The organism is Brevibacillus sp. NL20B1 (assembly GCF_018195675.1).
GTDB lineage: Bacteria > Bacillota > Bacilli > Brevibacillales > Brevibacillaceae > Brevibacillus > Brevibacillus aydinogluensis.
Map to the genome: position 1 here is coordinate 57,275 of NZ_JAGTPT010000002.1, position 57,671 is coordinate 114,945.

The 57,671-nt window shown below is 57.1% G+C and carries 47 protein-coding genes and 3 tRNA genes (2 of these 50 running past the window's edge); 10 read left to right on the plus strand and 40 right to left on the minus strand.

The annotated features are described in order from the left end of the window. The 4 genes from KDN35_RS02035 to deoD form a co-directional block, all read left to right on the plus strand. A protein-coding gene (locus tag KDN35_RS02035) for a D-alanyl-D-alanine carboxypeptidase family protein (protein WP_212131962.1) crosses the window boundary here: on the plus strand, positions 1–890 show its 3' portion. The gene continues 340 nt to the left of window position 1, outside the view; only the last 890 of its 1,230 coding nucleotides appear in the window; its start codon lies beyond the left edge, outside the window; its stop codon occupies positions 888–890. A 228-nt stretch (positions 891–1,118) separates the two neighbouring features. After that, positions 1,119–1,988 carry a glycosyltransferase family 2 protein gene (locus KDN35_RS02040; protein WP_212131963.1) on the plus strand — a complete coding sequence of 290 codons (870 nt, stop codon included), beginning with the start codon at positions 1,119–1,121 and terminating at the stop codon, positions 1,986–1,988. Between the two features lie 52 nt (positions 1,989–2,040). Beyond that, complete coding sequence (locus KDN35_RS02045) at positions 2,041–2,802, plus strand: glycosyltransferase family 2 protein (protein ID WP_171564847.1); 762 nt, start codon at positions 2,041–2,043, stop codon at positions 2,800–2,802. A gap of 150 nt (positions 2,803–2,952) precedes the next feature. Further along, positions 2,953–3,660 (plus strand): purine-nucleoside phosphorylase, encoded by a 708-nt coding sequence (gene deoD / locus KDN35_RS02050; protein ID WP_171564848.1) that lies wholly within the window; start codon positions 2,953–2,955, stop codon positions 3,658–3,660. Between the two features lie 802 nt (positions 3,661–4,462). Here the strand turns inward: deoD and KDN35_RS02055 are convergent. After that, positions 4,463–5,716 (minus strand): MFS transporter, encoded by a 1,254-nt coding sequence (locus KDN35_RS02055; protein WP_171564849.1) that lies wholly within the window; start codon positions 5,714–5,716, stop codon positions 4,463–4,465. 900 nt (positions 5,717–6,616) lie between these two features. Between KDN35_RS02055 and KDN35_RS02060 the strand changes: the two genes are divergently transcribed. Then, positions 6,617–7,849 (plus strand): MFS transporter, encoded by a 1,233-nt coding sequence (locus KDN35_RS02060; RefSeq protein ID WP_171564850.1) that lies wholly within the window; start codon positions 6,617–6,619, stop codon positions 7,847–7,849. A 51-nt stretch (positions 7,850–7,900) separates the two neighbouring features. Here KDN35_RS02060 and KDN35_RS02065 read toward each other — a convergent pair whose 3' ends face one another. The 8 genes from KDN35_RS02065 to fdhF all read right to left on the minus strand — a co-directional run bounded on the left by KDN35_RS02065 (position 7,901) and on the right by fdhF (position 20,462). After that, the gene (locus KDN35_RS02065) at positions 7,901–9,289 is read right to left on the minus strand and encodes an aspartate kinase (RefSeq protein ID WP_212131964.1); all 1,389 of its coding nucleotides are present in this window, start codon (positions 9,287–9,289) and stop codon (positions 7,901–7,903) included. Between the two features lie 310 nt (positions 9,290–9,599). Further along, complete coding sequence (locus KDN35_RS02070) at positions 9,600–10,877, minus strand: hypothetical protein (RefSeq protein ID WP_212131965.1); 1,278 nt, start codon at positions 10,875–10,877, stop codon at positions 9,600–9,602. A 254-nt stretch (positions 10,878–11,131) separates the two neighbouring features. Continuing rightward, a complete protein-coding gene (nagZ, locus tag KDN35_RS02075) occupies positions 11,132–13,183 on the minus strand; it encodes a beta-N-acetylhexosaminidase (RefSeq protein WP_212132046.1) in 2,052 nt (683 codons plus the stop codon). Between the two features lie 53 nt (positions 13,184–13,236). Continuing rightward, positions 13,237–14,949, minus strand: coding sequence for a serine hydrolase domain-containing protein (locus tag KDN35_RS02080; protein ID WP_212131966.1), 1,713 nt, complete (start codon positions 14,947–14,949; stop codon positions 13,237–13,239). A 13-nt stretch (positions 14,950–14,962) separates the two neighbouring features. Next, positions 14,963–16,249 carry an exo-beta-N-acetylmuramidase NamZ family protein gene (locus tag KDN35_RS02085; RefSeq protein WP_481752764.1) on the minus strand — a complete coding sequence of 429 codons (1,287 nt, stop codon included), beginning with the start codon at positions 16,247–16,249 and terminating at the stop codon, positions 14,963–14,965. Between the two features lie 339 nt (positions 16,250–16,588). Further along, positions 16,589–16,999 carry a Na-translocating system protein MpsC family protein gene (locus KDN35_RS02090; protein WP_171564854.1) on the minus strand — a complete coding sequence of 137 codons (411 nt, stop codon included), beginning with the start codon at positions 16,997–16,999 and terminating at the stop codon, positions 16,589–16,591. Positions 17,000–17,025: 26 nt separating this feature from the next. Further along, positions 17,026–17,505, minus strand: a complete 480-nt coding sequence (locus tag KDN35_RS02095) for a helical membrane plugin domain-containing protein (RefSeq protein WP_171564855.1) — start codon at positions 17,503–17,505, stop codon at positions 17,026–17,028. Continuing rightward, the gene (fdhF, locus tag KDN35_RS02100) at positions 17,505–20,462 is read right to left on the minus strand and encodes a formate dehydrogenase subunit alpha (RefSeq protein ID WP_212131967.1); all 2,958 of its coding nucleotides are present in this window, start codon (positions 20,460–20,462) and stop codon (positions 17,505–17,507) included. The genes KDN35_RS02095 and fdhF overlap by 1 nt, the downstream gene beginning before the upstream one ends. Positions 20,463–20,786: 324 nt before the next feature. On the opposite strand from fdhF, the gene KDN35_RS02105 reads away from it, so the two are divergent. Further along, positions 20,787–21,125 (plus strand): histidine triad nucleotide-binding protein, encoded by a 339-nt coding sequence (locus tag KDN35_RS02105; RefSeq protein WP_171564857.1) that lies wholly within the window; start codon positions 20,787–20,789, stop codon positions 21,123–21,125. A gap of 71 nt (positions 21,126–21,196) precedes the next feature. On the opposite strand, the gene KDN35_RS02110 is transcribed toward KDN35_RS02105, so the two are convergent. Then, positions 21,197–22,180, minus strand: coding sequence for a YpdA family putative bacillithiol disulfide reductase (locus tag KDN35_RS02110; protein ID WP_212131968.1), 984 nt, complete (start codon positions 22,178–22,180; stop codon positions 21,197–21,199). 236 nt (positions 22,181–22,416) lie between these two features. Between KDN35_RS02110 and KDN35_RS02115 the strand changes: the two genes are divergently transcribed. Next, complete coding sequence (locus KDN35_RS02115; RefSeq protein ID WP_249178864.1) at positions 22,417–23,997, plus strand: S-layer homology domain-containing protein; 1,581 nt, start codon at positions 22,417–22,419, stop codon at positions 23,995–23,997. Between the two features lie 117 nt (positions 23,998–24,114). On the opposite strand, the gene KDN35_RS02120 is transcribed toward KDN35_RS02115, so the two are convergent. Then, the gene (locus KDN35_RS02120; protein WP_171564860.1) at positions 24,115–25,077 is read right to left on the minus strand and encodes an L-threonine 3-dehydrogenase; all 963 of its coding nucleotides are present in this window, start codon (positions 25,075–25,077) and stop codon (positions 24,115–24,117) included. Continuing rightward, positions 25,074–26,267 (minus strand): glycine C-acetyltransferase, encoded by a 1,194-nt coding sequence (locus KDN35_RS02125; RefSeq protein ID WP_171564861.1) that lies wholly within the window; start codon positions 26,265–26,267, stop codon positions 25,074–25,076. Before KDN35_RS02125 ends, KDN35_RS02120 begins: the two co-directional genes overlap by 4 nt. A gap of 365 nt (positions 26,268–26,632) precedes the next feature. On the opposite strand from KDN35_RS02125, the gene xerS reads away from it, so the two are divergent. Further along, a complete protein-coding gene (gene xerS / locus KDN35_RS02130) occupies positions 26,633–27,805 on the plus strand; it encodes a tyrosine recombinase XerS (RefSeq protein WP_212131970.1) in 1,173 nt (390 codons plus the stop codon). A 136-nt stretch (positions 27,806–27,941) separates the two neighbouring features. Here the strand turns inward: xerS and KDN35_RS02135 are convergent, their stop codons facing one another. The 8 genes from KDN35_RS02135 to KDN35_RS02170 form a co-directional block, all read right to left on the minus strand. Next, positions 27,942–29,522, minus strand: coding sequence for an acetate--CoA ligase (locus KDN35_RS02135; RefSeq protein ID WP_171564863.1), 1,581 nt, complete (start codon positions 29,520–29,522; stop codon positions 27,942–27,944). Between the two features lie 177 nt (positions 29,523–29,699). Then, a complete protein-coding gene (locus tag KDN35_RS02140; protein WP_212131971.1) occupies positions 29,700–30,608 on the minus strand; it encodes a C40 family peptidase in 909 nt (302 codons plus the stop codon). A 275-nt stretch (positions 30,609–30,883) separates the two neighbouring features. Continuing rightward, complete coding sequence (locus KDN35_RS02145) at positions 30,884–31,510, minus strand: fumarylacetoacetate hydrolase family protein (protein ID WP_212131972.1); 627 nt, start codon at positions 31,508–31,510, stop codon at positions 30,884–30,886. A gap of 75 nt (positions 31,511–31,585) precedes the next feature. Then, positions 31,586–32,119: a hypothetical protein gene (locus KDN35_RS02150; RefSeq protein ID WP_212131973.1), complete on the minus strand. Its 534-nt coding sequence runs from the start codon at positions 32,117–32,119 to the stop codon at positions 31,586–31,588. Between the two features lie 192 nt (positions 32,120–32,311). Beyond that, positions 32,312–32,947 (minus strand): DsbA family oxidoreductase, encoded by a 636-nt coding sequence (locus KDN35_RS02155; protein WP_212131974.1) that lies wholly within the window; start codon positions 32,945–32,947, stop codon positions 32,312–32,314. Positions 32,948–33,171: 224 nt separating this feature from the next. After that, positions 33,172–33,258: transfer RNA gene (locus KDN35_RS02160), tRNA-Leu, on the minus strand. Positions 33,259–33,360: 102 nt separating this feature from the next. After that, positions 33,361–33,447, minus strand: a tRNA-Leu gene (locus KDN35_RS02165). Between the two features lie 57 nt (positions 33,448–33,504). Beyond that, a tRNA-Asp gene (locus KDN35_RS02170) sits at positions 33,505–33,581 on the minus strand. A 184-nt stretch (positions 33,582–33,765) separates the two neighbouring features. Here KDN35_RS02170 and KDN35_RS02175 point away from each other — a divergent pair. Next, complete coding sequence (locus KDN35_RS02175) at positions 33,766–34,701, plus strand: C40 family peptidase (RefSeq protein WP_212131975.1); 936 nt, start codon at positions 33,766–33,768, stop codon at positions 34,699–34,701. 232 nt (positions 34,702–34,933) lie between these two features. After that, entirely contained in the window at positions 34,934–35,872 is a 939-nt protein-coding gene (locus KDN35_RS02180) for a hypothetical protein (protein WP_171564869.1), read from the plus strand. Here the strand turns inward: KDN35_RS02180 and KDN35_RS02185 are convergent. The 20 genes from KDN35_RS02185 to KDN35_RS02280 all read right to left on the minus strand — a co-directional run. Next, positions 35,869–37,227 (minus strand): nucleotide sugar dehydrogenase, encoded by a 1,359-nt coding sequence (locus tag KDN35_RS02185; protein WP_212131976.1) that lies wholly within the window; start codon positions 37,225–37,227, stop codon positions 35,869–35,871. The genes KDN35_RS02180 and KDN35_RS02185 overlap by 4 nt on opposite strands. A gap of 28 nt (positions 37,228–37,255) precedes the next feature. Then, complete coding sequence (locus KDN35_RS02190; RefSeq protein WP_212131977.1) at positions 37,256–38,074, minus strand: response regulator transcription factor; 819 nt, start codon at positions 38,072–38,074, stop codon at positions 37,256–37,258. Between the two features lie 24 nt (positions 38,075–38,098). Continuing rightward, on the minus strand, positions 38,099–39,514 hold the full coding sequence (locus KDN35_RS02195) for a glycosyltransferase family 2 protein (RefSeq protein ID WP_171564872.1): 1,416 nt from the start codon (positions 39,512–39,514) through the stop codon (positions 38,099–38,101). A gap of 115 nt (positions 39,515–39,629) precedes the next feature. Next, positions 39,630–40,796: a HEAT repeat domain-containing protein gene (locus KDN35_RS02200; RefSeq protein ID WP_212131978.1), complete on the minus strand. Its 1,167-nt coding sequence runs from the start codon at positions 40,794–40,796 to the stop codon at positions 39,630–39,632. A gap of 45 nt (positions 40,797–40,841) precedes the next feature. Further along, positions 40,842–43,061, minus strand: a complete 2,220-nt coding sequence (locus KDN35_RS02205; protein WP_212131979.1) for a hypothetical protein — start codon at positions 43,059–43,061, stop codon at positions 40,842–40,844. Positions 43,062–43,408: 347 nt separating this feature from the next. Continuing rightward, positions 43,409–43,639: a hypothetical protein gene (locus tag KDN35_RS02210; RefSeq protein WP_171564875.1), complete on the minus strand. Its 231-nt coding sequence runs from the start codon at positions 43,637–43,639 to the stop codon at positions 43,409–43,411. A 100-nt stretch (positions 43,640–43,739) separates the two neighbouring features. Beyond that, complete coding sequence (locus KDN35_RS02215) at positions 43,740–45,521, minus strand: M3 family oligoendopeptidase (protein WP_212131980.1); 1,782 nt, start codon at positions 45,519–45,521, stop codon at positions 43,740–43,742. 119 nt (positions 45,522–45,640) lie between these two features. Beyond that, positions 45,641–46,963: an MFS transporter gene (locus tag KDN35_RS02220; protein ID WP_212131981.1), complete on the minus strand. Its 1,323-nt coding sequence runs from the start codon at positions 46,961–46,963 to the stop codon at positions 45,641–45,643. Between the two features lie 22 nt (positions 46,964–46,985). Next, positions 46,986–48,203 (minus strand): M20 family metallopeptidase, encoded by a 1,218-nt coding sequence (locus KDN35_RS02225; protein ID WP_171564878.1) that lies wholly within the window; start codon positions 48,201–48,203, stop codon positions 46,986–46,988. Between the two features lie 139 nt (positions 48,204–48,342). Then, on the minus strand, positions 48,343–48,900 hold the full coding sequence (locus tag KDN35_RS02230; RefSeq protein WP_171564879.1) for an ECF transporter S component: 558 nt from the start codon (positions 48,898–48,900) through the stop codon (positions 48,343–48,345). Between the two features lie 63 nt (positions 48,901–48,963). Next, on the minus strand, positions 48,964–49,800 hold the full coding sequence (locus tag KDN35_RS02235; RefSeq protein WP_212131982.1) for an energy-coupling factor transporter transmembrane component T family protein: 837 nt from the start codon (positions 49,798–49,800) through the stop codon (positions 48,964–48,966). 12 nt (positions 49,801–49,812) lie between these two features. Beyond that, entirely contained in the window at positions 49,813–50,673 is an 861-nt protein-coding gene (locus KDN35_RS02240; RefSeq protein ID WP_171564881.1) for an energy-coupling factor transporter ATPase, read from the minus strand. Then, positions 50,670–51,539, minus strand: coding sequence for an energy-coupling factor transporter ATPase (locus KDN35_RS02245; RefSeq protein WP_171564882.1), 870 nt, complete (start codon positions 51,537–51,539; stop codon positions 50,670–50,672). Before KDN35_RS02245 ends, KDN35_RS02240 begins: the two co-directional genes overlap by 4 nt. A 19-nt stretch (positions 51,540–51,558) precedes the next feature. Continuing rightward, positions 51,559–52,317 (minus strand): SDR family oxidoreductase, encoded by a 759-nt coding sequence (locus KDN35_RS02250; RefSeq protein ID WP_212131983.1) that lies wholly within the window; start codon positions 52,315–52,317, stop codon positions 51,559–51,561. A gap of 13 nt (positions 52,318–52,330) precedes the next feature. Beyond that, positions 52,331–53,776, minus strand: a complete 1,446-nt coding sequence (locus KDN35_RS02255) for an aldehyde dehydrogenase family protein (RefSeq protein ID WP_212131984.1) — start codon at positions 53,774–53,776, stop codon at positions 52,331–52,333. Positions 53,777–53,779: 3 nt separating this feature from the next. Then, on the minus strand, positions 53,780–54,856 hold the full coding sequence (locus KDN35_RS02260) for a tartrate dehydrogenase (RefSeq protein WP_171564885.1): 1,077 nt from the start codon (positions 54,854–54,856) through the stop codon (positions 53,780–53,782). Positions 54,857–55,029: 173 nt separating this feature from the next. Continuing rightward, positions 55,030–56,343: a sigma-54 interaction domain-containing protein gene (locus KDN35_RS02265; protein WP_171564886.1), complete on the minus strand. Its 1,314-nt coding sequence runs from the start codon at positions 56,341–56,343 to the stop codon at positions 55,030–55,032. Then, the gene (locus KDN35_RS02270) at positions 56,340–56,588 is read right to left on the minus strand and encodes a hypothetical protein (protein ID WP_171564887.1); all 249 of its coding nucleotides are present in this window, start codon (positions 56,586–56,588) and stop codon (positions 56,340–56,342) included. Before KDN35_RS02270 ends, KDN35_RS02265 begins: the two co-directional genes overlap by 4 nt. 123 nt (positions 56,589–56,711) lie before the next feature. Beyond that, complete coding sequence (locus KDN35_RS02275) at positions 56,712–57,383, minus strand: GNAT family N-acetyltransferase (RefSeq protein ID WP_212131985.1); 672 nt, start codon at positions 57,381–57,383, stop codon at positions 56,712–56,714. Positions 57,384–57,437: 54 nt separating this feature from the next. Beyond that, on the minus strand, positions 57,438–57,671 hold the 3' end of the coding sequence (locus KDN35_RS02280) for a GNAT family N-acetyltransferase (RefSeq protein WP_171564889.1). The gene runs 444 nt beyond the window's last position; only the last 234 of its 678 coding nucleotides appear in the window; its start codon lies off the right edge, out of view; its stop codon occupies positions 57,438–57,440.

Genomic DNA, 57,671 nt, shown 5'->3' on the forward strand with positions numbered 1-57,671 from the left:
ACGGGCTGCTGATGAATTCCGGCAACGACGCGGCGACTGCGATCGCGGAGCATTTGGGCGGCAGCGTCGAGCATTTCGCCGATCTGCTGAACACATACTTGCAGGAAAAAGCGGGTGTCACTGAGACCCATTTTGCAAACGCACACGGCCTGCATGATCCCAATCACTATACGACTGCGGCAGACATGGCCAAAATCGCCCAATATGCGATGAAAAACCCGACCTTCCGCGAGATCGTGGCCACTGTCCGCCTGCCGTGGAACGGTCGCGAATGGCAGACGGAGCTGATTAATCACAACAAGCTGCTCCGCAATTACGAAGGGGCGACCGGGATCAAGAACGGTTTTACCGACCAGGCGATGCACACGCTGGTGGGTTCGGCCAAGCGCGGCGAAACAGAACTGATCGCGGTCACGATGAAAGCAGGGTCCAGCGCATACGCCTACAAGGACGTGACCGCCATGCTGGACTATGGGTTTGCCCACTATGAGACCAGACAGGTGGCCACTGCCGGCCAAACATTTGGTCAGGAAGCGGCGGCCAACGATGCTGCACCTGCGGTCACCTATCAGGCAGAGACTGATCTGTACGCCACAGTCCCCAAAGGGACGGAGCCGCAAACGGAGCTGACTGCCGACGGCCAGCTGCTGGTCAGGGCAGGGGAGATGACGCAGACGCTGCCGTTACTGCGGAAAGATCCCCCTCGCGCCGCCGCGCTTGCGGATGCCGCACCCAAGGAGAAGGAAGCGGATTCCACATGGCCGCGATACGCGATTTTCTTTGCCTGGCTGATGTTAAACCTGTTTTTGTTTGTCCTGACGGTTGCGCGATCTCGCCGCCGCCGTCGGGAGAGACTGCGGCATCTGCCACGCCGCGCGCATTGGTCCTGATTCCTGAGGATGGACGTCCCCAACTGGGGCGTCCTTCTTTCGTATGGAATACCGCTTTCCAACAAACACTGAGCATGTGGGATCATGAGTTGGGACAGAGCGGATCGGTGGTGCACATGCGGCCCTTTAATTCCGCTCAGGGACAGCTGTGACAGCAGCCGTGTCCATTAGCCTCCTCCCGGCGTATCGTAGGATGAGAACCGATATTCCTGCGAAGGGGGAAACGCAATGGACAGCACGACATGTCCTGCACCTGAAGTGTCCGTGATTATTTCCGTCCAAAACGAGGCCCAGCGAATCGTCCGGGTCATCCAAGAGGCACGGCGTGTGTCCCCTTCAACGGAAGTGATCGTCGTATGCAGCGGCATGACGGATCACACACCCAAACGGGCGCTGGAACAAGGAGCCAAGGTGATCGAAGCGGTTCCCACTCTCGGTCAGGATGTTGGTCGTGCCATAGGAGCTTTTTTTGCCAGAGGCGACATCATGTTGTTCATCGATGCGGACTGTCTGGTGCCGGCTTCCAAACTTCGTCAGTACGTGGACGAAGTGAAAAAGGGATGGGATGTGGTGCTCAACGCTTCCACCGGCTGTCGGTATAACGGAACAGTCACCCAAGCCAGACGGCTGTTGAATCACATCGTGGGGCGGCCTGATCTGGCCGGCAGCTCCCTGACCACCGTTCCGCACGCCATGAGCCGGCAGGCGGCCGAACGGATCGGCTTCGAGGATTTGGCTGTCCCGCCCAGGGCGCTGGTCAAAGCCGCACTGCAAGGTCTGGCGATTACCAGAGTCTGCCCGATCAATACGGCGCGGCTGAACAATTCACGCGCCGGGCGAAACGATAGAGCTGTTGATCTTGAATTGAGCGATCACGCGGATGCCATCGCCACCTGTCTGCGAGAAAGGGGAGAGCGGGCAGGATTTTACGATCACGAACGTCATCGGGATCTGCTGTTAGTCCCTCCGCAGTTGCACCTGCGGACCGTATACAGTCAGATGATGAGAGGGACGACAGGGGGGGATTGGCGTGGCGTTCGAAAAGCCAAACAAAAGACTCAGCGCAAAACCGGGCCCAAAACGCGTCGTCCGCGCTAAACCATCATCCGGGCAGCAGCTAACGCCCCAACAGCTGGCAAGAAACAGCCGGATGCTCTCGGTAATTATCCCGGTCAGCAATGGAGAAAAGACGATTGGAGCGGTCCTGCGGCAGGTGGAAAAGCTGCGGCCCAAGGAAATCATTGTGATTGTCAACGGCTGCCGCGACCGTACGGTGGACATGGTCTGGAGTCACCCGGTCACCTGTGTGGTTTATCCGTTCGAGTTGGGACGCGACGTCGGGAGGGCCATCGGCGCTGGGGAAGCCAGCGGGGAGGTCTTGCTGTTTCTTGATGGCAGCTACGTCGTGCCCGCAGCGTCGCTGCAGTCATTTGCAAACGCCTGCTATCGGGGGGCGGACATCGCGCTGAACAACGCCAATCCGTTTTACCGTCAGCCAGCCAAACTGGACGCCGTCGCGATGGCGACATATTATCTCAACCGGATGCTGTCCCGCCCCGACCTGCGCTATTCGTCACTGAGCGCGGCACCGCATGCGATGAAGCGAAGCGCTGCTGCCGCACTTGGTTTCGACAGTCTGATGGTTCCGCCAAAAGCGCTGGCGATGGCGATTGCCAACGGGATGGTCGTCGTCCAGGCAGAGAGTGTGAACGTGTTTCGCCGAAAACTTTCACCCAAAATTCAGGAGCTGCTCCTGGGCGATCACCTGGAAGCGATACAGTACGTGCAACACGTGAAGAACTCTGACCGGATGGGTTTAGAAGACCCGTTTCGGCAGCGGGACGTGTTTTCGCACGTGGAGAAGGCGAGGATCATCAGCGATCGGCATGTCATACTGCCGTTTGAGACATAAAAAACTGTCCGTGTGCCAGTACCACCGTTGTCACCTCATCGGGGTGGCGGCGGTGGTTCGTTCTGTAAACGGATATACTTTGCGAATTGGGTCGTTTGTAGTACGATTACTTCGTAGGACAATCTGGAGTAGAAAAGGAGCAGATGATTTATGAGCATCCATATCGGAGCAAAGGCCAATGAGATTGCGGATACGATTCTGTTGCCAGGCGATCCGCTGCGGGCCAAATACATCGCAGAAACGTTTCTCGAAGATGCAGTGTGCTACAACAACGTTCGTGGCATGCTGGGCTTTACCGGTACATATAAAGGTAAGCGGGTGTCCGTACAGGGGACAGGCATGGGCGTGCCATCCATCTCCATTTACATCCATGAGCTGATGGAGGAATACGGCGTGCAAAACCTGATCCGCGTCGGGACCTGCGGCGCCATCCAGGAAGACATCAAGGTGCGCGACGTGATCATCGCCATGGCGGCGTCCACCGATTCGCAGGCAAACCGGCTGCGCTTCCAGCAGGTTGATTTTGCGCCAACGGCCAATTTTGATCTGCTGCACAAGGCATACCAGGCCGCCAAAGACCGGAATCTGTCCGTGAAGGTGGGCAATGTGTTCACCAGCGACACGTTCTATCAGGAAAGCCTGGACCTGTACAAAAAACTGGCCAGCTATCAGGTACTGGCTGTGGAAATGGAGACGGCCGCCCTCTACACACTGGCCGCCAAATTTAAGCGCAACGCCTTGTCCATCCTGACCGTCAGCGATCATATTTTCACCGGCGAAGCCACCTCAGCTGAAGAACGTCAGACCACGTTCAACGCGATGATCGAAGTGGCTCTGGATGCGGCGCTGCTGAAGTAACACGCGGCCACAATCGAGGAAGAACTTTTGTCCGCAGGCGAATATGTCTGCGGATTCTTTTTTCTGCGGATTCCTAAAGCTTCTTACTTTATTTACAGCGATTTATAGCGGAAAGATATTGCGAAGCGGATCGATTTTCTTTTGAGTCCGATAATATATATTATGTAAACTGATAAACATTCAAGAATCGCCATGTACTGGCGGTTCTCAGCAGGCATCCCATGATACAGACAGCGTCGCAAACTCCAAAGCAATAACGCTAATAGTGACACGAACAATGATTATCCAATAATAATCATCCGATGAGCATCCGATGACGTTTACCAGACAATCCTCATGACAAGAGCTCGATGACAAGTCCTTGATTGGAAACATGCGATCAGTAAGGTATCAGACACAGACATGCGACCATCACAATGGTTGTCGGATATTTTATATGATATTCCATCAAAGAACTCGTCGCTGGCTAGCGGTTCAAGCAGCATCCTGGCATAGACAACGTTGCCAAAGCCCATACAAAACGCAAGTTGTCAAGAACGAACAATATCGTTCGCCAAAAATGGAGAACAGCTGGTGCCTTGTGGATGGCTTTCTGTCTATTTTTTGTATCAGTTCATGAAAATGCCATTTCATGAACTGATAATATGCTTCTTTTCAACCATGTACGCTGTATCTATTCCTATGCCATGTCCATGCGTTCTTTGAACCAATAAAAACGGAACGAATGAAAAACGCAGGTACGCCTTACTGGGTACCTGCGTATTCACACGACTCGATTTTTGTATTCCTATTTTATTCCGTTTTATTCCGGCTGTACGACTTTTTGCGGAGCTCCTCCCTGCTGCTGTTTGAGCAGCGGTAGAATCACCGCCACCCCAATGAAGAACAGCGCGGTAGCCACCTCGAACATCGTCACCAGCGAGAATGTGGCTTTCAACCATCCGGTGATGCTCATCATCAGCACCATCGCGCCCATGAACAGCGGGCTTAGAATGCCGTTGACACGCCCGACAAACGATGCTTCGGTGTTTTGCAGAATCAACGTGTTGATTCCGATATGGATGCACGGTATGACCAGACCGTTGATGAATTGGGCCGTCAGCGTCAGCCACAGTTCAGTCGACAGTCCCATCACCAGGAAACCGCAGGCGCTCACGGTCATCCCCAGCATGAGGAGCTTTTGCGGGGCAATTTTTTTCGCCAGGCCCATCATCACTCCTCCACCGAGGATCATGGCGACGCCGTTGACGGCCATCAGCCATTGCAGGTTCTCCTTCGGCAGTCCGAGACGTTCGGTGACGAGGAATACCACCAACGGCTGCGTCAGACCAATCGCAAACCCCGCTGCAGCAAAACAGCCGCCGAGGAGGGTCAACGTCCGGTTCCCCTGCACATAGCGCAAGCCTGCCTTCATCTCCTGCCAGAAGGTGGTGTTCTCATCCTGCTTCTCCACGTCGCGATCAGGCGGCAGCATCACAAGCACGACAGCGGACAGCAGGAAGGCTGCACCCGTGATTGCGATTGCGGCGCCGACGCCGTAATGCTGATACACAAATGTACCGACAACCGGTCCCAGGATCATGAACAGTGCAATCAGCGTCTGGTACATGGACATCCCCATCTGAATGAGCTGTTCCGGCACGTGCAGTTTGAACAACTTCATGCCGGACGGCTGCGAAAACTGCGACAGCACAGACGAGACCAGTGTCGCGAAAAAGATGGCTTTCCAACTGCCGAACACCAGCGTAAGCAGCACGACAAACATGGAAAGCGAACTGAGCAGGTCACACCAGATCATTGTTCGCTTGGGGCGCCAGCGGTCGGCAAACGTGCCCCCGATAAAGGAAAACAGAAAAATCGGCGCAAATTCAGCCACGGAGATGAGCGATACGGCAATCGGGTCCCCATTCGTCTGCTCCATCACGTACAGCAAAATAGCGTAGTTGCGGACCCAGATGCCGATCTGCAAAAATAACGCCGACAGCAGAATGGTCCGTACCACCCGGTTGCGGAACAAATTTCCCGCCGAATTGTTAGCAGTCGTTTGAGCTGTCATACCATCCCTCTTTCTTTTGTTTTTGTGTTTTTGTCATGTACATGTAAATGTCTGATAATAAGTCCAGCCGCATGTTTTGGCGATCACTCCTCTGTGGTCCGGTTGCGTCCCGGTCCGGTATTCAGCTGCCCATTCTCCACACTCCTGTTGCGTTGATCGGGCAACCCTCCACTGATTCGATTGCAGCGCACAGATTTACGTAAAATGTGACAGCGGTTTTACCATGCATGAATGGCGGGTGTCCGGCACCTCGTCAAGCGCAAAAAGACGCCGGGCGTTTCCGACGTCTCACGCTGTGCACGAAGACGCGGGAACATTAATCATTCCGGCGTCTCGCGCTGCGCACAAAGAGGCCGGCACATATCTCCAGCGTCTCGCAAACACAAAAAGACGCCAGGTTGTTATCTGACGCCTCGTGCGGATTACGAAGACGCCGGGCTTTCCCCGCCATCTCGCAAACGCAAAAAGACGTCATGGTTCTTCCCGACGTCTGTGTTCATGCATGTATGGTTCCGGCTGTGCCGCTCGCCTTTCGCAATCCCTGATCCCATGGAACGGAAAGGGAACGCGAAAGAAACCTACGCTGCAATCGAACGATCGGGAAGTGTTTTCGTTTTGGCTGTTTGTACGAATTCACTTACCATGATCGTTCTTGCCTCCTTACGCAAAGTTTCCCTGTTACAGGATTCCAGGCACAAACCGTTTTGCCTGACATGGAAAAAGTATAGTATGGGTATTGGCAACTGTCAAGCAGTTTTTTGAAATATTTTCGAAGAGTGGTACGCCCTAATTTCATTTCCGAAACAATTCAATGTAATTTCTCAATTAGTCATTTTTGTCAGTCAATGTTAAAATGATCGCATCACGCAACTCTTCTTTCCACAAAGGTTGTGACGACAGATGACGTTTTCCTGGAAGCGAAATCTCGTTGTGCTATGGATCGGGGTGTTTTTTTGCAGCACGGCGTACTCCATCTCCATACCGTTTCTGCCCCTCTTCCTCCACACGTCTCTTGGCGTCGATGAACATCTGGAGGCGTGGTCGGGCATTTCGTTTGGCATTACCTTCCTGGTGAGCGCCTTGATCTCTCCCTACTGGGGATCGCTCGCCGACAAGTACGGACGGAAACCGATGCTGATGCGGTCAGGGTTTAGCTTGGCCGTGTTGTACTTTTTGAACTATTTCGTCACCGATCCGTATACATTTCTGCTGCTTCGGGTACTGCAGGGGCTGCTGGCCGGTTTTGTCCCGGCATCCATCGCCCTGGTGGCGACGAACACACCGGAAAAACACGTGGGCTACGCGCTCGGCATCATGTCGACGGCCGGCGCCACCGGAGGGATTGTCGGACCGCTCGTGGGCGGCTTTGTCAGCCATTTGTGGGGCACCCGGGAAGCGTTTCTCTTCTCCGGGTACGTCGTGTTGGTGGCGGCGCTGATCGCCACGTTTTTCGCAAAAGAGACCAATGTAAACCGTTCCGCTGAGCGTTCCAACATACGCGACGACCTGCGCACCGCTCTGGGCAACCGCCCGTTTGTTGCCGTTCTGGGATTGTCGATGATCGTTACCGTGTCCGTCATGCTGCTGGAACCGCTGCTGACCGTGTACGTATTGCAGCTTGGAACGTCCCGGCAGGATGCGTCGCTCAGCGCGGGCATCATCTTTTCCGCCGTAGGCATCGCTACGGTGCTGGCCGCGCCTCGGTGGGGAGCGGCAGGGACTCGGCTCGGTTATACCAGGATTTTGTTTATCGGCCTGGTGGGCGGGGCCATTGGCAATCTCCTGCAGTTTTTCTTCACTCATCTGTACGGCTTCGGCGTGCTGCGGTTTGTGTACGGGCTCTTTTTTGCAGCCGTCTATCCGTCGATCAACGCGCTGATCGTCAGCGTCACCGCACCGGAGTTTCGCGGCAGAGCGTTCAGTCTCAATCAGTCCGTCACACAGTTGGCCACCATGATCGGCCCCGTGATGGGCGGCTTTTTGGGCGGACTGATTCCGATTCGCGCGGTGTTTCTCATCAATGGTGCGGCGCTGCTGGTCACGGCTGCACTGGTCAGATCAGGCAAACTGATCGGGAACGACCGCAGACAAGAGCGGCGTGCATCTGAAGGACACGTCCCAATCCAGGGGTAACGATAAACGCAAAAAAGAGGGGGAACTCCCCCTCATTTTTTATGACTGTCGCTAGCGGATAGCCGCCGGCTGCGGGCAAGCGTTTTGCGCCGTAAAAAACTCCTGGTAGAGCGCCAGCACCGCCCTGTCGGCATCGTCCACCTTGACGCCAAAGATCATGCTCACTTCGGACGATCCCTGATTGATCATCTCCAGGTTGACCCGCGCGTTTGCCAGGGCAGTGGTGGCTCGCGCGCACACCCCGACGGAACGCCTCATCCCCTCTCCGACGATCATGACGAGCGCCAGATTTCGTTCGACGGAGACTTCATCCACATGCAGTTCGTCCATGATCCGCTTGATGACGCGCGACTCCGTCTCCTCGTCAAAAAACCGTTCCCGCAAGATGACGGAGATGTTGTCTATACCGGACGGCGTGTGTTCGTACGAAATGCCTTCTTCTTCCAGAATTTGCAGCAGTCTGCGGCCAAAGCCGATCTCCCGGTTCATCAGGTATTTGCTCACGTAGATGCTGCAAAAGCCTTTGTCGCTGGCGATACCGGCCACCGGCGCGTCTTTCGTTTCCCTGCCGGAGACGATCTTGGTCCCCGGCGCGGCGGGATTGTTCGTATTTTTGATGCAGACCGGTATGCCGGCGCGAAATGCGGGCAGCAGCGCCTCTTCGTGGAAAACGGTAAAGCCGGAATAGGCCAGCTCGCGCATTTCCCTGTAGGTGACGACGCGGATTTCTTTTGGATTGGCGATCAGGTTGGGGTTTACCGCGTAGACCGAATCCACGTCGGTAAAGTTCTCGTACAGGTCAGCCTTCACGGCGGCAGCCAGGATGGAACCTGTTATGTCCGAACCGCCACGAGAAAACGTGACAAGAACCCCGTCCGGCGTATACCCGAAGAACCCGGGGAACACGACGATGCCCTGCCGCTGGCCAAGAGACTGCAGCCGGTCGTACGCCTCCGGGAGCACCTGTGCGTTGCCGGCTTCATCCGTTACGTACAGTCCGGCTTCCCGTGGATTGACGTACTCCGCCTGCTCGCCAAGCTGGCGCAGATACGCCGCAACCAACTTGGCGCAGGTGTCTTCACCCGATGCTTTGACGGCGTCCACAAAGCGTTCGGGCTGATCGACGGGCGCCGCAGCCAGGCTCTCCTCCAGTGCGGCCACGATCTCGCGGGAAAGCTGTGCAGGAAACGCCAATCCCTCCATAATCTCCACAAACCGGTCGATGACGGCCTGCTTCTCGCTTTCCGCTTCGCCTTCGTTCAGGCGGCGTTGGGCATAAGCGATCAACAGGTCCGTCACCTTCGTATCCGCTGGATGCCGTTTTCCCGGCGCCGAGACGATCACGATCCGCCGCTCCTGGTCCGCTCTCACAATCTGGCACACTTTTTTGATCTGCTCGGCACTGGCCAGCGAAGTTCCCCCGAATTTTGCTACCTTCATCTCCTGATCCTCCTATCCCTCTAGTGAGGTGATCTCTCCTGGTTTTATCTTTCTTCTCTTCTTTTCATGGCATGTTTCCGCGGTCCCGACGCCGGCCGTGAAAGAGGAAGCCACCCTTTCGCCTTTGCGCGATGGCGGCTGATGCCGCGGCCGGACGATTGGCCCTGATGTCAATTCTTAGCTTACGCCATTTACGTCAAAAAGACAACTGTCTATTCCACATGGACATAGAGTAACACGGTTTGGCCGCAAACCATACGCAAACCATTGTAAAAACGCCTGCCATACCGGCAAGCGTTTCCCGGAACCTCTATTCACCTTTTGGCACCTCACATGCTGTTTTCCACTCCCCCGCTATCTCGTACAGCAACCGGTCAACGGTAACGTCAATGCGCTTGGAAGCCTGCACAAATGCTGCGCCCAAAAACATGTGATAGGTGTTCTCACCGCTGCCGCTCTGCCCGTATTCACCGGGCTCGCCCCGCTCGTTTGTCGCCGTTACCGTCAGCGGCAGTTTCCGATTGGTCCCCACTTCAGCATCGTTGGGCTTTCCGACAATCAGATGCATTCGAGGCAGTTTCTCCGCTTCCTGATGCTCATAGCGAATGGAAAAGGAAATGCCCCTGTCGTCGTAGTACAGTTCATCCAGATAGACATCGGTGTTTTTGATCGTGGCGAGGTGCTTCGCTACTTTTTCACGGTAGGAGTCTGTTTCATTGTTTAGGTGGCGGTCGTATGATTCAGAATCAATCGAAAAATGGATTTGGTCGTCTCCCGCGAGCCAAAGCGAATGCAGGATCAGTTCCAACTTTGCCGGCCGTTTGTCAAACGGTTCAAATTCGACGTAATGCTGCCCGTTTGGCCCTGTTTCGATCCGGCTCAGGTTGGAGTCGCGCACCTCTCCCGCTTCGGAATGCAGGGTAAAGGACACATGGCTCAACTGTTCGTGTGGTTCCGGGGAACGGAAGCGAAAGTACAGCCGATTGACCGTCGTGCCCAGTTCCAGGGACTCCAGGGTGATCGTGCGGTCCATCGGGTGCAGTTCCTGCTTCAACGGTACCGAGACCGTCACCTCCTGGCGAACGTCAAAACGAATGGGGAGAGTAATATCAGGCAGCGGAATGGTTTGTCCCCCGATGCTCACAGATACATCCCGCAGTACGATCTCGTCGACCTTGGACAAAATGTCGGTCATGCCATCCTTGTAAAGCGGGTTGGTGGTCGCGCGGTTGTAAAACCGCCCGTCGTAAATGACACCTTCATTTGGTTCCCAGTTCAAGGTAAAGAGCGGATGGCCCGGTCCATCCTGCTGATCCCCCGGCAGCCCCATCACAAACGAGACAATCGGCACCTCCCTCTCATTGGGGAGAGCCCCCAGAAATCCGGAAGGTACGTCAATGCTGGTAAAGAAAAAAACATGGTTGCTGTTGTACCAGATCTCGTCGATCGACAATGTGCGGCCGGTACCGGGTACAGGGATCTTCATGTCAAAGGTACGGACAAGATCCAATTCTTCCGCCCGTTTCAGTCCAGGGGTCTTGGTATATTGATACTGCTTGACTTCCTCCCACCTGTCGACTTTGATCACCTTCTGATCGACTGGTTGGTCCCATCGTTTCACAGCAAACAGGACTAGAAGCAAAACGACCAGAAGGATGACTCCTGTTCGTCTGTTACCGTACACCTTTTCCATTCCCCCCTGGATTGCAACAAGCGTGCTCAGCATTTCGCGAAACACCCATATTATACCAACGGGAACGAAATTGATCTAGGAGCGAACTCTTTCCACGTGAAAAAGCCCGACTCGACAAGCGAATCGGGCCATTCGTCCGAACCGGAGATTTACCTATCGTATCCCAGACCGTAACCAAACGGGTACAGGGTACCGCCTTTCCCGTCCGGAATGCTGACCGGCAGTGTTCCCGTCGGCTCGTTTTGACCGAAGATCGTCTCTGCTGTCGCGTGAAAGCTGGCGGTGCGAAAGCCGTATTGGGCCAGGTAGGCATCCACTTCCGGGTACGCCATGATGTCGTACGGATTGCGGATGCCCACGCCGATCACGGGGGTGTCCGCTTGCTGGCTGATCTCCCGGTAGAGTTTCATCAACGGGTTGTCCGAGGAACGTCCCTTTACGTCAAACGTGTAGGAACCGATAATGACCGCGTCTGCCTCCTCCACCTGCTTTCGCTGTTCGTCAGTCAGGGTGTTGTTTGTCACCTTGATCGTGACGGTGTTGGCATGATGTTTCCTGATGGCATCAGCCAGTTCGTCGACATACGTGGTGCCCACCACCGCAATGGTCGCTTTTTCGTCCATGTTGAGCGGCAGTACCCCGTCGTTTTTAACCAGGGTCACAGAACGAGCGGCTGCTTCCGCTTCCACCCGCTTGTGCTCCGCCGAGCCGACCACCTCGAGGGCACGGGCGATCTGGTCCTGTACATCAGCGGGCTGCTCGGCTTTAAAAATTCCCCGTTTTACTTTCAACGTCATAATCCGGCGGACGGACTGGTCGATCCGTTCTTCGCTGATTGTGCCGTCGCTGACGGCTTTCAGGACACCGTTTGTCACTTCTTCCAGTCCAACCGGCATCAGCACGATGTCCACGCCCGCCTGTATCGCGCGAATGGCAGCGTCCACCGGACCAAAGTGGTCGGCGATCGCCTGCATGTCCATCGCATCGGTGGAGACCACGCCGTCAAAGCCCAGTTCGTCGCGGATCAACCCGGTGATCACTTTGGGAGACAGGGTGGCAGGCAGTGAGATTTCCGTTCCGTCTTTGCGGGAGACGACTTTGGTGTCGTCGATTTTCGGGAAGGTAACATGGGCCGTCATAATTGCGTCCACCCCCGCTTCCATCGCCTGCTTGAACGGGTACAGCTCCACATTCATCAGCCGTTCCTTGTCGTGGGGAATTTCCGGCAGTCCCAAATGAGAATCGACAGCCGTATCACCGTGGCCGGGGAAGTGTTTGGCCGTAGCAGCTACGCCGTATTCCTGCAGTCCTTTGATGTAGGCCTCACCCATCTCGGCCACGAGCTTGGGATCTTCACCAAATGACCGCACGCCGATCACCGGGTTGTCCGGGTTGTTGTTGACGTCCATGACCGGGGCAAAGTTGGTGTTGATGCCCAGGACGGAAAGCTCCCTGCCGATCACCTTGCCCACCTGATGGGCCAGTTCCGTGGAACGGGTGGCTCCGAGGGCCATGTTCCCCGGTGTGTCGGTGCCCTGCTGCAGCCGGGTCACGATGCCTCCCTCCTGGTCGATCGTCACGAGCAGTCCGTATTTTTCCGCCGCCTGCTGGTAGTCGTGGACGAGACGGACCGTTTGCGCGGTGTCCACCACGTTTTCCCTGAACAAAATGACGCCGCCGATGTGGTACTTCTTCACCAGCTCTTCAATTTCCGGAAGCATGCGGGTCACATCGGTGCCGTTCCACTTGCGGAAGTCGGGCATCATCATCTGGCCAACTTTTTCTTCCAGCGTCATGCCGGCGATCGCTTTGCCGATGATGTCGTACCGCTTCCCTTTCTGTTTGACGATCTGTACCTGCGGCTCCCCTTTTTCCTTGTAGTCAATGGCGATGCGATCCTCAAATTTGCCGTCCGTTACGGAGATGAAGGTTCTGCCGTTGTGTCCGGTTATCGTGACGGTGCCCTGCGCATCGACACTGGCCACATTTTTGTTGGAGGAGTGCCATCTCAGCTTGCGCGACGTCTGCTCAAAATGGCCGTCCGCGTACAGATGCAGCGCCTGAAGCTGCAGCGTCATGCCCGACACGACCGCATCTGCCTCGGGGATGTTCAGGCTGATGATCAAATCGGTGACGCCGACCTTGTCTCCTTCTGGAGTCACAGGCGCTGCGTCTGCGCCAATCACTGCCGGGCAGAACATCAGCAGCAGCGCGAAGAAAATTGCCAGCCCTGCATGCTTTTTGTGCTTCACGATTATCTCCCCCTGTTTTTGCCTTCGTATGTCCAGCCTAGCGGGTTCCAGACGGTTTTAACCGGCTTGCCGGACGGGTCGGTAATGGTCGGGTTCAGCACATACCAGCCCCGGCCGTTCACGCTGGGATCAGTAGCGTAGCGGAACCGGACCTGTTGTGTACCAGCAGGAAGCTGCCACGCAACCGTCTGCCAGTCGCCTTCACCGGTAAGCGCAGTCCCCACCTCTGTCCATTGTTCGCCGTCTACAGACGCTTCCACATGGCCGAAGTCGCTCTCGTTTTCAATCCGGTACCAGGTGTCAAATGTGAGGAGTCCCCCTTCTGGCAGATCGGCCGTTGCCGTCAATGTGTTGTCCAGCTCATCGCCTGTCCCCGCAAACCAGGCACCGTCCTTTCCGGGCAGGTCCACCGGGATCGCCAGTGCGGCCAGACGAGCGACTCCCCGGCGAACCGGGTTGGTGGAGACGGTGTTGCGGGTGGGATGGACGCGGTTGGTCAGCACGATGCAGATCGTGTCGTTGTTGGGACTGACGACGATCGACGTGCCGGTGTAGCCGGTATGCCCCATGGTCCGGGTGTCGCCCAGCGCGTCCATGTACCAGCCCTGGTTCAGCTCCCAGCCAAGCCCATGGTCGTCCCCAGGGAATTCCGGGATCTGGTTTTCCATCATCAGCTTCACCGATTGTTTGGACAAAATCCGCTTTCCGGCGTAGGTGCCGCCGTTGAGCATCATCTGTGCAAAGACAGCCAAATCGCGGGCAGTGCTGAACACCCCGGCATGCCCGGCGACGCCGTCCAGCGCCCATGCATTCTCATCATGCACCTGGCCCCAGACCAGCTCCCGGTTTGTCCAGGGCTGGTACTCCGTCGCCGCCGTCCGTTTCTGCAAGCGCTCAGGCGGATTGTACATCGTATCCGTCATGCGCAGGGGCTTGGTGATGTGCTCACGGACGTATTCGTCCAGGCGCTGGCCGCTCAGTTTCTCCACCAGCACCCCCAGTGCAATCAGGTTGAGGTCGCTGTATACGTACGCACTGCCAGGCTTGTTGACAAGGGGATGGCGAACAGCGATCTCCAGCCGCTCCTCCCGGCTGTTCCCCATCTTGTACAGGGGAATGAATGGTTCAAAGCCGGAGGTGTGGGTCAAGAGCTGTCGAATGGTCACGTCCTCCTTGCCGTTTTCCGCAAACGCCGGGATGTACCTGGCCACCGGATCATCCAGTTGGAACAGCCCTTGCTCGTGAAGCTGCATGACGGCGGTGGAGGTAAACAGCTTGCTGATTGACGCCAGGTCAAAGATCGTGTCGGTCCGCATTGCGACTGGTTGGTCCAGCAAAGTCCCCTGGTCGTCGGCGAAGCGGGCGGCATGGCCATACGCCTGTTCCTTGACAATCACCCCGCGTCTGGCGATCAGCACGACCGCACCCGGCATCACGCCGTCCTGGATTGCCGTTTCAATGAATGAGTCGATTTCTCGCAACGGTGCAGGCGTCATCCCTGCGGCGGCAGGTGCTCCCGGATGCAGGATGGCGGAGGAGGGGCCGGGTTTGTCCCAGGGATGAGACAGCGGGTGCTTGACAGGCTTTGTCTTTTTTTCCTGCGCTTCCAATGCCGAGTGCGCCTCTTCGCCGTGCTTGGCGGCAACTGTCGGCAGTATGAACGCTCCCCATGACAAGCAGACGCACAGTCCAATCATTGCGGCGCGTTTGTTCATCGTCTACTCCTCCCTAGTGGTACAGCAGATAGGACTTGCGCAGTTTCTTGAATGCGTCCAATTCACCCCGCCACGATTTGACGATCTCCTCGACAGGCGTGCCTGCGTCCATCGCCTTGCGGACCTTGTCCGATCCGGTCAACTTGTCGATCCAGTTGTCGGCTCTCCAGGCGAAGTCGTCCGGATACAGGTCTTTGACTTCCTCGATGATGGCGAGAGCTGTGTGAATCGGATCGTACTTGTTCCGGTCGGTCACGTATACCTGCAGCCCGCCGACATTCACGCCCGCGTGCTTGGAAAACGTCGGATTGAAATACGCCTCGCGGAAGCTGACGCCAGGCAGTCGGCGCGCATTCATCCGATCGGCCAGCTCCCACGCCTTGATGTACGGTGCACCGATCAGTTCAAAGGGCCGCGTCGTTCCCCGGCCTTCGGACAGGTTGGTCGCTTCAAACAGACAGTTGCCCGGATAGACCGTCGCTGTCTCCAACGTCGGCATGTTGGGGGAAGGCAGCACCCAGGGAAGACCCGTTTCATCATACCACATGTCCCGCTTCCAGCCTTTCATCTTCACGACCGTGAGATCCGCTTTTTTCCCGATCTCCTTTTCCAGATACTGATCGTTAAACAGCATGGCCAGTTCACCCACGGTCATACCGTGGCGAATCGGGATGGGGTAAATTCCGACAAACGACTCGTAACCGGGCTCGAGAACGGGGCCCTCCACTTTTTCCCCGCCGATCGGGTTGGGTCTGTCCAACACAATAAACGGTTTGTCCTCCAATGCGGCCGCTTTCATCGCGTACGCCATCGTTGATATGTAGGTATAGAATCGGGAACCGACATCCTGGATGTCAAACAACACGACATCCACATCCCGAAACAGCGGCGCGATCTCTTCCGGCGACTTGTTGTACAGATTGTAAAACGGCAGCCCCGTTTTCGGGTCTTCGTAGGTGCCAGGCGCCGAACCGGCCTGTTCTGTTCCGCGAATACCGTGCTCCGGTCCGTAGACGGCCACCAGGTTCACTTTTTTGGCCAGCAGGGCATCGACGTCGTGCGTCAGATCACTGGTAACACCGGTCGGGTTGGTGATCAACCCCACTCTTTTCCCTTTGACCAGATCCGGTTTGTCAAGCAGCACCTCGATGCCCGTCTGGACGCTGCGGCCGTTTGGCTTATCCTTGGCCAATCCGGGAGCGGCCGCACCCGCCATGCTTATCGTACCCAGCAGTGCCAGTGACAGAAGAAGCATCGACCAGCGGATGAGTTTCAACAGGATCACCTCGTGTGTGAACATAGTCGACTGCAAATGGAAAAAGCCGCGACATTCCCTTTCACCTTGTCGAGAAAACCCGCTTGACTCCTGCACCCTCCTCTCTGGAATGGAGATTTCTTTGACAGAAAATTCTGTAAGTATATCCTAATCATATAGGCTGTCCAGTCTTTTTTCTTGGGAATGATTACCTATATTTATGTATTTTCTTCAATTATTTCCCTTACTATACACCTAGTTCCTTTTGACTAGATAGATTGGCAGGAAACGTACGCGGCCAGCGCTCTACTTTCGTACGAAAAAAAGCCGCGCCCACATCCGGACTGGATGCAGACGCGGCCGCATGCTCCTGGTGGGCAACAATTACGGGGAGCCCACGGGCGTTCTCCGGGACACCGACGAACGGGCAAACCATCGTGCGTCGGACTGGATATCCCGGTCAAATACGAACACCGTGATCGCGACATCGCTTGCGAGATTGATGTCCGCAAACAGCGTAACAAGTTTCGCGTGGACCAGTTTTTCCAGTTTCTCAACCACCTCGGCATGTTTGTAAATGTCTTTGACCATTTTCGTTCTCGTCTCATGGATGATGCGCCGGCCCTCTTCCGAATCAATCATCCACTTTTCCACGTCGGTCAAGTTGCCAGTCATCTCGGTGATGGCCCACGGGCCCACGAATCGCGTCCGGATCTGCTGCGGGCCGCAGCCCACGTATTCCTTGCGAATCTCGCGTACGAGCTTGCTGAATTCATGTTCCACACGTCTGGACATCCAATCACCACATCTCATGCCAACATTTACTCTTTCAATCCCTGCCCCATGCCTTTCAACAGGTTGAGGCCGAAGCTGATCGCCCGGTTAATGTCAGGGTCCTGCAGCGCTCTGACCAGGTCAAACAGGCCCACTTTGCTGTCCTGTTCGAGCCCTGCTTTGGCCTGCTGCAGCCCTTGGACCAGACTGCCGACCAGCTTTTTGGTCATGTCCGGCTCGATTTCCGCCAGAGCTTCGGCCGCTGCCATCGCGTTGTTGATCGAGTTGGTGACAGGCGGGCGAAGCAGTTGGCCCACGGCGATCTTGGCCACCTTTTCCTTTGCTTCGATGAGCGACTTCAGCGCCTCCAGGATGCCGCTGTCATGCAATTCCTGCAGCAGTTTCAGCGCTTCGCGGATGCCTTCCGCGTGCTGCGCCGCATCTTGTTTCACCTGCTCCAGCGCCTGCGCCTGCTTTTCTGCTTCGGTGAGCACAGGCCGCACGATTTTCGTCGTCGGTTTTGCCATTATTGCGCACCTCCTGCCGCGTTGACATCTGCGATGGGCTCGTAGTCGCTGCGCGCCCATTTGCGTTCCACCTGCACGCCCAACTGCGGGTTGCGCTTGGCGTAGCGCGGATTGTATCTCGGCAGCGGATTTTCCCCGTCCCGTTCGAGGATTTCCATGCGTACCTTGGCCTGCTTGTAGGCCGGGGTCTGCGTCCGCACGTCCACGGCGTTGCCGGTCAGGATGTTGATCGCGTTTTCGTGGCTGGCGGAGTGCATCGGGACAAACAGTTCCTTGCCGTGGACGCGATTGGTGACCACCGCCCGCAGCTTGATTGCGCCGTACGGGGACACCAGGCGGACCAGCGTGCCGTCCTGAATGCCGCGTTCGCGGGCCAGCTCCGGCGACACTTCGACGAAGACGTCCGGCACCTTGTAGGTAATACCTGAAGATTTGCCGGTCAGATTGCCCTCGTGGAAATGTTCCAGCATCCGGCCGTTGTTGACGACGAGGTCAAATTCCGCCGGATATTCGACCGGCGGCACGTAATCCACCAGCGACAAGCGCGCCCGTCCGTCCGGGAAGTTGAAGCGCTCCTTGTAGAGAAGCGGTTCGTCCGTTCCATCCGGGTGAACCGGCCACACCAGGCTGTTCCAGCCTTCCAGACGATCGTAGGAGACGCCGGCGAAAAACGGCGTGAGCGAGGCGATTTCGTCCATGATTTCGCCCGGGTGGCTGTAGTTCCAGTCGAAGCCCATCCGCTTGGCGACTTCCTGAATGATCCACCAGTCCGGCTTGGACTCCCCAAGCGGTTCAAACACCTGGTACAGACGCTGAATGCGGCGCTCCGTATTGGTAAACGTCCCTTCCTTTTCGAGAGACGGCGCGGCCGGCAGAATCACGTCGGCAAACTGGGCCGTCTTGGTGAAAAAGACGTCCTGCACGACGAAGAATTCCAGCTGGCTTAACATCTCATGGACGTGGTTGGAGTTGGAATCCACCCAGGCCATGTCTTCGCCTACCACGTACATCGCTTTCAGCGTGCCTTTGCCGATCGCTTCCAGCATTTGAATGCTGGTCAGTCCCGGCTCGCTGGAAATGGATACACCGTAAGCGTGTTCAAACCGCTTCCGGGCCACCTCATCTTTGACGCTCTGATACCCCGGCAGGAAGCTGGGCAGCGCCCCCATGTCGCAGGTGCCCTGCACGTTGTTGTGGCCGCGCAGCGGATAGGCGCCCGCCCCCGGACGGCCGAAGTTGCCGGTGATCAATAGCAGGTTGGCAATCGCCATGGAAGTGTGCGAACCGGCGACATTCTGCGTCACGCCCATTCCCCACAGCACGCACGTGCCGTCCGCTTCGTGAATCATCGTCGCGGCTTTGATCAGCTGTTCCTTCGGGATGCCGGTCACCTCTTCCGCATAGTCCAGCGTGTACTTTTCCACATGTTTCAGGTATGCTTCGTAGTTGTTCACGCGGGCTTTGATAAAGGCTTCGTCATGCCATCCCTGATCGATGATGTACTTGGCCACAGCCGTGATCCAGACAAAGTCTGTCCCCTGCCGCGGGTGCAGGAACAAGTCGGAACGTTCCGCCATCTCGTGTTTGCGCAGATCGGAGACGATCAGTTTCTGGCCGTACAGCTTCTTCGCCCGTTTGATGCGGGTGGCAAGCACCGGATGCCCCTCCGCCGGGTTGGCTCCGACAATGATCACCAATCCAGCGGATGCGATGTCCTTGATCGTGCCGGAGTCACCGCCAATGCCCACCGTGTTCATCAGCCCGTCTGAAGCCGGCGTCTGACAGTAACGGGCGCAGTTGTCCACGTTGTTGGTTTCAAATACCTGACGGGCCAGCTTCTGCACCAGGTACGCTTCCTCGTTGGTCGTCTTGGACGAACTGATGAAGCCGAGCGCGCTGCCGCCATGCGTTTGCTTGATCGCGCCCAGTTTCTCGGCAATCAGCGTGAGTGCTTCGTCCCAGCTCGCCGGAACGAATGCGTCCCCTCGGCGGATCAGCGGCGTGGTCAGGCGTTGGTCGCTGTTGACAAAATCCCAGCCGAACTTGCCCTTGACGCATGTGGAGACGCTGTTGACCGGCGCATCTTCCGTCGGTTCAATCTTCAAAATCTGGCGTCCTTTCGTCCAGACTTCAAACGAACAGCCCACACCGCAGAACGTGCAGACCGTCTTGGTCTTCTTCGTGCGGGTCTCGCGCATGGCCGCTTCGATTTCGGAAATGGCCATGATGCTGCCATAGTCCGGCTCCACTTGCTTGACCAGATCGATCATCGGATTGAGCAGGTCTTTGTCCAGGCCGGTCATGAACCCCGCTTGGCCCAGCATCGACTTCTCCATCAGCGCGTTGCACGGGCATACGGTGACGCACTGGCCGCAGGAGACACAGGACGACTCGTTGATCGGCTTGTCGTCGTCCCAGATGACCCGCGGCATATCCCGCGCCCAGTCAATGGTCAGCGTTTCGTTCACCTGCAGATCCTGACACACCTCGACGCAGCGTCCGCACAAAATGCACTGGTTGGGATCGTAGCGGTAAAACGGGTGGGACATGTCGACTTCGTACCCTTTTTCCCGGAACGGACGGTTTTGATGCTGCACGTGCAGGAGTTCTGTCGTGTTGTGCACGCGGCAGTTTCCGTTGTTGTTGTCGCACACCGTACAGTAGAGCATGTGGTTTTCCAGTACCCGGTCCATCGCTTCCATTTGGGCGGCGCGGGCACGGGCGGATGCGCTCTCGATCTGCATGCCCTCGGTGATCGTCGTCGAGCAGGCGCGCATGATCTTGCCGTCGACCTCGCACATACAGGTGTCGCAGCTCTGAATCGGCCCCAACACCGGCGAATAGCAGATGTGCGGATGTTCGATCCCGTTCTCCAGCATGTAGTCCAGGACGCGGGTGCCTGTTTTGGCCTCGTGTACCTCACCATTCAAGTGGAATCGCACTGTTTTCTGTTCCATCGGTCCCTCCTCTGAAGCAAAAAACCCACCATAAAACAACCCGCGCCTGCAAAAAGCGCTCAAGCTGTTTTATGGTGGGTTAATACTTAGCATCTTCCATACCAGTTATCAATCCCGCCATAAGAACTGAGAAGCCAGGATGTGCCAGAAATGAGTGCATTCCTGCAAGCATCAATGAACTTCTCACCCTCATTATAACCAAATGGAGGAAGATTGCAAGGTAAAAACGCTTGCACGCGGCCTCATCATCCGACAGGAAATAGGATGTTTATGGCGAATCTCATCCAATATAAGAGAGAAAAACAAAAAAGGAAGGATGCCGCAATGGATTGCATTTTTTGCAAAATCGTGCAGGGAGAACTGCCGTCGAAAAAGGTGTATGAGGACGATCACATCCTGGCGTTCCACGACATCAATCCGATCGCGCCGGTGCATGTGCTGGTCATTCCGAAGAAGCACATCTCCTCGCTGATGGAGATTCAGCCGGAAGACAAGGAGCTGATCGGCCATCTGCACCTGGGTCTGCAAAAAGTAGCCGAGCTGACCGGCGTGAACCAGGACGGATTCCGCGTCGTGACCAACATCGGCAAGCACGGCCAGCAGACCGTCTTCCACATTCACTACCACGTGATCGGCGGCCGTCAGCTGCAGTGGACGATGTAAGCGGCCACTGCACCGAGCCGCATGAAAAAAGACAACGCTTGCCCGTACGGTAGGGCGCGTTGTCTTTTTTTCTATCCATCCGATTGGAGCAGACCGGCCAGATGGCGGGCGATCAGCTTGCCGTGGAAGCGGCCGTTCTCGATGAAGATGGCGTTGGCGTGGTGACCGGAGGCAATGACGCCGGCGATGTAGAGACCGGGAACATTGGTCTGCATCGTCTCGGGATCGTGTACGGGCACGCCGCTTTCGAGGTCTATCTTCCCGCCCAGGGCGTGCAGCAGCGTCCGGTCGGGACGGAATCCGATCAGCGATAAGACGAAGTCGTTTTCCAGCGTGAGCGTTTTTCCCTGTTGCACTACGTGGACTTCCCGCTCTGTAATGGCCTGCACAGTCGCTTCGTAGAGAATGCGAATCCGGCCTTTCTGCACCATGCTTTCAAACACGGGACGCGTCCACGCCTTGACGCGGTCGGACAACTGCGGCTTGCGGCAAATCACGGTCACTTCGGCTCCCGCCCGCTCCAGCTCCAGTGCGGCGTCCACCGCCGAGTTGTTGCCGCCGACAATCGCCACTTTCATCCCGCTGTACGGGTGGGCTTCCGTGTAAAACGACGAAACTTTCGGCAGATCCTCGCCCGGCACGCCCAAGCGGTTGGGGTTGTCAAAATAGCCGGTGGCGATGATCAGGCGCCGACACTCATACGTCTGCACCGCCTGAAACCGGTCGACGGTCGTCAGCCGAAATCCGTCCGCCGTCCGCTCCGCCGCCGTCACCGTCTCGTAACAGCGGACGCGCAGGTCATTGCGCGTTGCCACCAGCCGGTAGTAGTTGAGCGCTTCCAGTCTGGTCGGCTTTTCGTTGGCCGTGGTAAACGGAATATCGCCGATCTCCAGCAATTCCGGCGTGCTGTGAAAGATCATGTACGTCGGATACCGGTAGATGGAATTGACCAAGGGCCCTTTTTCAATCACGAGCGGGTCGATCCCTGCCCGCTTGCATTCCACCGCAGCCGCCAATCCGCACGGTCCGGCTCCGATGATAATCACCTGTTCCATATCCTCGTTCCTTCCTTTTCCTTCCTCACGTTCTGGCAGCCGTATTTTCATGATACCATACCCGCCGAGAGAGAAAAGTCCGGAATGTGCATCGAATTTCCATGAATTCATTCGATTTCCAGAAATTAAGCGGTGAATGTGCACATGGTTCCCTTTACACTGGATGTGATTGGTCTGCCGCCAAAAAAAATTTGACTATTTGAGTGAGTGCAACTATGCGAAAAAGAACCGTACATATGACAAGTCTATCGCTTCTGTGGATCGTTTCCCTCCTGTTTTTGACCATCGCGGTGCCCGCGTCGACAGCCAAAACCATGCCGCTGAAAGACATTGCCGACAGCTATGCGGAAGAGCAGATCCTGTCGCTGGTGAAGGCCGGCGTGATTGTCGGCGACCCTGACGGCTATTTCCGCCCCCACCAGTCCGTCAAGCGGGCGGAGTTCGTCGCCTTGCTGAACCGCACACTGGGTATTCGCCCCGTCTCCAGCCAGATTCAGGCCTATACGGACGTGCCGAAATACGTCTGGTCCTATGGCGACGTGCAGGCGTCCGCTGCCTTGGGCATCGTCAACGGCACCAGTGTGACGACCTTTGCGCCGAATCGCACGCTTACCCGACAGGAAGCGGCCGTAATCATCATGCGGGCGTTGGGCACAAAGCCCAGCGGGACGCCTAGCCTCCCCGTTGCTGATTCCTCCCTAATCGCGGCATGGGCAAAACCGTACGTAAGCGAAGCGCTCAAGACCGAACTGCTGGTCGGCTACGCGGGTCACTTCCGCCCCACTGATCCAATCAGCAGGGAAGAGACGGCCGTCATTCTGCACCGGGTGCTGTCGCGTCTGGCCAAACAACCGGCCAAACCTCCCGTCGTCCTCGGCTGGCAGTACCAGTCGACCACCCAGGAATTTCTCAACCTGGTGAACGGCTCCGAGGTCAATACGCTCTCGCCCCGCTGGTTTTTTCTAAATCCGGACGGGTCCATATCGGATTCCGCCGATCCATCGCTCGTCAAGTGGGCACACGAAAAGGGGAAGAAGGTGTGGGCGCTGTTCGGCAACCGCTTTGACGCGAAGGCGACACACGATGTCCTGTCAACCCCGGCCAAAATGAACGCCCTCGTGGACAAGCTTGCTGCGCTCGTGGATACGTACCGGCTGGACGGGATCAACGTCGACTTTGAAAACATGTATCCGGCCGACAGAAACGCCTTCACCGCATTTGTCCGCGAACTCTCGGCCGCCTTGCACGCAAAGGGAGCGGTTGTCTCCGTCGACGTGCCGCGCGATTTGCACAGCGACTGGAGCGATCCCTACGATTACGCCGCATTGGCCCAACATGCCGACTACCTGGTGCTGATGGGGTATGAAGAGCATTGGAGCGGCGGTGCGAAAGCCGGTTCCGTCTCCTCCCTCCCGTGGTTGGCCGACAGCATCTCGGGACTGGTTGGACGGGTCCCGGCCGGCAAGCTGATCGTCGGTCTGCCGCTCTACACGCGGGATTGGTATCAGTCGAACGGCAAATGGCTCTCCGCCGACCTGACCATTCCCCAATCCTACCAGTTGGCCACTGCCAGCGGTGCGAGCATCCGCTGGGATTCCACACTTGGCCAGTACCGGGTAAGTTATCGAAAAAACGGGGTATCGCACACGATCTGGATGGAAGAGAGCCGTTCCATCGGACGAAAAGTGGAAACCAGTCTGAACTGGCCAGTGGCTGGGTTCGCGTTTTGGTACGTGGGATCGCCGGTGCCGGATATTTGGACAGCGGTGTCCAACGCAATTACCCTGCAGCAGGTCAGAGCAAACGTCCAATTGTAGCGACAAAAAGAGTCCTGCCCCCTGCAGAATCTTCACTGGCAAGAAAACGGCTGTCCGTCAATCGGACAGCCGTTTTTATGATGACTTGTCATTCAAATTCGGGAGCATGCCGTTCGCTCAGCCGATTTCCTGAAGCAGCTTTCCGCGCAGCTTGGCCAGCATGTCCTCGGTCATCTTCTCCAGATCGTACTCCGCCTTGAAGCCCCACTCTTCCCGGGCAGCAGACGCGTCAATGGAGTTTGGCCAACTTTCCGCGATCGCCTGGCGCACCGGGTCCACCTGATAATCCAGCGTAAAATCAGGGATGTGCTTGCGGATCGCGGCGGCGATCTGTTCCGGCTCCACGCTCATCGCCGTGACGTTAAACGCGTTGCGGTGCTTCAATTTGGCCGGATCGGCCTCCATCAGCGCAATAATCGCGTTCAGCGCGTCCGGCATGTACATCATGTCCATGTACGTATCCTTGGCGATGTAGGAGGTATAGGCGCCGCGGCGGATCGCTTCGTAGTAGATCTCCACCGCGTAGTCGGTCGTGCCTCCGCCCGGCGGCGCGACGTACGAAATCAGACCGGGGAAACGGACGCCGCGGGTGTCGACGCCAAACTTGTGGAAGTAGTAGTCGCACAGCAGCTCGCCGGACACCTTGTTCACACCGTACATGGTCGTCGGCCGCTGAATGGTGTCCTGCGGCGTGTTGTCTTTCGGTGTGGTCGGGCCAAACGCGCCGATGGAGCTGGGCGTAAAGAACTTGCAGTTCAGTTCGCGGGCCACCTCCAGCGCATTGACCAGACCGCCCATATTGAGATTCCAGGCCAGGAGCGGTTTGGCCTCCGCCGTAGCGGAGAGCAGTGCAGCCAGGTGAATGATCGTATCCACCTTGTGCGTGCGTGCAAGCTCAAACATGGCCTTGTCATCCATCACGTCCAGGATGGCAAACGGACCGGACTGCACTACCGGGTTGTCCTCCGGCTGGCGGATGTCAGTGGCGATGACGTTATCTGCTCCATACACGTCGCGCAGTTTCATGGTGAGTTCGGAGCCGATTTGTCCGAGGGCCCCGGTAATCAGTATCCTTTTCATTTCAAAATCCCCATTTCTTTGCCCACTTTTTCGTAGATGTCCAACGCGCGGTCCAGCATTTCTTTCGTATGGGCGGCCGTCGGCATGTTGCGCACACGCCCTGTGCCTCTTGGCACCGTCGGGAAGACGATCGCCTTCGCGTAAACGCCCGCTTCATACAAGCGTTTGCTGAACTCCTGAGTCTGCTGTTCGTCACCGATGATACAAGGGGTGATCGGCGTCTCGCTGTGTCCGATGTCAAAGCCCAGCGCTTTCAGGCCGTTCTTCAGGTAGTTGCCATTTTCCCACAGGCGCTCCTGCAGTTCCGTGCTGTTTTGCAGAATGTCAATGGCAGTGATGCAAGCGGCCACGTCTGCCGGCGTCAGTGCCGTGGAGAACAGGAACGGGCGAGAACGCACCTTCAGCCAGTCGATCAGCTCCTTGCGGCCGGCCACGTATCCGCCGACCACACCGATCGCCTTGGAAAGTGTCCCGATCTGGAAGTCGATCTTATCCGACAGGCCGAAATGCTTGACTGTGCCTGCGCCGTTGCCGAGAACCCCGGAACCGTGCGCGTCGTCGACGTAGGTGATCAGGTCAAATTCTTCCGCCACCTCGACGATTTCCGGCAGCTTGGCAATGTCGCCGTCCATGGAGAAGACACCGTCAGTGATCACCATGATCTTTTTGTATTTGCCCGATTCCTTCGCTTCCTTGGCCTTGGCCCGCAGATCGTCGATGTCGGAGTGGTTGAACCGGATGATCTGCGCCTTGGACAGCCGGCAGCCGTCAATAATGGACGCGTGGTTCAGTTCGTCGGACAGGATCGCGTCGTTCTTGTCCATGACTGCGGAGATCGCGGCCATGTTGCAGTTAAACCCGGATTGATAGGCAATGGCGGCTTCCGTGTGCTTGAAAGCGGCCAGCTTTTCTTCGAGCTGAACGTGCAGCTCCAGCGTACCGTTGATCGTCCGCACCGCACCTGCGCCGACGCCGTACGTTTGAGCGGCCTTGACCGCAGCGTCGATCAAGCGCTGATCCGTGGCCAACCCCAGATAGTTATTGGACGACAGATTGATCAATTCTTTTCCGGAAATGGTAATGACGGGGCCGTTAGCGCTTTGCAGAGGATCGATTACGTTGTACAGCCCTTTGCTTTTCAAGTCGGCCAAATTCTCGTGAAGAAATTGTTCCAACACCTTGCTTGCCAAGATAAATCCCTCCTGACCGGATCGTCTTTTTCGCGACGGACCATCTGATTTCTCACAAACAGTCGCAATCCGATGCACAAATGTCCTCGTGGAAAAGACGTTTTATCCGTTTGAAAAAAGCGATAAATCAATGTTCTTTACTACAACGATATCATTGTTTTCACAAAATGTCCATATGACAAAGACAAAAAAGTAAGCGCTATCAACTCATGGCAGCATGTTTACCATACCCAGCGGCGTCTGTTCGCATGTACCTGATGCCCGCTCGGTTGTTCGGCTGCAGGCCGGCAAAAGGCAATTCTCAACCTATCCTCTTTTTGCTAGAATATATGTTCGGTATCTTAGACTAGAATGGTGATGTGAACATGACGGTGACCAAACAGCGTGACGCTCTGCAGCTCTTAAAGACCATCCCTTTGTTTCCCTGGTACGTGGAAAAGTTCGTGGAGCACAAGAAGGCGAAAAAACACTCCCCTTCCACGCTGTTGGGGTATTTGCGCGACTTCGCCTTCTTTTTTCGCTGGTTGATGGCCGAGGGGTTGACCGACGCGCCGGAGATGAAGCAGATTCCGCTGCACGTGCTGAACGACTTGAAAAAGGAAACCGTGGAGAGCTACATCCTTTACCTGCAGGAATCCCACCTCTACGAGCGGGCCGCTCTCTTGGACAAGCCCACGCGCAGTTCCCGCCGGGAGTACAGCGATCAGACGATCAAGCGGAAAATCTCCAGTCTGAAGTCGCTGTTCCACTACCTGGCGTCGCTGGCGGAAGACGAAAACGGTGAATCCTACCTCACCCGCAACGTCATGGCCAAAATCGAGGTGGAGGCGGACGAACTGACCCCGCTCGCCCGGGCTCACGCCATGCGCGCCAAGATCTTGATCGACGGGGAGATACACCAGTTCGTCGACTTTGTCTACAACGGCTATCTGGCCCACTGCACGACCACAAAAAAACAGCAGTACCATTACCAGAACCGCGATCGGGACGCAGCGATCATCGCCCTGATCCTGTCCGGGGGGTTTCGCGTATCGGAAATCGTCAACCTCAATCTGTCCGACGTGGTGCTGGAAAAAAACCAGCTCAAAATGGTGCGGAAAGGAAAAAAGGAAGACGCGCCGTTTTTCAGCGACTGGGGCAAAGAGTACCTGCAGCGCTACCTGCAGGTGAGGAGCAAGTACCAACCGGCCGCAGGGGAACAGGCGGTGTTTCTTGCCGTATCGCCGACCAAACCGCACGGTCATCGGATCGAGGTGCGCTCCGTGCAAAAGCTGGTGAAAAAATACGCCCAGGCGTTTGGCATTCCCGACCTGTCCGTTCACAAGCTTCGGCACAGTTTTGCCACCCAGTTTCTCCGGCTTAACCCCGATCCGCACCAGCTTCAGGCACAGTTGGGCCACTCCAAACTGGAAACGACGATGCAGTACGCTCATGTGCTGGAAGATGCCTTGAGCGAAGCGGTCAACCGGACGACCCGAACGGTGGGCACGCTCTCCCCCGATACAACAGAGACGCACGATCCGACGGAGGAATCCTAGGGGTTTCAAATGAGCAAGACCTGCTTGCCGCAGCGGGCCCCACTCCACTTCGGCGGCGACAGTGTGCGGCATGAAAAACAGGTCCGGCCATGCTGGCGTTCGGACCTGTTGTGCTTGGATGGATGTGCGGCCGCTGTCACGTGCGCATCCGGTTGCTTTCCCTCTGCCGAAGCTCGACGCGGCGGATTTTGCCGGACGTGGTCTTGGGCAGATCGGCGACGAATTCGATCTTGCGCGGGTATTTATAGGGGGCAGTCAGTTTCTTGACGTGTTCCTGCAGCTCACTGACCAGCGCATCGGACGGCGAGGCTCCCTGTTTCAGCACGACAAACGCTTTGACGACGTGGCCACGTTCCGGGTCCGGACTGGCGACAGCGGCGCATTCCGCTACTGCCGGATGCTTGACCAGGGCATCCTCCACTTCAAACGGGCCGATCGTGTATCCGCCGGAGATGATGATGTCGTCGGCGCGGCCCTCGAACCAGATGTAGCCGTCCTCGTCCATGCGTCCCTGGTCGCCGGTGATGTACCAATTGCCGCGAAAAGCCTTGGCCGTTCGCTCCGGATCGTTTAGATAACCCTTGAACAGGGCGATCATCCCGCGGTCGATGGCGATGTCCCCCACGCTGCCTTGGGGCACCTCGTTCCCTTCCTCATCGACGATGGCCACGCGGACGACGGGAGAAGGGCGGCCCATCGAACCGGGCTTGGGGTCCATGCCGGCAAACGTCCCGATCAGGAGCGTGTTTTCCGTCTGGCCGTATCCGTCGCGCACAGTGATGGAAAAGACTCGGCGGAAGGTGTCGATCACTTCCCGGTTGAGCGGTTCGCCGGCGGAACATGCCGTCCGCAGCGCCTTCAGCCGGTATTGTTCCAGACCGGAGACTTTGGCCATCAGCCGGTACTCGGTCGGCGTGGCACACAGGACGGTAATGGGGTACTGCTGCATCAGCGTGAGATAGGCGGTCGGGTCGAAGCGTCCCTTGTACACGAATGCGGTCGCCCCCATGCCCAGCGTGGAGACGAACGGGCTCCACACCCATTTGGCCCAGCCGGGTCCGGCCGTCGCCCAAACGAGGTCCTCCTCACGCACATCCAGCCACAGCTTGGCGGCCACTTCCAGGTGAGCGTACGGCCAGCCATGCACGTGCATCACGCCCTTGGGACCGCCGGTCGTGCCCGACGTGTACGACAAAAAGGCCAGTTCGTCCGAGCGCGTATCGGCGCAGACAAATTCATCGGATTGTTCGCCCAACAGTTCAGTCAGGGCAATCCAGCCTTCGCGCGCCTTGCCGATGGTGACCAGTACCGTAAGCGATGGACATTGGCCGCGAATCCCGTCTACTTCTTCCACGATGCCGTCAAAGCCGATCACAGCCTTGGCCGGTGCGTGATTGACGCGGTATTCGATATCTTTGCCGCGCAGCATCTCGGAACCAGGAATGATCACTGCCCCCAACTTGAGCAGCCCAAGGTACAGCCCGTACGCTTCCTTGCCTCGCGGAACGAGCACGAGAACCTTGTCCCCCCGGGAAATCCCGAGCGACTGCAATCCGTTGGCGATGCGGTTGGAAAAACGGCGCAGTTCGCCGTACGAAACGATGGTTTCCTGACCGTCATTGGCAACTTCCCACACGGCCGGCTTGTCGGGGTGGCGGTTGGCCCACTCATCCACCTGTGCGGCAAAATTGTATCGTTCCGGCATTGTAAGCTGCATGAACATTCCCCCATTTCAAACAGGTATATAGGGTTACTTCTTCATTTTTTCAATTTTTCCTTTTTGGAAAATCATTCGACTTTTCCGATCAAAGGTACTGCCTGGTTCAAACAAACTGCCTGGCAAAGAAGAAAAAAGCTCCCGCGCCGCCGCGCGAGAGCAAAGCCTGTCCGCTCGTTATTCCGGAATGACGCGTTTGATCGTGACGACGCGTTTTTCCCAATTGGTGCCAAAGAATGTGGAGTACGTGACCCCCGGCTTGCCATAGGTGTGCAGAATTTTTCCGTCCCCTGCGTAAATGGCCACGTGCGTGATCCGGTCTGAACTGCTGCCGGAACTGCGCATGAAGATGAGATCTCCTTTTTTCAGCTGGCTTTTGGATGCGGTTTTGCCGACAGTCGACTGCTGGCGGGAATCGCGAGGCAGGGTGATGCCTGCTTCCCTGAATACGCGCTGGGTAAACGACGAGCAGTCAAACGTACTGGTCGTATTGCTGCTGGAACCGTACTTGTACGGCGTCCCCAGGTACTTTTCGCCGATGCGGATGATCTGGTCCGCGATGCTGCTCACACTCTCGTTGCTGCTCGACGCTTTCGGCGCAGCTGACGCCGTCGCCACATAGCGGCGGGCCCCCAGAAACTTGCTGTCGTAACCGGAGAGCTGCTTGAGTACGACCTGATCCTCGCGTTGGGACGAATAGACGAACTGGCCGCCGCCGATGTAGATGCCCATATACGTCGGTTTGCTGCCGCCGCTGGACGAGAAGAAGAGCAGGTCACCCGCCTGCAGTTCATTCCTGCCCACCGGGGTACCGCCGCTGTACAGAGCCGTCATCGTATTGGCGATACGCATACCCGCCTGTTTGTATACGTAAGTCGCAAACTGCGCGGAACCAAACGATTCCGGTCCTTCCGCCTTGTATTGGTAGTCTTTTCCGATCAAGGATTTGGCCGTCTGCACAATCGTTTCGGACATGGCAGAATTTTGCGAATATGATGCTGCTTGTCCGACCTGACCACCCAGCAACAGGGATGTACTCAGCAAGAGGCCGATCGTTGATTTCCTTATCCAATCCCGTTTCGTCATCCTCTTTTCCTCCTTGTCATGATGTGATCCCGGTCAAGGGGTACATGGACAAGGGTAACGTAGGAAAAACAGGCAGATAACCCCTAAAAATTTTCCAATGCGGTAATTGGGACCTTGGAACCAGCTGCACTGCTACGTGACAGGACAGCGCTGCACACCGCTGTTCATCTGTGGGCAGCCCCATTTGGACAAGGTCGTTTCACACCAAAAAAACAGCCATCTATTGCCACAAACAGGCAACGAGATGGCTGCATGGTTGTCACACGATTACAAGATTACACCAGCTTGGCTGTAAAACTTCCCCATGTTTCGCCGCCCCACAGCAGCGCGAAGCGGTCGTTGTCCGCCACCGGACCGACGCCGGCCGGGGTCCCTGTGAAGATTACGTCTCCTTCGCCCACGCCAAAATGCTCATGCGTGTAGCGAATGATGGTCATCAGGTCAAAGATGACGTCGCGGATGTTTCCCCGCTGGACTTCCTCCCCGTTTTTTTTCAGAGAAAAATCGGTGGCGTGACAAGCTGCCAACCCCGGAAACGGCCGAAATGCCGTCAAGACGGCAGAATTGCGGAATCCTTTGGCCAACAGCCAGGGATGTCCTTTCTTTTTTAATTCGGATTGCACATCCCGCAGCGTGAAGTCTATCCCCAGGGCGATCTGATCCACCATCTCCTCAAGCGTCAGGCCCGGTTCGTACGGCCGGGCGATGCGAATCACCAGTTCGGCCTCGTAGTGAAGCTCGCCGCGGCTGCCCGGCAGCTCCAGCTGCTGCCCGTTTGCGTATGCGAGCGCATGCGTCGGCTTGCTGAACAGCATCGGATACTCCGGCACGGCATTGCCCAGTTCGGCCGCATGCAGACGGTAGTTGCGCCCTACGCAGTAAATGTTGCGGATCTGTTCCATGTCTATTCGCTCCTTTATATCTGTTGGTGCTGGCTTCCCCTCCTTACTATATCACGCCAATTTTTGGCTGGACAGCTACTCTGTTTCCCCGCTGCCCCATACAGCGCCGTACCAGAGCCGGGCATTGCCCTCCGCCTCCAGGGCGCAGACGGTGTCGCACAGCGAATCCAATACGGTTTCCAGATCGCGCTCCCCGCTGGCCGGCCAGTAAAACTGGTAATAGAGCATGCCTGCCGCTGTGTCCAATTGGTGAGCCGTCACCTGCAGGTCCCTTTTCCCGATGATGACGCTCTGCCGTGCCCGCAGCGTGTCGGAGAGGGGAAATATCCCGTCCCACGCCTGTGGATCGTATTGCGAGGTGACTTCCACCAACAGACGAGCGGAGTCGTGATCGCGCTGAAACACGACGCGATCCTCCCGATAGAAGCCGCGTCCGGAAGGCAGGTGGTCTTCGATGGCAAAGCGGATACCCGCCGGGAGATCGGCAGGTTTCAACGCCGTGACCAGCCTTCCCGGGAGCCAAAAAAAGTCGTCCGGATGCCGCACCAGCTTTGCTCCCATCACATACAAGCTGACACGCCCCCGTTCTTGCCGCACTTCTACAAACATGACGGCACCTCCTCGTCTTACAGTATGGTCAGAGGCGCTCGCCCCAAAACAAAAAGGGAGGCAGTCGTCGGATCGACTGCACTCCCGTTCTCGCAGCGTTTTCATTCCGTTGTCCGTTAGGAGTAAAAGCCAGGTCGCGATCCTCCCTGGCGCAGACGGCGGTTTGGGATTGGCGCAGGGGGTGATGGATCGTTACTGGAGTGTCGACATGTCGGTAGCCTGACGGAACGCTTGCAGGAAGTTGTCCGCCGGATGGGCGCCGGACAGCGCCAGTTTGCCGTCGATGATGAAAAACGGAACGCCGGTGATGTTCAATTCGCGTGCATACGCCAGGTCTTCGGCAATCTCCTCCCGTTTGGCGTCGGAGACAAGCTGGCTGCGGACCCAGTCAGCATCCATCCCCTGGGAGACGGCGATGGCGGCAAGCACATCCAGGCTGCCGATGTCTTTCCCTTCCTCAAAGTACGCCTGAAAAATCGCGTCCACCAGGTCGGTCGCCTTCTCCGGCGGCGCCAGTTTGATCAATGTATGGGACGCATACGTATTGGGCCACATTTTCACCCGATCAAAGCGAAACGGAACGCCTGCCGCCTCACCCGCGTTGGCGGCATGCTGCACCATACGCTCCACGACGTCGCGACCGCCTTTCATCGCCGCCATCGTGTCCCAAAACGGCAAGCCCTCTTTGGGCGTATCCGGATTGAGCTGGTACGCGCGGTAACGAATCGTCACCGGCTCGCCGTCCCACTGACGAATCGCGTCAAACAAATGTTTTTTGCCGATGCGGCACCACGGGCAGATCGTGTCCTGAAAAATTTCAATGATCATGCTGAAAACTCCCTTCTGTGCAACTGAGGATTTCCAAGGCAGGCACAATTCATGCTCGAATGGTGAGCGGACGGACTGCCTCACCATCCGAAACACATAAAAAAAGCCCAAGCGAAATGCGCTTGCGCTTTTTCGAATCTCGTCTAGGTTGTGGTTTGAGCTGATGCAAAAAGGTACAACGGTACGTGAACACGTACCATGTACCGTCTTGTACGGGATAGGTATGGTGCGGTCGAGAGGACTTGAACCTCCACGGTGTTGCCACCACTAGAACCTGAATCTAGCGCGTCTGCCAATTCCGCCACGACCGCATGGTACGGTGTGTATCGCAGGTATTCACATTGTCAATTACCTGCTGTTTTCCGGATTAAGCTGCCCGTACATGGCCCTGCTTGCACAAGAGGGATAATGGATGGTGCGGTCAAGAGGACTTGAACCTCCACGGTGTTGCCACCACTAGAACCTGAATCTAGCGCGTCTGCCAATTCCGCCATGACCGCATGTACATGGTGCCGAATCGCTGCACCGGTGTCGCTGTACGCGAAACGTTGTTTTAATGGCGGAGCTGACGGGACTCGAACCCGCGACCTCCGGTGTGACAGACCGGCGTGAACTCCAGCTTCACCACAGCTCCGTGTCTTCTGCCATCTGCTGATTTTCATCTCAGCGACTCTTGTAATATAGCATGGTCGAAAGGGAAAAAGCAAGCACTTTTTTGTCGTTCTTTGAAAAAATTTTTCATAGATTTACCATGCAAATTTCGCTACAATTTACCATAGAGACTTGCGGAAAATGCTGAATGATGGAGACGAACGACAATGAAACCAACTTCACGAATTTTCACTATCCTCTCCTTTATTGCCTTGACGACGTCAGCGGCGATCCCGACAGCCGCCGCGCAGGAATCTCCCGCTGTCTATGTTGTGGCGGCCGGAGACACCTTGAGCAAAATCGCGCGTGAACACGGGACGACCGTGCAGGCGCTGATGCAGATGAACAACTTGACATCCGACCGGCTGGCGATCGGACAGAAGCTGAACCTGCCGCTCTCCGAAATCGCCCATGCTGAAACGCCGGTTCCACAACTTGCTGATGTTTCGCCGGCTTCCGGCAGCGATGTCGGTGTCCGCCCACCGGATATTGCTGATAGCCGGAACATGACAGTGACGGCGGATGTGCTGAATGTGCGTCAAACGCCTTCCCTCGACGGCACGATTCTGGGAAAACTCCCCTTCGGCACCGTCGTGCAAATCCTGGAGCATGGTGCTGAATGGAGCAAAATCGCCTATGGATCGACGGAAGCATACGTCTACACTACCTATCTGAGCGACACCGCTGCCACTGCTCCTTCTGCTTCGCTGCCCGTTTTTTCTGATGATACCCGCGGCGCGGATCGTCTGCAGGCGATCGTCCAGCCGCTGCTGAAGACCCCTTACGTGTATGGTGGAACGACACCGGACGGATTTGACTGCAGCGGCTTTACCGCCTACGTCCTTCAGCAGCTTGGCGTCACGCTGCCACGCACGTCGGAGGAACAGTTTGCCGGTGGACAAGCCGTTCCCTTGGAACAGGCCGTACCGGGCGACTTGCTCTTCTACGACTCGCTGAACAAAGGGCGCGTCTCCCACGTCGCCCTCTACATGGGCAACGGCCTCATTGTCCACGCCAACGGAACCGACGTCCGTTACGAAAAAGTGGAAAACATTCACAAGCTCTACCCCTTTTACGGAGTGAAGCGCTACCTGATCCAATAGCTCCAATAGATCGCTCAGCGCGAACAAGAAACGGCAAGGCTTGCACTGGCCCTGCCGTTTTTTTATTTGTCATATACCCCTGTTGGCCGGTGTGGATATGACGCGCCAAGTCCTGTTCCGGACTGACGTCTGCGCCAAAAACGGGAGCAAAAATAAGACTTTTCGCTTTGTTTTTTTCCATCCTACCTGTGGTACAACTATGCTGAGTAATTCCAATCAGGAGGAAGCCGTTATGAAACTGTTTCGTCCCTCGTCGCGCGGCACGTGGATCGCTGCGGTAAGTGCGCTCCTCTTCCTGCCGTTTGTTTTTCCCGTACTCTCCCATGCTCCTGCTCCGGTTGAGGTCCAATCGGACGATCGCCGTCTAATCAAGGCGACGTGGCTGTGGGACGTACGCCGGATCGCGACCGAACCGGACGAGATCCTTTCGTTTTTGCAAAAAAACGGTGTGACTCTGCTCTACCTGCAGGTAAAGCCATCCGACGTCTCCGTCGATCACTACCGGCACTTCATTCGCAAAGCGCGGTCGCTTGGCATCGATGTACACGCCCTGAACGGCCAGCCTGAGTGGGCGCTGCGTAAACGCTATGACGACCTCCAGGCGTTTGTCGATTGGGTGCGTCGATACAACGATGCTGTACTGAGAAGCGAGAGCTTCACCGGCATCCACCTCGACATCGAGCCATATCTGCTTCCGCAGTGGAAAACCGACCGTGACCGAGTCATCCGCGAATGGAAGGAAAATACAGAACGCATCGTCGCGCAGATCAAGGAACACAGCGATCTGGTCGCCGGGGCCGATCTGCCCTTCTGGCTGGATGAGGTTCCGTCTGTTCCCGGAGAGACTCCCTCCGGGCAGCTCAGCTCGTGGATGATCCGGCAGTTTGATCACGTCACCCTGATGGCCTACCGCAACCAGGCAGTTGAAGACGACGGCATCATCGCGCATGTCCGCAGTGAGCTGAACACTGCCGCTGCCTGGAACAAGACCGTGCTGGTCGGCGTCAGCATCAACGCCACGAACGAAGGCGACAAGGTAAGTTTTTCGGAAAAAGGAAAGGCCGAGATGCTGCGCCAGTTGTCCATCACTGACGCGCATCTGCGGCCATTTGCCTCATATGGCGGGCATGCCATCCATGATTACGCCTCGTGGAAAGCGGCGAAGGACTAGATCGCCATGGACGGTTCCTTCGCCTCCACTGGCGCAATGGAGGTGCCCAGTTTGTATAAGTGCGGAACATGAATGCCGTCGAAAGCGTTACGCGTATCCAGAATGGCGACGCCCAGGTCGGCCAGTTCACGGTAATTAAACGCACTGTGATTGGTGATCAGTACCATGATGTCATATTTATTCCACTCGCGGATGTCGTACTCGACGCTCTTGACTTCTTGACCGTGTTTGTCTTTGAACGTGACGGCGTGCGGATCGTAGTAGTCAACGAACGCCCCTGCATCCTTGAACAGTTCGTATACTTGCAATCCCGGAGATTCGCGCACGTCGTCGATATCCGGTTTGTACGCCATACCCAGCAGCAGGACGCGCGAGTTGCGCAGCGATTTGGCGTAACGGTTGAGAATTACAGACGCTTTGTAGACGACGTAATCGGGCATGCCGTTGTTGATCGATTGGGCCAGGTCAATGAACTTGCTGAAGAAACGGTAGCCTTTTGCCTTCCACGACAGGTACATCGGGTCCAGCGGGATGCAATGGCCGCCAATGCCCGGGCCGGGATAGAACGGCATGAAGCCGAACGGTTTGGTCGAGGACGCTTTGATAACTTCCCACACGTCGATGCCCATCCGTTCGCACATGAGCGCCATCTCGTTGATGAAGGCGATGTTCACGCTGCGGAAGGTGTTTTCCAGCAGCTTGGACATTTCCGCCACTTTCGTCGACGAAACGGGAACGATGTTTTCAATGAAGTTGCTGTACAACTTGACACCCAATTCCAGGCATTTCTCGGTCGTACCACCGATGACTTTCGGTGTATTGGTGGTTTGGAAACGGTTGTTGCCGGGGTCCACCCGCTCCGGCGAGAAGCACAGGAAAAAGTCGACTCCCACACGGTAGCCCATTTTTTCCAGCTCCCACTGAATCAGTTCTTCGGTGGTGCCGGGATAGGTGGTGCTCTCCAGCGTGATCAGCGGTCCGTTTTGGACGTAGTGTTTGATCTGATCAACGACGCGGGAAATGTAGGACGTGTCCGGGTCCTGATTTTCACTCAGCGGCGTCGGCACGCAAATGCTGATTGCGTCCAACTCTTTCAATACGCGGTAATCGGCGGTTGGAATAAACCGGCCTTCTTCCACCAACGGGCGGACTGACTCGTTGGGTACGTCGCCAATGTACGACTCTCCCCGCTGCAGCGTCTCGATTTTTTTCAGATCCAGATCGATGCCAAACACGGTAAACCCGTGTCTCGCGATCTCGACGGCAAGCGGTAGGCCCACATAGCCCAATCCGATGACACCGACTTTTGCTGTTTTGTTTTCAATTTTTTGCTGCAATGCCGTAAATCTGTCCACTTGGCATCCCTCCGGTTTATTTGTATGTCTAGGAGACTAGCAAGCGCTTGATGCGCCAGTCCAGCTCAATGGGGGAAAATGGTTTGGTGATATAATCGGCAACGCCTTTTTGGAAGCATTTGGTCATGTCTTCCTCCAGACGTTTGTCCGTCAGCACCACAATTTTGCATCGCGCTTCAGGTTCCTGCTGCTCTCGAAGCCAATCGATCACCTGAAACCCGTTCATCACCGGCAGCGTTAGTTCAGTGATTACCAGGTCAGGACGCAGCTGCAGGTATTTTTCCATCCCCTCTGCGCCGTCTATTGCGGTATGCACATCGTATCCGCTGCGCGCGAACCGAACCGCCAGGAGCTGCCTGACGACGGGGTCGTTCTCAATTAGCAGCAGGCGGTGAGGCCGCACAGACGGTTGGCACACGACAAACTGCAAACTGTCTGCGGCTCCGGCCTTTTGTTCCAGTCGCCGGATCACTTCCTGATACAACGCCTCGAACGAATCGCCGCTTTCGGGAAAGCTGGCAATGTAGACGCTCCCTTGCAGCCGGTGGCGCTCCTGCAGCCTCTCCTTGACTTGCAGCGCCAGATAGTGCGTATCGGCCAGCGTTGTGCCGTCCAACAAGAGGAACAGCACCTTTGACTCGTCGTCGTAAAAGACCTGAGCAGCCTGCCGGGGATCGCGATCCTGGATATACTGCTGCAGTCCGGCCCATTCCGGGTCACCGTCTGATTCGCATCGGGCGGCAATCAGACCGCACGCCAGGTTGCTCGCCTCGTAGTACCGCAAAAAATACGACAGCTTTTCGGCAAACCGGGACTCTGCCACACGTTGGTTACCGCTTGTAGGCATCTTCTCCACTCCTTTGCAGATGCGTCACGATTGTCGCGTCTCTACTTTCCAACTCTGCCGCGTCATGACACCCCACGTGTTGTTCTTGCGGAAAAACTCAATGTGACCGAGGAGGCGCCAAATCGCTCCCAATTGGTAGTACCCGAAAAACATCAGGAATCCGTATCCCAGCAGCTTGGCCAGATCGCTCATTTTCGGATAACGGCGGAACGCCCGCTCTTCCAGCAAAATGGCGCTGACGGTGAGCATGTAGCCGTACAAGAGGTTGATCGCCATAAAGACCAGAACGATGTGTGCATCGGTCATGTCCATCAAACTGTATCCGATCAGGGCGAGCAGCCCGGTCAGCTTGAAATAGGGATTCAGCGTTTCAAACATCACGTTGTAAGGCATGGTCAACAGGCCCATGATCTTATACTTCGGATTGAACAGCATGTGCCGGTATTCCAGCATGTTTTTCAGGTTACCCCGGCCCCAGCGCTTGCGCTGACTGCTCAAGATACGGAATGTGTCCGGCGCCTGCGTCCAGCAGACAGCATCGGGACAAAAGGCAACACGGTACTTCAGCTTGTTCTCCAGCATGTACTTGTGCAATTTAATGATGATGTTCATGTCCTCGCCGGGGTACCCTTCGCGGTAGCCGCCAACTTTGATCACGCAGTCTTTGCGGAAGAGGCCAAATGCCCCCGACACGATGATCAAGCCGTTGATCGAGCTCCATCCAATCCGACCGCCGAGGAAGGCTTTCATGTATTCGATGGTCTGAAACATCGGCAGCAGTTTGTCAGGAAGCCTCACTTTCTTGACGATGCCGTCCTCGATCAGGCAACCGTTGGCGATGCGCACGTTTCCGCCGATGGCGACGGTCTCTTCCGGATTTTCCATGTACACCTGTGCCATCCGGATGAGTGCGTCTTTTTCCAGCAAGGAATCGGCATCAATTGACGCGATCAGCGGATAGTGGGACAAGTTGATGCCTGCGTTGAGTGAATCCGCCTTGCCGCCGTTTTCCTTGTCGATGACATAGAGCTGCGGGTACTGCGGGTTGTGATAAATCCCTTTAACGGGCGACGAGTGCACCACATTGCGGATCCGGGCGTGCGGCTGCCGGATCAATCCAAATTCCTTGATGAGCACCTGCAGCGTATCGTCCTTGGACCCGTCGTTGATGACAATCACTTCGTACTGCGGATAATGCAGAGCCAGCAGGGAGCGAACGTTCTCGATAATCGTCAGCTCCTCATTGAATGCCGGCACCAGGATGGAGACGGGCGGGACCCGATCCGATCCGGCAAGTGACTGATAACGGGTATACCGGGAACGCTTCATGATCTTCGAGATGTTCAGATGCGAGAAGATGGTAATCAGCAGGTATATCGAGTTGACCACCATGACGTAGTACATGGCAAACAACCCGTAACCCAGCAACAGATCGCGCATAATTCCTCCTTTCCCTCCGAAGAAATCTTCCATCGTAGACCTTCCGATGAAGTTGGCTTTCTCTCACGGAAGTAGTTCGTGCTGCTATCTCCCTTCTCGGGGAAGTATTCCACGCTTATCCTGTCATATGGCCTGCCTGCTGCGTGTTGAAATAAGAGTGGTACATGGCCTGCTTGGTTTTGGCTCCTGCGGCACCAGCCTGACCGCTGTCGTCGCTCTCGCTGCGGAGCGCTTCCTGGATGTTTTGCATGGCCAGGTCGGCGATTTCAGGCTGCTTCGCCTGCGAAGCGATCTCGCACAGGGCTCTGAATCCGTCGTCGCCGAGTGCGGCCAGGCTGCGGGCGGAATTGTACCGCACCCACCAGTTCTCGTCTTCAATGGCCCGACTGAGCAGCGGCACATAGCGGTCGTCTGCCCATCTGCCGATCGACTTGGCCGTAAGCGATCTGATCTCCCAATCCGGGTGCGTAATGAGCGATTCCACCTGCTGTGGCGTCACCCCATCCCCTGAACGGAGCAGCAGCTTGGCTGCGTTGATGCGGATCTCTTTCTCGTCCGCACCGATCAGCTTCCACAAGCTGCTGAGCAGCTCCTGGTCAGCCGTGGACGGCATCCCGGCCATCGCAACCAGCACCAGCCGCCAATCGGAATGTTCGATCCACTCCCGCATCAGCGGCACAGGATCGACAGCCGACTCGCTCAGAATCTCGGCCATAAGCCGGGGCGATTCCGGAGAAAGGGCGACCATGTGCGTAACCATTTCACGCAGATCCGCCGTATCTCTGGCGCAACGGGCGATAGCGCGGGCGATGATAAAGCGGCCCGGTTCGTCTCGCTCCGTTTTCAGGACCGACAACAGCGCAGGAGCAGCCTGGCTGCACCCCATCGCTCCCAATTTGTAGGCAGCGTCCAAGCGGCTCACGCCAAACGAACGGGACAGACGGGCCAGTTCCATTTCCGGTAGCCCCAGCCGCTCAAACAATTCGGCCAGCCGCTCGCGGTGTCTTCCTTTGACGCGCTCCGCCAGCTCGATCAACTGCTCTTCCAACACGGCCAGGTCCCACTTGTCGAGCGGACCAATCGGGAGTTTCAACTCCTCATCCGCATCGAGATGAGCGATGACGTACGCCACATAGTCCTGCTGCTTTTTTCGTGCTTCGTCTTTCATGCGAGCCACACGCAGGTTTCGCCACTTGAACACGAGCAGGAGGACCATCCCGCTGACAATCAATGCGGATGCGACGCAGATAAACCCGTATGCGATCTGCAGATGTTGAAACATGCTTCTCGCTCTCCTCTCCTCTCCTCTAACTTGACTACCTTGCCACTAGCGGTCGGCCGGAATGGTCTGCAGCGGTTTCTGGTAGATCGAATAGCTCTCTTTGAGTCGTTCCGAAAACTGCGGCAGTTCCCACTCCCGCCAGGTATACCGCTCCCATGTCGAGAGCGGAACAACGGTGCCGTCCACTCCCTGGAGCCGTCCGGACGCTTTATCCCCCCGCAGGGCAATGATGCGAATCCCTTCGGTCTTGACGGCGTCAAACGACTTTGTATTGCCGTCTCGATAGCTCAGGACGTGTTTTGTACTTGGATCGGTAAACCCGATCAGCATCCAGGGAATGCGTACTTCCAACCACTCACCGTTGACCTGCCAGTGTGCCTGTGAGCTGTAGCCTTCTTTTCCAACAGCGGTCGTCCCCCGACGTAATTTTCCTACCACCACCTCCTCAAACGGATGGTACTGCTTCGTATCCGGGGGAGTCATCTCCAGGCTGACCGCCAGCTTCACCGGCGTAAACACTCCGGAATTGTCTTGGCGCTCTTCCTCCGGGATGCTCAACATTCCGAAACGCTCTCCGTACAGTCGGCGATGGAAATCGTATTGGGCCGCCAGTTTGACCTGGCTTTCCTGCTCGGTTCCCAGCACAGCGAGCGCCTCCAGTCCCTCATCCAGCGACAGTCCGGGCAGTTCGCCGGATTGCCGGTTGCCGCCCGGTATGGTGTCAAAGCCGAGGTACAACGTTTCCTTCTCCGGCTGGAACGCACCGTCCAACCGGGCCAGCAAGTAGACGTAAGCTTCGTCATGCGTCATCCAGATGTCGCGAAATCCGGGCATATGTGCCGGCATCTTTCGTTTTTCCTCCGCCGGCAGCCTGTCCCAATCGTCCGCCTTTCCGTCGATGACCAGATCATCTTCCTTGCCGGCATCCATCGCCAGAAGCCCGAAGAACGATTCATTGGTCAGTTCGTTTTTCCAGTACGCCCGCCGGTCTTCCGGAATCTCGAACCGCATGGTGTTCCAGGTCCGTTTAAACCATTCGTCCTGCCAGGTGAACAGTATGGCGCCCGAATACCCTTCGGCGTAAATCTCCTGAAGCAGTTCCGCATTGATGCGTCCCTGCTCGCGCTCGTCGTGTCCGCCCTGATCGCGTCCCAAGGGGCCAAGGTGCGCGACTCCCAAGGACGAGGGAACACCAAACTCGGTAACCATGACAGGCATCCCTTTGTGGTGGGACTTCAATTGCCTGAGGTAGGATTTGTACGGATCGATCTCGCCGCGCTCGTTTTTCACCGTTCTGACCTCCGGATCAAACCGGAAAAAGTCCGGATAATACGGATAGACGTGATAGGCGGCGAAGAAACCCGCCTCCCAGTTGACGTTCTGGATATGCGTCGGATCGACGCTGACCATGTCCTCGTGAATGATCGGTTCACCCGGATGGGAGAGCGGATCGGTCGTGACCCAGTTGGTAAACGTCACCGGATGCTGCCAGCCCCGTTTGGCTTCCAGTTGGGCTGTATAATCAAGCATCTCCGCCAGCCAGCTCTCAAACGGCGTGGCTGCGGGAGCGGCCTGAAAGTGACGCCCGTGATACATCGGTTCCTGTCTGCGCACTCGGTTTGTCTGGCTCACCATTTCCGGGTCCCATTCGGTTCCGATATGCCAGCCCAACAGGTAGGGACCGGCATTGGCTGTGTATGTACCACTTGCTTTGCCCTGCCGTTCGGGAATCTCGATGTCTCCGTACACCGCTCCAACGGCGTATTCGATTTCCTGGCGAAACTCGGTCTTGATCTCCGGTAAAAACGCATCCTTCTTTTCAATCAGCGCTTCTTCCGGCGACCAGATTCCCTGAATCAGGTAGAGCGGATCATCGGCGTGCTTCCGATTGAACTCCACCAGTGTCTCGTAGAAGACAGGCTGATGGATGGTGTAAATCCGCACGGCTCTGACACCCAATTCGTACATCTGGCCGAACCAGCGTTCGTAGTCTTCTTTTTGGATCGGCAGTTCGCCAGGATAATGCCCCGGCAGGGATGCCCCCAAGTTTATCCCTTTAACGAAGTAGGGTTTCCACGTGCTGTCTTTATACATCTGTAGCTGCTCGCCGTGCGTGCGGAATTTTATATGGTGTCCCTCCGACGTTTGCACCGTCTCAACCTGGGCAGACGTGGGAAACATCCACATGGCAAAGCCGACAGTGGCGCCGGCGAATCCCGCGAGGAGCAGCCAACTGATTCGTTTGCGAATCCCAGCCTTCTCCATCTCGACACTCCCCGATCACGTTTTACTCGGATTGACACGCCTGTCGGTCATTATACGGCAGGAAATTCCACACCGGCCATAGTCGCAGTTTCCTGCTTCACGAACACCTGTTTTGTAACGAAAATGTAATACAATTCCATTTTCGTGCCCAAATTCCCAGATAAATCATCAACCAGTCCTGCAACCTGTCAAGGACATATGGACAAAAGAAATGGAATGGCAGGATATGTAAACGCATACATAGGTCCATTTTACTTGAAAAAATTGGTATGTTGCTCCCAAAAAAGAAGCCTTCCACTTTACATGGAAGGCTGATTTATTACATGTTCTTTACAACAAGGCTGGGTCTACTGGTGGGTGGACTGTTGAGAGGAGTGTTGCTGGCCAATCTCGATTTTGCCCAACGCCTGTTTCATTTTGTCCAACTGCAACTGGTAATCCCGCACTACCTCGGTCAAGACGCTGACCGACTCCTTGAAATCGGGTTCATTCGTAATCCTGTCGATGGCTCTATGTAAATGGAGCATCTTGTTTTCCGTTTCCCGCAGAAGATCAAGCAACTGCAATCCGTTCACCACAATATCACCTCATCCTTTTTTTCATATCGTCTCCACCTGACCGGCTGGCTATACACACGTAAAAGCCCGACGGTAATCGTCGGGCTCTTGGGTAGGTCGGTTAGCTGCGGGATGCGGCCAGGGAGACGAATGTCTCCACATCCTCCGCGATCAGGGCGAGCGAGCCGCGCCAGAAATCGACGGAGCGGACGTCCACGTCCATGATGGCGGCAACGTCGGCTATGTTCATCTTGCCGGTGACCGCAAGCAATTGGTCGTACTGTTCAACAAACGAAGCGCCGCGCTTCAGGTACTCGGCGTACAGCCCTTTGGCAAACAGGAGGCCAAACGCGTACGGGAAGTTGTAGAAGTTGTAATCGGCAAAGTAGTAGTGCGGCTTGCACACCCACATGTACGGGTGCAGGAATTCGTGGTCCAGGCCGTCGCCGTACGCCTCTTTTTGCGCCTGCAGCATGATTGCCTTCAGCTCGTTGACGGAAAGCGAGCCGTTTTCACGGCGCTTGAACACCTCCGATTCAAACAGATAGCGGCTGTAGATGTCGACAATGACTTGTCCTTCGCCGGAGATGGCATTTTCCAAAATGGCAAACGCCTCTTCCTCGGTCGCCTGCTGAAGCGCCGCTTTGGCGATGATCGTCTCGCAGAAGATGGAAGCGGTTTCGGCAATCGGCATCGGATAGTCGCTGTTCAAAAACGCTTCGTCTACCAGGCACTCACCGTGATAGCCGTGTCCCAGTTCGTGGGCCAACGTGCTCACGTCGTTGTACGAGCCGGTGAAGTTGGCCATGATCCGGCTTTCCTTGACGACGTGCAGGTTGTGGCAGAACGCGCCGCCCCGTTTGCCTTCGCGCGGTTCGGCGTCAATCCAGCGGTTGTCAAACGCACGCGCGGCGTAGTTGGCCAGCTTTTCACTAAAGCTGCCGAAGTGTTTGACGATAAAGTCCCGCGCCTCTTGATACGTAAAGCGCATGTCCGCCTCTCCCACGGGCGCAAACAGATCGTAGAACGGCAGTCCGTTCGCGTGGCCCAACAGCTTCGCTTTCGTCCGGTAGTACTTGTGAAAGACGGGCAGGCTTTCGCGCATCGCGGTCAACATCGCGTCCAGCGTTTCCTTGTCCATGCGGGAGTCCTGCAGCGTTTTGTCGAGAGCAGATTCGTAGCCGCGCAGTTTGACGGTGGTGATCACCTCGCCCTTGATGCCGTTCAGGCAGGCTGCAGACGATTCCTCGATTTTCTTGTACGCTGCAAGTTCAGCCTCATACGCCGTCCTGCGCACTTGCGGATCTTTTTCGTAGGCCATGTTGCGCACGACCGACAGCGGCAGCTGTTTCGCTTCGCCATCGACGGTGATGTCTACCATTAGTGTGGAGGTGAGCAGTTCCTGCAGCTTCGACCATGCGTTGGAGCCGGTGTTTTTCATCTTTGCCAGAATGATTTCTTCTTTTTCGCTCAGCAGGTACTTTGCCTTTTGCGCCGTCTCTGTGAGGAAGAACCGGTGCGTTTCCAGCAGCGGAGACTGGCTGATCAGACTGTCCAGGCCGGAAAGCGATCCCAACCACTTTTGAAACTGGACGCCTGGCTCCACCAGTTCCACCGCCTGCTCCTGAATCCGTTCCACCAATTGCAGGGCGCGTTCGTTTTTTGCGTCGACACTGGCGGTCAGCTCGGCAAAATGATACAAACGGGACTGCGTTTGCAGCACAGACGTCAGTTTGGTTATGTACGTTTCCATTTTGTTCACGGCGTCATCCTGCCCATGCAGGTGCTCTTTGCTCCACGCTTTCAGTTCCTTCATCTCACTGCACAATTTGTCCCAATCTTTTTGCAGTTCCGGGGAATCGAAAGACGGGTACAACACGTCCAAACTCCAGCGCATCTCCATACACACGTGCCTCCTTAGCAACTTCTTGATCAATTCCTTCCTTATTGTAAAAAAAATCTTATGGAGTGAGCAAGTTTTTCAAAAGGAACCCCTACCCTGATTCCGGGTAGGGGCAACGCTTACACTTTCATCTTTGTTTCGGGATGCTGCACCAGGGTCTGCCGCTTGATCGCCAGCGTCAGCAGGGAGCACAGGAGTAAAAACCCGCTGAGAAAAAACAAGCTGGCTGTCATGCTGCCCGTCGCTTCGTTCAAATACCCGAGCGCATAAGGGCCGAGAAAACCGCCCAGGTTGCCGATGGAGTTGATCAACGCGATGCCCACCGCCGCCGCTTCCTCGCTGAGGAACAGCGCAGGCAGCGCCCAGAACGGTCCAAAGAAGCTGTATATTCCAGCCGTCGCCACACCCATCATGAGGACGGAGAGGTACGGATCGTCGGTAAAGGCGCAGATGATCAACCCGAGCGCTCCCACCGCCGGAGGGATAGCCGCGTGCATCCGCCGTTCCCCGGTACGGTCCGAGCGGCGGGCCCATGCAATCATCGCCAATCCGCCGATCACATAGGGAATCATCGTAACCAATCCCACCTGCGTATTGGTCAGCTTGCCGGACAGCAGCTTGATGATCGTCGGCATCCAGAAACCGATTCCGTACAACCCCACGACCAATGTGAAGTAAATCAGGGCCAGATGCCACACGCGCGGGTTGGCCAGCACGTCTTTGGTCGTATACCGCTTTTGGTGCTGTTTGGCCATCTGTTCGCGAGCCAGTTCCGCATTGAGCCACTGCTTTTCTTCCGCAGTCAGCCAATGCGCGTCATCGGGACGGTCCGTCAGGTAGAAATAAGTGACAACGCCGCAGATGACCGCCGGGATACCTTCCAGGATGAACATCCAGCGCCATCCCGGCATGCCAAACCAGTAGATGTTGTCCATGATCCAGGTGGAGATTGGGGCCCCGATGATATTGGAAGCGGCCAGCGCCGTCATGAACAAGGCAAACGCGCGCGCCTGCTCCCGTGCCCGAAACCAGTACGTGATGTACAAGATGATCCCCGGGAAGAAGCCCGCCTCTGCCACGCCGAGAAGAAAGCGGAGAACGTAAAGGTGCATGGCGTTCTGCGCCCATGCCGTGACGATCACGACCAGCCCCCAGCTCACAATGATGCGGGCGATCCAGATGCGGGCACCAATCCGGTGCATCAGGATATTGCTGGGTATTTCAAATAGAAAGTACCCGATGAAAAAGATGCCGGACACAAGGCCGAACACCTCGGCGCTCAATCCCAGCGCCTGGTTCATCTCCAGAGCCGCGTAACCCAGATTGACCCTGTCCAAGAACGCAACGATGTACAGCAGAAAAATAAAGGGGATGATTCGCCGCATCACCTTGCGGACAGTCCGCTCGCCGACGGATGGCTGCACGGTTTGTTCCTGATTCATTGGCGTTCCTCCTTCGCGCATTTCAAGCGTGAACCGGCTGTGTCAGATAGGTCAGTGCGGACAGGGCAAACAGTTGGGTCGTCTCCACGAGTTGTGCGATGTCCACGTATTCGTCGACGTGGTGCGGGATGTGCCGGTCCCCCGCGCCGGTGGTCAGGATCGGGATGCCGGCCTTGTGCAAAAACGTCCCGTCGGTGGCGCCGGGCACTCCGTTGAAGACCGGCTCCTTTTTCGCCACTTCCCGGTATGCTGTCGCGACCGCCTGCACCACTTCCGCCTCCATTGGCGTCAACGTCCACGGGCGCTCCTCGATCACGTCCAGCACGGCCTTGAACTGGTCATCCTCGTGCGCCAGCCGCTCCAGAATGTCGTTCATCTCCCGGCGCAGCACATCGTGATCCTGGCCGGGCACCGTGCGGATGTCCAGCGTAGTCATGCACTGATCGGGAACGACGTTGATCTGCGGTTCTCCCTTGACCGGGGCCTGCACAATCGTCGGCGTGATGCTGGGCCACCCGAGCATGGGATGCTCTCCCAGACGTTCCTTCTCTCGTCGTTCCAACTCCTCCAGTGCGAGTATCACCCGGGCCATGCGGGTGTTGGGATTCACCCCGGTCAGCGGCATGGCGCCGTGGGCCATTTTTCCGTAGGTCCTGAGGATCGCCCGCATTGCCCCTTTCTGCGTGATGCAAAGCTGGTTTTCCTCGGGCTCGCAGATGATCGCAGCATCCACACCGTCCGCCCACCCGCGGCGGATGAAATCCTTGATCCCGATCATCATGCCTTCTTCGTCGCAAGGGATGCAGAGCAGAATTTTGCCCGGAAATGGGATGGCGGAACGCTGAATCGCCTTGACGGCACAGATTGCCGCCGCCAGGTTGCCTTTTGTGTCGCAGGCGCCCCGGCCGTAGATGCGGCCGCCTGCGATCTGCCCGCCGAACGGGTCGTAGCTCCACGCGTCGCGGTCCCCCTCCGTCACAACGTCCGTATGCGCCTCAAAGAGAAGCGTTTTGCCCGGACGGCCGGAATCGTAAAAGGCGATCACGTTGGGCCGCCCCGGCACCACTTCCTCGTAAAATACCTGAAGTCCCATCTGCTGCAGGGTCTCGGCGACAAATTGGGCGACCCGCTCTTCGTTGCCATCCGGCTGACCTGGCCGATACACGCTCGGGATACGCACCAACTCCTGCGTCAGGCGAACGACTTCCTGCTCATCGACATAGGAAATGACTTGATTCATGGACAATCGCTCCTCTCCAGATTCTGCACGGATACCGCGATGGGACGGCATTCCGCTGGTCCGTTTCCGTCAGTCCCCCTGCATCACAACTTCCGCCGCTGGCTCACATGCACGCAACCGACAGTACATCATCCCGCTATCACAAATCTCCTGAAATTTTTGACTTTTGTTTGCCGGCCGAGCCGATTTTCTTCCACGCCACCACGACAGCCAGCGTCACGATAACGGAGACGATCGCTTCCGGAAGGCCACTGAACACCGCTACGCTGGCAGCGACGCCGACCGGCATGTAGCCGCGGATAACCGCCATCCCGAGCACCAGGATCGTGTTTGTCATCGAACCCACAAAGCCGGCAAGGGCAATCGCTGCATGCTCGTTGAGACGCCGCAAACCCGTGTACGTCAGGTACGCCGTGACCCCGATAAACAGCCGCGGCAGGATGGCGACCAACGGGTCTTTAAACAGCGGAACTGTGGCATTTAAAAAGGAAGAAACACCGAAAATGAGACCAATCACCAACCCAACGCCCCACCCTTCCACAATGCCGCCGATCACTGCCGGGATGTGCATGATCGTCGCATTGCCTGCCGCCGTCGGGACCGGAATGAAGCCGAGGCGCGTCACGCCCAGCAGGATGGCAATGGCCCCTAACACACCGGCGATCACAATTTTGCGAACCGTCAAGCCCTTTTCCATGCGTCTTCCCTCCTAATTGAATGCTGATTATTGGCGATTTTTCCGTCCAGCAAGCACTCTCCACTACCAGGGTATCGCCACCATCACCGCAGCCATGACCACGCTTGCAGCAATGGCAGCGTAATCCCTGCCGTGCGCCTTGTAGTGGGCGTAGCGCGTCCGAGCCGCTCCCGGCGTGTAGCAGCGCGCCTCCATGGCGAGAATCAGGTCCTCCGCGCGAGACAGCGCCACGTTAAACAGCGGGATGAGAATCGGCAGCATGTCTTTCGTCCGTTTTACGATCCGCCACCACTCGCCGGTGCCAAAGTCGGCGCCGCGCGACGCCTGGGCCTTCATCATCTTTTCCATTTCCAGCGCAAAGGTGGGCACGAAGCGGATCGCGATGGTGATGATCAGGGCGAACGCGTGGACGGGAAACCGGATGGCTGCAAGCGGCCGTAACAGCCGCTCCATCCCGTGCGTCAGCTCGGTCGTCGACGTGCTGAGCGTCAGCACGCTGGAGAGAAAGATCACCTCCACAAACCGCATTGCCGACACGATCACCAGCCGAACGCTTTCGCTGGAGATGGTCACAATACCGTACTGGAGATAGATGGTCCCGCCTCGGGCGATTTCCCCGTAAAAAAGCAGCTGCAACACGGCCAAGATGAGGATGAACGGCACAGCCGGTTTTACCCCGGACAGGCCGTAGCGCAGCGGAATCCTGGCGAGGTGAAACAGCCACAAGCAGACAAGGAGACCGAACAGGTTGCCCGCGTAGGTGCCGCAGATCGCAATCGCGAGGATGAGGATGACAAAGGCGGCCAACTTAAACCGCGGATCGAGCCGGTGCACGATCGAACCTGTCGGCAGATACTGGCCGATCGTGATGTTTCGGGTCAATTCAAATTCGGCGGACATGCGAATCCCTCCTCACCGCCTGATCAACGTCACGATTTGCTCCGCTGCTTCTTCGGCGCGGTACGCCCCCACATCGACCGAATACCCCTGGTCCCGCAGCCGGTAGAGGATGTCGACGCTCTCCGGCGTTCCGATCCGATGGGCGCGCAAAATCTCCTGGTTGCCAAAGATGTCGCGCGGGGTGCCTGTGCAGACGGTCCGCCCGCCGGCCATGACATAGACGCGGTCGGCCAGCCGGGCCACTTCCTCCATGTTGTGGGAGACGAAGATGACCGTCAGGCCTTCCTCTCGGTTCAGCCGGCGTATCCGCTCCAACAGCTCGTTGCGCGAACGCGGGTCAAGCCCGGCCGTCGGTTCGTCCAGCACCAGCACCTTGGGCGCAAGTGCCAGCACGCCGGCCAGGGCCACCTTCCGCTTTTGGCCGCCGCTGAGCGCAAACGTCGGTCTGTCTTTCATCTCCTGAAACGACAGCCCGACCAGCTCCATGGCCCACTGTACGCGGCGCCGCACCTCATCCAGCGGCAGCCCCATCTTGAACGGGCCGTACGCTACGTCATCGCCGACCAGCTTCTCGAAAATCTGGTCTTCCGGGTTTTGAAAGACCAGCCCCACCTGACGCCTGAGCGCTTTTACGTCCAGCTTCGGATGGGAGACGTCCAGCCCGTTGACGATGACGGTGCCGGACTGGGGACGGATCAAGCCGTTGAAATGTTGAATCAGCGTCGATTTGCCCGATCCGGTGTGACCGATGATGGCGATACACTCCCCTGCTGCCACCTGCATGGTCACGTCGGTGAGGGCGCGGTGCTCCAGCGGGGTGTTCTGCATGTACACGTGTGACAGATTCCGTACTTCAATGATCGGCTGACTCATGATCCGCTCGCCTCCGCCCGTTTAAGCGTGAGCCTGTTTACTTCCGCCACCACTTCCTCGTTGTGAATCAGCGCGGGGGAAAACGCCGGCACTTCCCGGTGGACCCATGCAGCAATCCGGCTAGCGTCCGGGACGTCCAAGTGAAGCTCACGCAGCCGCTCATGCTGGGCAAACACGTCCCGCGGGGTGCCCTGCAGCGCGATCCGGCCGCCTTCCATCACGATCACCCGGTCCGCTGCCGCCGCTTCTGACATGTGGTGCGTCACGTTCACGATCGTCATGCCTTCGCGATGAAGTCTGCGGACGACAGCAAGTATCTCCTGCCGTCCGAAGCTGTCCAGCATACTGGTGGCTTCGTCCATCACCAGACACTGCGGTTTCATCGCGAGGACGCCGGCAATCGCGATCCGCTGCTTCTGTCCCCCAGACAGATGGTGCGGCGGCCTGTGGCGGAACGCGCTCATTCCGACGGACTCCAGGGCAAAGTCGACGCGCTGCTTCATTTCCTCCGGCGGCACGCCGATGTTTTCCAGCCCAAAGGCGACATCCTCCTCAACGATGGTGGCGACAAGCTGGTTGTCGGGATGTTGAAAAACCATGCCGACAAGGCTGCGGATCTCGTGCATCCGCTTCTTGTCCCGGGTATTGATGCCGTTTACCCAAACATCGCCTTCCCGCGGCGTCAAGATGCCATTGAGGTGTTTGGAGATCGTCGATTTTCCCGAGCCGTTGTGGCCAATAATGGCCAGGTGTTCACCCCGGTACACCTCAAAGGAGACGCCGTGCAGGACGGGAATCTGCTGTTCGTGGTTCACCTGATAGGAAAACGAGACGTTTTCTATGCGAATGAGCGGCTCGTTTGTCATGCGTTCCCCTCGCTTTCACTTAAATTCCCCGCCCGCCGTCCACGTTGACAATTTCCCCGGTCACCATTCGGGACAAGTCGCTGCACAGATAAAGAGCAGCATGAGCGATATCGTCCGGCTGGATCAGGCTGCCGAGCGGGACGCTGCTGACAAAGATCTCCTGCGTGTCCCTGGAGATTTTCTCCGCATCCCCGCTCATGAATTGGCGCAGCATCGGCGTCTCCGCCGGACCGGGATTGATCCCGTTTACGCGAATCTTGTAGGGAGCCAGTTCGATTGCCAACGCCTTGGTCAGCATGATCGCCGCTCCCTTCGAGGCGCAGTACGCGTTTAGTCCCGGGCGGGCGCGGATGCCGGCGATCGAACAGATGTTGAGGATCACGCCGCTTCCCCGCTGTTTCATGACGGGAACGACGTACCTGGACGTCAGGTAGATGGACTTGACATTGACATCCATGATCCGCTGCCACAGCTCTTCCGACACCTCCTCGACCGGGGTAAACGTCATCGGCACCCCGGCGCAGTTGACGACGGCGTCCACCGTGCCGAAGCGCTGAACTGTACGCTCCACCATCCCCTTTACTTCGGCGTCAACGGCCACGTTTGCCGGAACCGCCCATGCGTCAGAGCCGCACGCTTCGGCTGTCTCCCGGGCGGCTTCCCCGTTCCAATCGACGACGGCCACCCGTGCCCCCTCCCGCACAAAGCGGCGGCAGATCGCTTTTCCCATGCCGGAACCGCCACCCGTGACGATAACCGCCTTGTCTTTCAACAGCATTGGCACGCCCCCCCTACTGTTTCAGATTCATCACGACCATGCGCAGGTCGGTCATCTCTTCGATCGCGTAGCGCGGCCCTTCCTTGCCCAGACCGCTGTTCTTGATGCCGCCGTAGGGCATCACGTCATTGCGGTACGTAGAGACGTCGTTGATGATGACGCCGCCGTACTCCAGCACCCGTGCAGCCCGCATGGCAATGTTCAAATCGTTGGTGAAAATGCCTGCCTGCAGGCCGTAGCTGGATGCATTGGCGACGGCAAAGGCTTCCTCGATGGTGCGGTAGGGGATGATGGTGACGACCGGGGCGAACACCTCCAGACAATTTACCTTCATCTCCGGGGTGGTTCGCGTCAGCACCGTCGGATGGAACACGGCTTTGTCCCGCCGGCCTCCGCAAAGCAGCTCCGCCCCCTGCGCGACAGCTTCCTGCACCCAGTTTTCCGCTCGGATCGCTTCCGCTTCGCTGATCATCGGCCCGACGTCCGTCTCCGGGTCTTCCGGATCGCCTACGCGCAGTTGACGAACCTCGTGCAGGAATGCCTCTGTAAACGCTTCGGCGACACGCTCGGCCACGAGGATTCGCTGCACGGCGATGCAGGCCTGCCCCGCGTTGTGAAAGCTGCGCTGGGCGATCAGCTTCGCCGCCAGGTCAAGGTCGGCGTCTTCGTGGACGATGTTGGGGGAGTTGTTGCCCAGCTCCAGCGCCACGGGTCGCAGGCCGCTGCGCTGCTTGATGATGGCGCCCACCTCCGCCGAGCCGGTAAAGGTGTACATGGCGATCCGGGGATCGTCCAGCATCCATTCTCCCACCTGGCTGCCGGAGCCGGTGACGATGTTGACGTGCCCTTTTGGAAGGCCGGCTTGTTCCAACAGTTCCACCAGCAGAAAGGACGCGATCGGCGTGGCGGTCGCCGGTTTCAGCACCACTGTGTTGCCTGCGGCGATGGCGGGAGCGACCTTATGCGTGCCGAGGAGCAGCGGATAGTTGAACGGCGTAATCGCCCCGATCACCCCTTTGGGCACGCGGATGGCAAAGCCGATCCGGTTTTCCGCACCCGGCGTAGCCGCGAGGGGCACCATCTCACCGGCAATCCGCTTTGCTTCCTCGGCCGACAGCCGCAGTGTATTGATGACACGGTCCAGCTCGCCCCGGGCGTCTTTGCGTGTCTTGCCCACTTCCCTGACCAGCGACAGTTCCAATTCCTCCCGGCGTTGTTCGGCAATCCGGCTTGCCTCCAGCAGGATGTCTGCGCGCATGCTCGGCGTCAGGGTGCTTCGGCGGAACGTCTCCAGCGCGCATGTGACGGCGTCTTCCACGTGCTGCCGCTTTGCCTTGGCGATCGTGGCGATGACCTCGCCCGTGTACTTGTGAGTGACGGGAATGCACTCGTCTGTCTCCACCCATGTACCGTCGATGTACAGTCGGTAGTGATGCACCTGTGCCTGTGTCCTTTCCATAGGTCATCCTCCCCTGCGGTATAGTTGTTCACGGATGGCCTGCCCCATCTCCCGCGTGGTGGCTGTCCCGCCGAGGTCCGGCGTGCGGACGCGCCGCTCCGCCAGGACGTCTTCGATGCTGTCCAGCACCAACCTGCCCAGTTCCCGCTCGCCCAGGTGATCCAGCATCATGCTCACGCTCCAGATGGTCGCGATCGGATTGGCAGTGCCTGTGCCCGCGATGTCGGGCGCCGATCCGTGAATCGGTTCAAACATCGAAGGGTAGTTTTTTTCCGGATTGATGTTGCCGGACGGGGCCAATCCCAGCCCGCCGACGAGGGCCGCACCCAGGTCGGTCAGGATGTCACCGAACAGGTTGCTGGCGACGACGACGTCAAACGTTTCCGGGCAGCTGACAAAATAGGCGGACAGCGCATCAATGTGTGTCAGCCGGGTCTCAATCTCCGGGTACTCCAGGCTCACTTCCTTGACGATTTCGTCCCAAAACGGCATGGAGTGGTTGATGCCATTGGACTTCGTCGCCGCTGTCAGGCGCCGCTTGCCGGTTTCTTTTGCCAGCCGATAGGCGTAGCGCACGATCCGCTCCACGCCGTAACGGGTGAAGACGTTGTTTTGCACCGCCAGCTCATACGGTGTGCCCTCGTGCAGGCGTCCGCCCATGTTGGAGTACTCACCTTCTGTGTTTTCCCGCACGACGACAAAGTCGAGATCGGCGTGCCCCTTGCAGCGCAGCGGACTCTCCAGCCCGCGCAGCAGCTTGATCGGCCGAAGATTGACATACTGCTGAAACGCTCGCCGGATCGGAAGGATCAACTCCCAGACGGAGATGTGATCAGGCACGCTGGGATCACCGATCGCCCCGAGCAGGATGACGTCAAACTGCCGCAGGGTCGTCAGGCCGTCCTCCGGCATCATCCGCCCGTGCTCCTGGTAATACCGGCAGTTCCAGGGAAAAGTCGAGGTCTCAAAGGCAAGTCCGCCGTGAATCTCGGCAGCCGCCTGCAAGAGAGCGAGTCCCTCCTCCATCACCTCCGGTCCGATACCGTCTCCGGCAATGACCGCGACCGCGTAATGCTTCATCGTGGCTCCTCCTTTGCCATGAGGATGCCCTTTTTCACTTGCAAATCCCATACCACAGTCGGTATATTCATAATTTTCAGTCGTATTGTGGCATGTACGGTCGCTACTCGTTGCATGGCGTACACTCGTTGTTGCAAAACGTGCAACATGTGTTGCAATCCATGCAGCATGTGTCACCGGCGCGTTCCGTTGTATCCGTACTTTTTCAGCTTTCGCCACAGAGTAGTCCTGTCCATGCCGAGTATCTTCGCCGCCTCCATCCGATTTCCCTTTGTCTCTTCCAAAACTTTCCGAATCAGCATGGCTTCCTCAGATTCGCCCGGCTGCGGTCTATCGCGGACACGCTGGATTTTGCTGACAAAAAATTCGGCATCAGACGCGTCCAGGCGGTCGGATTGACACAACAGCACCATGCGCTCTACCACGTTGCGCAGTTCGCGCACGTTGCCGGGCCAGTTGTGCTGCTCCAGCAGGGCAAAGATCGCCGGGTCCACCTCCCTGATCGCTTTGTCTCTTCGCTCGCCCACCTCGTGAATGATCGACCAGACCAGGTCGGGGATGTCTTCTTTCCGCTCTCGCAGCGGAGGGATTTCCAGCGTCAGCACGTTCAGCCGGTAGTAGAGATCGGAGCGAAACTGGCCGGACGCTATCTGCTGCTCCAGATCGCGGTTGGTCGCAGCGATGATCCGCACGTCGACGGGCACGATGCGCTCCCCGCCGATTCGCCTCACCTTTTTCTCCTGCAGGACGCGAAGCAAAAGGGCCTGGATCGGCAGCGACAGCTCACCGATTTCGTCCAGGAACAAGGTGCCGCCGTGGGCCAGCTCAAACAGCCCCGGCTTTCCTCCCCTGCGCGCTCCGGTGAATGCTCCATCCTCGTAGCCGAACAATTCGCTTTCCAACAGGTTGCCGGGCAGAGCAGCGCAGTTGACGGCGATGAACGGACCGGCCGAGCGTTGGCTGACCAGGTGAATGCCCTGCGCAAACAGCTCTTTTCCCGTCCCGGTCTCCCCCGTAATCAGTACGGTCGCCTCCGTCTTTCCGAAACTGGCCGCCCACGCTTTCGCCTCGCGGATGGCCTGCGAGCAGCCGACGATGTCTTCCAGCCGGTATTTGGCCTCCAGTCCGCTCTCCATGTAGTGCTTGCGGATGCGCATTTCCATTTTTTGTACGTCGGTGATCTCCTTGAATGTGGAGACTGCTCCCACGATCTCGCCATCCACAATGATCGGCAGGCGGTTGATGATGATCTGCCGGTTGAGCACGGTAGCGATGTCGCCGATCTCCTTTTTGCCGGTCGCCAGGATGCGCAGCATGTCGGAATTCGGAATGTAGCGGGTGATCTTCTCTCCGACGATGTCGGCGGGGAGGCCGAGGATTTCGATCGCGTTCTTGTTTACCCAGATGACGGTGGAATCCCGGTCGACGGCGATGATGCCGTCATGCGAGGCGTCCAAAATGGCCTGGATGTGGATGTTGCTGTTCACTTTGCCGCATCCCCCTCTTGCGCCCGGTCCACCAGGGCGTTCACTTCCGCGGGCGGTTTTCGCGCCGTTCGCCGTTTGGTCCTGCGCTTCTTCTGCCTGAGGACCACCAGCGCCGCCAGCATCAACCCCAACGTTGCCAGCTGAATCGGCTGCACCATCTCGGGGACTACCCACCCGCTCATCCCGAGCAGATGGAATAGTACAGCCACGTACAGCAGAATGGCGGCCAGATTTTTGGCTTTCATCTCCCGTCACTCCTTTTTCCCGGCGTGGGGACGAGTTCATTTTCTGTGGGTGCAAGAAACTCCCGTGAAGCGCCATCGGCTCCACAGGAGTTTTTCAAGTGTCCGGCAGCCACCGCGTTCCCGTCAGATCGGACGAAGGGGGACGCGGTCCATTCCGGACAGGCGTTCCACCATCTCCACCCACGCCTGCGGCTTTTGCGGCAGGACGGCGTAGTAGCGGGTGAGGAAGGTGACGATCAGATCGGCTTCCAGGCTGTCCTGGTCCTCGTTAGTCGGCAGGAAGCACAGGTCAAGACCGGAAACGGCCTCGCCGTCATTTTGCCAGGACGGATGGACATACGGGAAGTCAATTCGCTTGTACCCGAAATGGGACAGCACTTCCCGCCGCACGAATGGGTCCATCGGCTTGATCCCGCCAAATTCGTGGTTCTCTACCCGGTACGGATCGTAAATCTCTGCGAACATGCCGTATAACTGCTTGCCCTGCGCCGCAGCGAGGGCGTTCAGGTCCTTTTGCCGTTCACGCGCGAGAAAACGTCCGATGCCAAGCCCCTCCCGCCCGATAATCGTAAAGTCGGTCATGGCCACGTTCAGGTCGGCGTAGTAGCGGTACTCGGTCGCCCCTACGACCTCGCCTTCGTGGACGGCCACAAATACGCGGATGCCCGGGTCTTCCAGCGGTTCTTTCCACAAGTCAAACGCCAGCACTTCTTCCGGCGGAAACACTTCCTGCATCAGGCGATGCATGCGCGCAAACAAGGGATCGTCAATGCTTGCAATGCGAATGTACTGCACGGATCTATTCCTCCTCGCCTATATTTATGGGCGCTCGATTGTCTGCATGGAGCACTATTGTCTCGTTGCGGACATAAAGGGGTTTTTCCACTCCATCAGCGCAGCGTAATTGCGAGATTCTTCGTCTTCCAGGTAGTTGGCCACCACTTTCAGGGGTGTGCGGCCGCAGCGCATCAGAAACGTCACGACCGGATCCTTCAGATCCCCCGCTACCACCTTTTCCAGGTACGCTTCCGCCGTCATTTGGTCGGCGTACCGGCCGTAGCCGGGCATGCGGCCGCCTCCCAA

Excerpts from the sequence above, each read along its gene's own strand:
- KDN35_RS02040 (WP_212131963.1), top strand. The coding sequence starts at position 1,119 with ATGGACAGCACGACATGTCCTGCACCTGAAGTGTCCGTGATTATTTCC.
- KDN35_RS02045 (WP_171564847.1), top strand. The coding sequence starts at position 2,041 with ATGCTCTCGGTAATTATCCCGGTCAGCAATGGAGAAAAGACGATTGGA.
- deoD (WP_171564848.1), top strand. The coding sequence starts at position 2,953 with ATGAGCATCCATATCGGAGCAAAGGCCAATGAGATTGCGGATACGATT.
- KDN35_RS02055 (WP_171564849.1), bottom strand. The coding sequence starts at position 5,716 with ATGACAGCTCAAACGACTGCTAACAATTCGGCGGGAAATTTGTTCCGC.
- KDN35_RS02060 (WP_171564850.1), top strand. The coding sequence starts at position 6,617 with ATGACGTTTTCCTGGAAGCGAAATCTCGTTGTGCTATGGATCGGGGTG.
- KDN35_RS02065 (WP_212131964.1), bottom strand. The coding sequence starts at position 9,289 with ATGAAGGTAGCAAAATTCGGGGGAACTTCGCTGGCCAGTGCCGAGCAG.
- nagZ (WP_212132046.1), bottom strand. The coding sequence starts at position 13,183 with ATGTTCTGCCCGGCAGTGATTGGCGCAGACGCAGCGCCTGTGACTCCA.
- KDN35_RS02080 (WP_212131966.1), bottom strand. The coding sequence starts at position 14,949 with ATGAACAAACGCGCCGCAATGATTGGACTGTGCGTCTGCTTGTCATGG.
- KDN35_RS02085 (WP_481752764.1), bottom strand. The coding sequence starts at position 16,249 with ATGTTCACACACGAGGTGATCCTGTTGAAACTCATCCGCTGGTCGATG.
- KDN35_RS02090 (WP_171564854.1), bottom strand. The coding sequence starts at position 16,999 with ATGTCCAGACGTGTGGAACATGAATTCAGCAAGCTCGTACGCGAGATT.
- KDN35_RS02095 (WP_171564855.1), bottom strand. The coding sequence starts at position 17,505 with ATGGCAAAACCGACGACGAAAATCGTGCGGCCTGTGCTCACCGAAGCA.
- fdhF (WP_212131967.1), bottom strand. The coding sequence starts at position 20,462 with ATGGAACAGAAAACAGTGCGATTCCACTTGAATGGTGAGGTACACGAG.
- KDN35_RS02105 (WP_171564857.1), top strand. The coding sequence starts at position 20,787 with ATGGATTGCATTTTTTGCAAAATCGTGCAGGGAGAACTGCCGTCGAAA.
- KDN35_RS02110 (WP_212131968.1), bottom strand. The coding sequence starts at position 22,180 with ATGGAACAGGTGATTATCATCGGAGCCGGACCGTGCGGATTGGCGGCT.
- KDN35_RS02115 (WP_249178864.1), top strand. The coding sequence starts at position 22,417 with ATGACAAGTCTATCGCTTCTGTGGATCGTTTCCCTCCTGTTTTTGACC.
- KDN35_RS02120 (WP_171564860.1), bottom strand. The coding sequence starts at position 25,077 with ATGAAAAGGATACTGATTACCGGGGCCCTCGGACAAATCGGCTCCGAA.
- xerS (WP_212131970.1), top strand. The coding sequence starts at position 26,633 with ATGACGGTGACCAAACAGCGTGACGCTCTGCAGCTCTTAAAGACCATC.
- KDN35_RS02135 (WP_171564863.1), bottom strand. The coding sequence starts at position 29,522 with ATGCAGCTTACAATGCCGGAACGATACAATTTTGCCGCACAGGTGGAT.
- KDN35_RS02140 (WP_212131971.1), bottom strand. The coding sequence starts at position 30,608 with ATGACGAAACGGGATTGGATAAGGAAATCAACGATCGGCCTCTTGCTG.
- KDN35_RS02145 (WP_212131972.1), bottom strand. The coding sequence starts at position 31,510 with ATGGAACAGATCCGCAACATTTACTGCGTAGGGCGCAACTACCGTCTG.
- KDN35_RS02150 (WP_212131973.1), bottom strand. The coding sequence starts at position 32,119 with ATGTTTGTAGAAGTGCGGCAAGAACGGGGGCGTGTCAGCTTGTATGTG.
- KDN35_RS02155 (WP_212131974.1), bottom strand. The coding sequence starts at position 32,947 with ATGATCATTGAAATTTTTCAGGACACGATCTGCCCGTGGTGCCGCATC.
- KDN35_RS02175 (WP_212131975.1), top strand. The coding sequence starts at position 33,766 with ATGAAACCAACTTCACGAATTTTCACTATCCTCTCCTTTATTGCCTTG.
- KDN35_RS02180 (WP_171564869.1), top strand. The coding sequence starts at position 34,934 with ATGAAACTGTTTCGTCCCTCGTCGCGCGGCACGTGGATCGCTGCGGTA.
- KDN35_RS02190 (WP_212131977.1), bottom strand. The coding sequence starts at position 38,074 with ATGCCTACAAGCGGTAACCAACGTGTGGCAGAGTCCCGGTTTGCCGAA.
- KDN35_RS02195 (WP_171564872.1), bottom strand. The coding sequence starts at position 39,514 with ATGCGCGATCTGTTGCTGGGTTACGGGTTGTTTGCCATGTACTACGTC.
- KDN35_RS02200 (WP_212131978.1), bottom strand. The coding sequence starts at position 40,796 with ATGTTTCAACATCTGCAGATCGCATACGGGTTTATCTGCGTCGCATCC.
- KDN35_RS02205 (WP_212131979.1), bottom strand. The coding sequence starts at position 43,061 with ATGGAGAAGGCTGGGATTCGCAAACGAATCAGTTGGCTGCTCCTCGCG.
- KDN35_RS02215 (WP_212131980.1), bottom strand. The coding sequence starts at position 45,521 with ATGGAGATGCGCTGGAGTTTGGACGTGTTGTACCCGTCTTTCGATTCC.
- KDN35_RS02220 (WP_212131981.1), bottom strand. The coding sequence starts at position 46,963 with ATGAATCAGGAACAAACCGTGCAGCCATCCGTCGGCGAGCGGACTGTC.
- KDN35_RS02225 (WP_171564878.1), bottom strand. The coding sequence starts at position 48,203 with ATGAATCAAGTCATTTCCTATGTCGATGAGCAGGAAGTCGTTCGCCTG.
- KDN35_RS02230 (WP_171564879.1), bottom strand. The coding sequence starts at position 48,900 with ATGGAAAAGGGCTTGACGGTTCGCAAAATTGTGATCGCCGGTGTGTTA.
- KDN35_RS02235 (WP_212131982.1), bottom strand. The coding sequence starts at position 49,800 with ATGTCCGCCGAATTTGAATTGACCCGAAACATCACGATCGGCCAGTAT.
- KDN35_RS02240 (WP_171564881.1), bottom strand. The coding sequence starts at position 50,673 with ATGAGTCAGCCGATCATTGAAGTACGGAATCTGTCACACGTGTACATG.
- KDN35_RS02245 (WP_171564882.1), bottom strand. The coding sequence starts at position 51,539 with ATGACAAACGAGCCGCTCATTCGCATAGAAAACGTCTCGTTTTCCTAT.
- KDN35_RS02250 (WP_212131983.1), bottom strand. The coding sequence starts at position 52,317 with ATGCTGTTGAAAGACAAGGCGGTTATCGTCACGGGTGGCGGTTCCGGC.
- KDN35_RS02255 (WP_212131984.1), bottom strand. The coding sequence starts at position 53,776 with ATGGAAAGGACACAGGCACAGGTGCATCACTACCGACTGTACATCGAC.
- KDN35_RS02260 (WP_171564885.1), bottom strand. The coding sequence starts at position 54,856 with ATGAAGCATTACGCGGTCGCGGTCATTGCCGGAGACGGTATCGGACCG.
- KDN35_RS02270 (WP_171564887.1), bottom strand. The coding sequence starts at position 56,588 with ATGAAAGCCAAAAATCTGGCCGCCATTCTGCTGTACGTGGCTGTACTA.